Raw genomic sequence first — 41,328 nt, 5'->3', positions numbered from 1 at the left:
CCACTGCCGCGCTGGCCGCGCGGCTCGAAGTGAGTGAAGCCGCGCTGTATCGCCATTTCGCGAGCAAGGCCCAGATGTTCGAGGGCCTGATCGACTTCATCGAGCAGAGCGTCTTCACGCTGGTCAACCAGATCCTCGAGCGCGAGGGCGCCACCGGCGCGCAGCAGGCCGCGCGCATGCTCACGCTGCTGGTGCAATTCGCCGAGCGCAACCCCGGCATGACCCGCGTCATGGTGGGCGACGCGCTGGTCTACGAGAACGAGCGCCTCCAGCAGCGCATGAACCAGTTCTTCGACAAGATCGAATCCACGCTGCGCCAGGTGCTGCGCGGCGCCGCCGCGGCCGATGGATCGGCCACGCCCAGCGTCGACGCCCAGGTGCGCGCCGCGGCGCTCACGGCCTTCGTGGTGGGGCAGCTGCAGCGCTTCGCGCGCTCGGGCTTTCGCCGCGCGCCTTCCGAGCACCTCGAAGCGACGATCGCACTGATCGTCTGACGCGGGGTACCCTGCGGCGGGCCGGCCGGCTCGCCTTGGGCCTTCGGGCGGCGTAGCATCTGCCAGTCCCTTGCCGCCGCCCCTTGGCGGTAAGCCAATGTTTGCGCGGTTGCCTCCATGGAGGGCGCATGAGCCATGGCGCGGTCGATCGTCTGCTGGAGCCTCGCTTGCCGCGGGTGTTCGCACATGCCTGACGCGGCGCACAGCCACGGTCTGCGGACCATCCTCCTGACGGCGCTGGCCATGCTCGCATTCGCCGCCAACTCCTTGCTGTGCCGGCTCGCGTTGCAGCACAAGGGCATCGACCCCGCGAGCTTCGGCATCGTCAGGCTCGTGGCGGGCGCGCTCATGCTGGGGCTCATCGTGCGATTCAGGGCACAGCCGCCAGCTTCGCCGGCCCGTGCCGACTGGCTGGCCGCCGTCATGCTGTTCGCCTATGTCGCCTTCTTCTCCTTCGCCTACCTCAGCCTGCCGGCAGGCACGGGCGCGCTGATCCTGTTCGGCGCGGTGCAGCTGACGATGTTCGGGGTGGGCCTGCGCGCGGGCAGCGAGCGCTTCGGTGCGCTCGCGTGGTTCGGCTTCGTGCTCGCGGCAGCCGGGCTCGTCTACCTGGTCTTGCCAGGGATCGCCGCGCCACCGCTGGTGGGTGCGGTGCTGATGGCCGTCGCGGGCGTGGCATGGGGCGTGTATTCGCTGCGCGGCCGCGGCGTGGCCGACCCGCTCGCGGCCACCTCGCGCAACTTCACTCGGGCGGTGCCGCTGGCGCTCGCGCTGAGCTTGGTGTTCGCGGCCAGCGCCCACGCGGACGCGACCGGCCTCGTGCTCGCCGTCGCTTCCGGCGCACTGACCTCGGGGCTCGGCTACGTGGTCTGGTACGCGGCGCTGGGCCGTCTTGGCGCCATGCGCGCGGCCACCGTGCAGCTGTCGGTGCCGCTGCTGGCGGCCTTCGGCGGCGTGCTGTTCCTGTCGGAGGCGATAACGCCGCGCCTGGCCGCGGCCTCCGTTGCGATCCTGGGCGGCATCGCGCTCGTGCTGAGCCAGAAGTCTCGGGCAGGCGCTCGCCGGTAGCCGGCGTCAGCGTCTACGCGACAGCCACGCCGACCTTAGCTCCCGCCGCGACGATCTCCCCCCATGTCGCGTCGTCCACCCAGATCCCGTCCTTGCGCCGCGCCGCGCGCGCCTTGCGCTCCGGCTCGCCAGCGATCTGCACTTCGTCGAAGCCCTGCCCGGGCGGACTCTGCCGCAGCCAGCCGACGAACTCGCGGGCTTCCTCGTCGAAGGATTTCTGCGTGCCCAGCCGCGCCGGGTCGATCAGCACCGTGAGCATGCCGTTGAGCACCGTGCGTGCCGTGTCCGCCGGCCGGTGCCAGGTGCCGCCGCCGGTGAGCGCACCGCCCAGCAGCTCGCAGGCCACCGCCATGCCGTAGCCCTTGTGCTCGCCGAAGGTCATGAGCGCGCCGAAGAGGCCGTTGCCCTGCGGCACCACCACCACGCCGGGGTCGTTGGTGGGCGCGCCGTTCTCGTCGATCAGGTAGCCGTCGGGCACGCGTTCGCCCTTGTTGTGCGCCACGCGCATCTTTCCCTGCGCCACGCGGCTGGTCGCGTAGTCGAGCACGAAGGGCTCGGCGCCCGAAAGCGGAATGCCGATGCAGCACGGGTTGGTGCCGAAGCGCCCGTCGCCGCCGCCCCAGGGCGCGACCACCGGCCGCGAGAGCACGTTGACGAAGTGCATCGAAACCAGCCCCTGCGCCGTCGCCATCTCCGCGAAGTGTCCGATGCGCCCCAGGTGGTGCGCATGCGCCAGCGTGAAGATGCAGCTGCCGTGCTGCTTCGTCCGCGCGATGCCCAGCTCCATCGCCTGCACGCCGACGATCTGCCCGTAGCCGTGCTGGCCGTCCAGGCCCATCAGCGTGCCGATGTCAAGGTTCACGCGCACTGCTGCGTTCGGCTTCAGGCCGCCCTCGGCCACCGCATCGACGTAGCGCGGCAGCATGCCCACGCCGTGCGAGTCGTGGCCGCTCAGGTTGGCCAGCACGAGGTTGGCAGCCACCTGCTGCGCCTCGGCGGGCGAGCTGCCCGCGGCTTCGAGGATGCGGGCGACGGTGGCCTGCAGGTGGTCGGCCTTGAGGGTGTGGGACATGGATCAGGCTCCTTTCGCGTTCAGCGTGATGGCGTAGAGCGACGTGGTCGCGCAGATGAAGAGGCGGTTGCGCTTGGGGCCGCCGAAGCACACGTTGGCCACGCGCTCGGGCAGCAGGATCTTGCCCAGCAGCGTGCCGTCGGGGTGGTAGGCGTGCACGCCGTCGAGCGCGCTGGTCCAGATGCGGCCTTCGGTGTCGAGGCGGAAGCCGTCGAAGAGGCCGCTGGTGCATTCGGCGAAGACTTCTCCGCCGCTCAAGGTGCGGCCGTCGGCTCCGAGCTTGAACTTGCGGATGTGCCGGGGGCCGTCCGCCGCGTGGCTCGCGCCCGTGTCGGCGATGTACAGCAGCGACTCGTCGGGCGAGAACGCAAGCCCGTTGGGCTTCACGAAGTCGTCCGCCATGAGCTCGACCTCGCCGTTAGCCGGATCGACGCGGTAGACATGGCACGCGCCGATCTCGCTGTCGGCCTTCAGGCCCTCGTAGTCGGAGAGGATGCCGTAGCTCGGGTCGGTGAACCACACGGCACCGTCCGAGTGCACCACCACGTCGTTGGGCGAGTTCAGCCGCTTGCCCTTCCAATGCGACGCCAGCACAGTGGTCGTGCCGTCGTGCTCGGTGCGCGTGACGCGCCGCGTGAGGTGCTCGCAGCTCACCAGCCGGCCCCGGCGGTCGACCGTGTTGCCGTTCGTGTTGTTCGACGGCTCGCGGAAGGTGCCCACGGTGCAGTTGACCTCGTCGAAGCGCAGCATGCGGTTGTTCGGAATGTCCGACCACACCAGCGCGCGGTGCGCCGCGAACCAGGCGGGGCCCTCGCACCAGCGCGCGCCGGTCCAAAGGCGCTGCACGCGCTCGGGGCCGGGAATGCAGCCCTTGAAGCGCGGGTCCAGCTGCTCGAAGCCTGTGCCTTCCAGGAAGCCGAAGGGGAGAGTCGCCATGCCGTTCCTCGTCGATGGGTTCAGTTCACATCACCGCGCCGACCTGCCACGGCACGAACTCGTTCTGGCCGTAGCCGTGCTGCTCGCTCTTCGACTGCGCGCCCGAGGCGGTCGCGAGCACCAGTTCGAAGATGCGCTGGCCCATCTCCTGGATCGACGCCGTGCCGTCCACGATCTCGCCGCAGTTGATGTCCATGTCTTCCTCCTGCCGCTGCCACAGTGCCGAGTTGGTGGCGAGCTTGAGCGAGGGCGAGGGCGCGCAGCCATACGCCGAGCCGCGCCCCGTGGTGAAGCAGATCAGGTTGGCGCCGCCGGCCACCTGGCCCGTGGCGCTCACCGGGTCGTAGCCCGGCGTGTCCATGTAGACGAAGCCGTGCGCATCGACGGGCTCCGCATACTCGTACACAGCCTCCAGGTTGCTGGTGCCGCCCTTGGCGACCGCGCCCAGCGATTTCTCGAGGATGGTGGTGAGCCCGCCCGCCTTGTTCCCGGGCGAGGGGTTGTTGTTCATCTCGCCTTCGTTGACGGCGGTGTAGTGCTCCCACCACTTGATGCGGTCCACCAGCTTCTGGCCCACTTCGCGCTTCACCGCGCGGCGCGTGAGCAGGTGCTCGGCGCCGTACACCTCGGGCGTTTCGCTGAGGATGGCGGTGCCGCCGTGCTCCACCAGCAGGTCGACTGCCGCGCCCAGCGCCGGGTTGGCGCTGATGCCCGAGTAGCCGTCGGAGCCGCCGCACTGCAGCCCGATGGTGATGTGCGCCGCGCTGCAGGGCTCGCGCTTCACCGCGTTGGCGCGCGGCAGCATCTCGTTGATGAGCGCCACGCCCTTCTCGACCGTCTTGCGCGTGCCGCCCGTGTCCTGGATGTTGAAGGTGCGGAAGTTCTCGCCCTCGGCCAGGTGCCCGGTCGCGAGCCAGGCGTTGATCTGGTTGGCCTCGCAGCCCAGGCCGACCACCAGCACACCCGCGAAGTTCGGGTGCGTGGCGTAGCCCGTGAGCGTGCGCTCCAGGATCTGCATGCCCATGCCCTGCGTGTCCATGCCGCAGCCGGTGCCGTGCGTGAGCGCGACCACGCCGTCCACGTTGGGGAATGCCGCCAGCGCCTGCGGATTGGTCTTGCGCGAGAAGTGGTCGGCGATGGCGCGCGCGGCCGTGGCCGAGCAGTTCACGCTGGTCAGCACCCCGATGTAGTTGCGCGTGGCCACGCGGCCGTCGGCGCGCTTGATGCCCATGAAGGTGGCTTCGCGCTTCGCGGGCGCGGGTTTCACGTCGGCACCGAAGGCGTAGTCGCGCTCGAAGTCGCCCTTGTCGGGCCCCATGTCGAGGTTCTGCGTGTGCACGTGCTCGCCGGCGGCGATGGGCTTGCTCGCGAAGCCGATGATCTGGTTGTAGCGGCGCACCGGCTCGCCCTGCGCGATGTCGCGCATCGCGATCTTGTGGCCCGGCGGGATCAGGCCGCGCACGGCCACGCCTTCGACGGCGGTGCCGCCGAGCAATTGGGAGCGCGCGATGACGACGTCGTCGGCGGGATGGAGTCGGATGCAGGGTGTCATCGTGGTCGTTCTGTATCTGTTCAGGAGGCCTTGGTGCGGCGCCAGCTCGCGCTGAAGCGCTGGTGGAACTTGTCCATGTGCTCGTGCATGGCGCTGCGCGCGGCGGCGGGGTCGCGCGAGGCGATCGCTTCGAGGATCAGCTCGTGCTCGCCGATGGCGACCTGCCACGACTCCATGGTCTCGAAGTAATCGATCATCCGGGCGAAGATCGGCCCGTGCCGCGACTCCCAGAAGCCCTGCACCGTCTCGGTCAGCACCACGTTGTCGCAGGCGTTGACGATGGCCAGGTGGAAGGCGCGGTCGCCCTCGTGCGGCACCTCGTTGCGCGCGGCCAGCTCGCGCATCATCCGGATGGCGCGGCGCATGGCGTCCACGTCCTTGCGCTTGCCGTACTGGGCCGCGGTGGCGGCGGTCTCGCCCTCCACCATGCGGCGCGCGCGGATGATCTCGAGCGGGCCCCATTCGATGCCGGCCGCGCCGTTGGCCGGCGGCGGTGGCGTGCGCTGCGAGCGGTCCAGCACGTACACGCCCGAGCCGGTGCGCACCTCGACCCAGCCCTCCACCTCCAGTGCGATCAGCGCCTCGCGCACCGAGGGCCGGCTCACGCCCAGCTGCCGGGCAAGGTCGCGCTCGGCGGGAATGCGCGCGCCCACCGCGAATTCGCCCTTGCCGATGAGCTCGCGCAGCTGTTCGGCAATCTGGCGGTAGAGGCGCTGGGGTTCGAGGGTCTGGATCGGCACGGAAACGGATGGATGCGCGAAAGGCGGTGGAGCTTAGGGGTTGTCCTGAATTGGCCAAGTGGTAAGGCCAATTCAGAATACGCCACATTGCCCGGACCATCATCGGGCCAAACCCGAGGAGTGCTCCATGAGATTGAAGGGAAAGACCGCGCTGGTCACTGCCGCCGGCCAGGGCATCGGCCATGCCAGCGTGCTCGCCATGGCCGCCGAGGGCGCGCAGGTCTGGGCCACCGACGTCAACGAGAAACTGCTCGAGCGCTATGCGGGCATGCCCAACGTCACGGCGCTGAAGCTCGACGTGCTCGACAAGGCCGCCATCGGAGCGCTGGCTGCCAGCCTCCCGCCGCTGGACGTTCTCTTCAACTGCGCCGGCGTGGTCCACAACGGCACCATCGAGCAGGCGACCGACGACGAGCTTCTGTTCGCCTTCAACCTCAACGTGCGCGCCCAGATGTGGACCATCCAGGCCGTGCTGCCCGGCATGCTGGCGGCAGGGCGCGGCAGCATCATCAACATGGCCAGCGTCTGCTCCAGCATGAAGGGGTTGCCCAGCCGCTTCGTCTACGGCACCACCAAGGCGGCGGTGCTGGGTCTCACCAAGAGCGTGGCGGCCGACTACGTGGCCCGCGGCATCCGCTGCAATGCGGTCTGCCCAGGCACGGTCGACACCCCCTCGCTGGGCGAGCGCATCAACGCCAACGCCGACCCCGATGCCGCACGCCGCGCATTCATCGCGCGCCAGCCGATGGGCCGGCTCGCGCAGGCCGAGGAGATCGCGCCGGTGGTCGTGTTCCTCGCCAGCGACGAATCGGTCTTCGCCACCGGCCAGTGCTTCACGGTCGACGGCGGCATCACGATATGAACCAGCTCGACTTCCACGGGCGCCACGCGGTCGTTACCGGCGGTGCCACGGGGCTGGGTTTCGGCGTCGCGCAGCGGCTGGTCGCCTCGGGCGGCAGCGTCACGCTGTGGGACCGCGATGAAGATGCAGCCGCGAAGGCGGCCGAGTCGCTCGGCGCCACGGCCTTCGCGCTGAAGGTCGACGTGTCGCGGCATGCCTCGGTCGCACAGGCCGTGGCCGCCACGCTGGCGCATGCGCCGCGCATCGACGCCCTGGTCAACAGCGCCGGCATCACCGGGCCCAACACCAGGCTGTGGGACTATCCGGTGGACGACTGGCGCCAGGTGATGGAAGTCAACATCAACGGTGTGTTCCTGTGCTGCCGCGAGGTGGTCGCGCAGATGCGCAGGCAGGGCGACCGGGGCTACGGCCGCATCGTCAACATCGCCTCGGTGGCTGGCAAGGACGGCAACCCCAACGCCAGCGCCTACAGCGCGAGCAAGGCGGCGGTCATCGGCCTGACCAAGTCGCTCGGCAAGGAGCTGGCCGACACCGGCATCCGCGTGAACTGCGTGACGCCCGCGGCGGTGAAGACGGCCATCTTCGACCAGATGACGCCCGAGCACATCGCCTTCATGCTCTCGAAGATTCCCATGGGCCGCTTCGGCACCGTGGAAGAGGTGGCGGCGATGGTCGGCTGGCTCTGCACGGAAGACTGCTCGTTTTCCACCGGCGCGGTCTTCGACCTCTCCGGTGGCCGCTCCACTTACTGATCAACCCGATTCAATGCACTGAAAGGAAAGCATGAAACTCGTCCGCTACGGCAACCCCGGCAAGGAAAAGCCCGGCCTCATCGATGACAACGGCCAGCTGCGCGACCTGAGCGCCATCGTCAAGGACATCGGCCCCGACCAGCTCGGCGATGCCGCGCTGGCCAAGCTGCGCAAGCAGAAGATCGACAAGCTGCCGCTGGTCAAGGGCAAGCCGCGCTTCGGCTGCCCGGTGGCGAACGTGGGCAAGTTCATCGCCATCGGCCTGAACTACGCGGACCACGCGGCCGAGTCGGGCCTGCCGGTGCCCAAGGAGCCGGTGGTGTTCACCAAGGCCAACAGCTGCGTCCAGGGCCCGAACGACCCGGTGATGCTGCCCAAGGGCTCGGTCAAGACCGACTGGGAAGTCGAGCTCGGCGTGGTCATCGGCACGCGCGCGCGCTACGTGCCGCAGAAGAGCGCGCTCGACTACGTGGCCGGCTACTGCACCATCAACGACATCAGCGAGCGCGAATACCAGATCGAGCGCGGCGGCACCTGGGACAAGGGCAAGGGCTGCGACACCTTCGGCCCCATCGGCCCCTGGCTGGTGACGCGCGACGACGTGCCCAACCCGCAGAAGCTGGCGATGTGGCTCGACCTGAACGGCCAGCGCGTGCAGACCGGCAACACCAGGACCATGATCTTCACCGTGGCGAAGATCGTGAGCTACGTGAGCCAGTTCATGACGCTGATGCCGGGCGACATCATCACCACCGGCACGCCCCCCGGCGTGGGCATGGGCATGAAGCCGCCGCTCTTCCTGAAGAAGGGCGACGTGATGACGCTGGGCATCGAAGGCCTGGGCGACCAGCGCCAGGAAGTGGTTCCCTTCAAGCTCTGAGCCCGGCCGGCTCCAGACCGTGGCGCGCTCATTCGCGTGAGCCGCGCCTGTCTGCGATCATCCGGCGCATGCAGGTGCCTCCCGTTCATCGCTGCCAGGTCTTCGGCTCCCCGTGGGAGGGCGTGTACGGCACGTCGATCGACAGCGCGATGCACTACGGCCGCCACTGGCACGCGACCTACGGGCTGGGCCTGCTGGAACAGGGCGCACAGAGCTCGGCCAGCGGACGCGGCAAGGTCGATGCCTACGCGGGCGACCTCATCACCACCAACCCCGGCGAGGTGCACGACGGGCAGCCGCTGGGCGGGCCTTCGCGGCACTGGCGCATGGTGTACCTGGACCCGAGTGTGATGGCGGGCATCAAGGGCGATGCCGGGCCGGAGGTCGAGTTCACGCGGCCCGTGCTCAAGGACGCGCGGCTGCGCCACACGCTGCAGCGCCTGTTCGCGCGGCTCGATGCATGGCGTGCCAATGCCGCCGATTTGGAGACGCTGGCTTGCGAGGAGTCGCTGGTCGAGGTCTGCGGCCTGCTGCTCGAAGCGCATTCCACGACAGCGCCGCCATCGGGGCCTGCAGCCGGCGGCGACATGCGCCGCCTGCGCGAGCGGCTGGCCGACAACCTGCACGAGGCGCCGAAACTTTCCGACCTCGCCGAGATGGTCGGTCTCAGCCGCTACCAGGTGCTGCGCCGCTTCGAGAAAACCTATGGCGTGCCGCCGCATGCCTGGCTGCTGCTGCAGCGCGCCGAGCGTGCACGCGGCCTGATCCGCCGGGGCGAGAACCTGGCCGACGCCGCCGTCGCCAGCGGCTTCGCCGACCAGAGCCACATGACCCGCATCTTCGCGCGCCACTTCGGCTTCACGCCCGGTGCGTGGCAGCGGGCCTGCCGCCAGGGCTGATCAGCGCAGTACGCGGATCAGCTCGTCGTACACCAGCCGCACACGTGCCGGCACCGGCGCGCGCTGCGCGCGGTAGACGTAGATCGGCCACGGCTCGGGCGCCTCGGCCTGCAGCACCGGCACCAGCGCGCCGCTTTCGATGGCGGGCTCGGCCAGCGAGCCGATCAGCTGCGCGAAGCCCAGGCCCGCGAGCACCGCCGCGCATTCGGTGTCGAAGTCGTCGGTGACGAAGGCCGGCGAGGTCACGGCCAGCTGCCGGTCCTTGCGGAAGATCATCGACCACGGCCGGCCCGACTTGCGGTCGATCAGCGCGGTGAGCGGCATCGCGGCGAGCGCGTCGATGGTCTTCGGCACGCCGGTGCGCGCGATCAGCGAGGGAGCCGCCACTACATGCAGCGCCATCTTCCCGACCGGCCGCGCGATGAAGCGCGCGTCGCGCAACGGCCCCACGCGCACGCCGATGTCGATCTGCTCGCCGACCACGTCGGCATGGGCTTCCGAGACGCGCAGGTCCAGCACGAGGCCCGGGTGCGCGGCGAGCATCGGTGCCAGCGCGCGCGGAATGAGCTGGCGCCCGAAGATGCCCGGCGCCGTGACGCGCACCGTGCCCTCGTGCTGCGAGAGCGCGTGGCGGTCGGTGCGATGGAACAGCTCGTCGACGCCGCTCAGCGCGGTGCGTGCCCGCTCCAGCAGCTGCCGGCCGAAGTCGGTGAGCTGCACGCCGCGCGTGCTGCGGTGGAAGAGCGGCTCGCCCAGATCGTCCTCCAGCTCGCGCACCGCGCGCGTCACCACCTGCGGCGACACCGACAGCCGCGCGGCCGCATCGCGGAAGTTGGCGGCATCGGCGGCGGCGCAGAACACGCGCAGGGCTTCGAGGCGGTTGGACACGGATTATTCCTTTTCTGGGAATTCTGAAGTCGCGAGAGTTTCATTTACGGGAATGCGTGGATTTTCCACACTGCATGCACTTCTTCAAACCTCCCGTTCAAGCCAACCGAAAGGAACTCTCATGACATCCGTTCAAGACAACATCAAGGGCAAGGTCGCCATCGTCACCGGCGCGAGCAGCGGGCTCGGCGAATCGACGGCGCGGCACCTGGCGGCGCGCGGCGCGAAGGTGGTGCTGGCGGCGCGCCGCACCGACCGGCTCGACAAGCTCGTCGCGGAGATCCGCGAGGCCGGCGGCGAGGCCATCGCCGTGGCCACCGACGTGGCGAAGCGCGCCGACCTCGAGAAGCTCGCCGCCGCCACCGTCGAGGCCTTCGGCCGCATCGACGTGCTGGTCAACAACGCGGGCGTGATGCCGCTGTCGCCGCTGCACAAGCTCAAGGTCGACGAGTGGGACCGCACCATCGACGTCAACATCAAGGGCGTGCTCTACGGCATTGCCGCGGTGCTGCCGCGCATGCAGGCGCAGGGCAGCGGGCACATCGTCAACGTCGCGTCCATCGCCGGGCTGAAGGTGTTCACGCCCATCGGCACCGTCTACAGCGCGACCAAGCACGCGGTGCGCGCCATCTCCGAGGGCCTGCGCGTGGAAGTGGGCAACAGCGGCGTACGAGTGACCATCGTGTCGCCCGGCGCGGTCGAGTCGGAGCTCAAGCTCGGCAGCACCGACGCCGAGAGCGCCGCCGGCGTGAAGGCGTTCTACGAGGCCAACCAGATCCCGGCCGATTCGGTGGCGCGCGCCGTGGTCTACGCGGTGGAACAGCCGGCCGACGTGGACATCAATGAGGTCGTGCTGCGGCCTGTGGCGCAGGAGTTCTGAGCCCCGGGGCCGGCAAGGCCGGCCCTGAAAAAGAGATGCGGGACCGACCCTATGGCGGTCCGTTTCGCCTCAATTAACCTTCAACAACTGAAGGTCAATTTGCGGACGAAGGTGCAAAGACCTGCAAAATAGAACGACCGTTCGTTTTTGCATGGAAATTCCACGATGACCGCAACAGCCGTTCCCGCCAAGCCCGCGCGCGCCGCCCAGAAAGGGCAGCAGACCAAGGCCGTCATCGTCGATGCCGCGCTGGCCCTGGCCGCGCAGATCGGGCTCGAAGGACTGTCGATCGGCGCCGTGGCCGAAATCACCAAGATGAGCAAGTCGGGCGTCTTCGCCCACTTCGGCTCGCGCGAAGAGCTCCAGATCTCGGTGGTGCGCGAATACCACGCCCGCTTCGAGCAGGAGGTGTTCTTCCCCGCACTGAAGGCGCCGCGCGGCCTGCCGCGACTGCGCGCCATGTTCGCCAACTGGATGAAGCGCACCTCGACCGAGATCGACTCGGGCTGCATCTACATCAGCGGCGCCTCCGAATTCGACGACCGCCCGGGCCCGGTGCGCGACGCGCTGGTCGAGTCGGTCAGCATCTGGCAGGCGGCCGTGCTGCGCGCCATCGTGCAGTCGCAGAGCGAAGGCCATCTGCGCGCCGATGCCGACGAGCGCCAGGTGGCGTTCGAGATCCACGGCCTCATCCTCGCGCTGCACTACGAAGCCCGCTTCCTGCAGGTGCCCGGCTCCATCGGCCGCGCCAACGTCGGTTTCGACAACATCCTCGCCCGCGCCGCCACGCCCGACGCGCCCAAGCCCGAAGCGGCTGCCGCCCCGGCGGCACGCCGCCTCAAGACCGTGCGCTGACAGCGGCGCGCGGCTCGTTCCCGAATTTCGTTTTTCCTTTTTCTATCTAGCTTCGACCAGGAGAGTTCCGGATGCCTACCTACAACCCCCCCGTACGCGACATGCAGTTCGTGCTGCACGAAGTGCTCAACGTCGCCGAGGAGCTCAAGGCGCTTCCGGCACATGCCGAGACCGACGCCGACACCATCAACGCGGTGATCGAAGAAGCCGGCAAGTTCGCCGCCGAAGTGACCTTCCCGCTGAACATCAGCGGCGACGAAGAGGGCTGCACGCTCGACAAGACCACGCATGAAGTGAAGACGCCCAAGGGCTTCAAGGACGCCTACGCCAAGTACGTCGAAGGCGGTTGGCCCGCGCTGTCGTGCGACCCGGCCTTCGGTGGCCAGGGCCTGCCCTTCGTGGTCAACCAGTGCCTGTTCGAGATGCTCAACAGCGCCAACCAGGCCTGGACCATGTACCCCGGCCTCTCGCACGGCGCCTACGAGGCGCTCGCCGCGCACGGCACCGACGAGCAGAAGAAGACCTACCTGCCCAAGCTCACCAGCGGCGAATGGACCGGCACCATGTGCCTGACCGAACCCCATTGCGGCACCGACCTCGGCCTGCTGCGCACCAAGGCCGAGCCGCAGCCCGACGGCACCTACCGCATCACCGGCAACAAGATCTTCATCTCGGCCGGCGAGCACGACATGACGAGCAACATCATTCACCTGGTGCTGGCTCGCCTGCCTGACGCGCCCAAGGGCAGCAAGGGCATCAGCCTGTTCGTGGTGCCGAAGTTCAAGGTCAAGGCCGACGGCTCGCTCGGCGAGCGCAACCCGATCTTCTGCGCCGGCCTCGAGCACAAGATGGGCATCCACGGCAACGCCACCGCGCAGATCGTGATCGAAGGCGCCACCGGCACGCTGGTGGGCGAGCCCAACAAGGGCCTGGCCGCGATGTTCGTGATGATGAACGCCGCCCGCCTGGGCGTGGGCAACCAGTCGCTCGGCCTGACCGAAGTGGCCTACCAGAACGCGCTGGCCTACGCCAAGGACCGCATCCAGATGCGTTCGCTCTCCGGCGTGAAGGCCAAGGACAAGGAAGCCGACCCCATCATCGTGCACCCCGACGTGCGCAAGATGCTGCTCACGGCCAAGGCGTACGCCGAAGGCGGCCGCGCGCTGCAGATCTTCTGCACGCTGCTGCTCGACAAGGAACACAACCACCCCGACGAGAAGGTGCGCAAGGACTCGGGCGAACTGGTCGCGCTGCTCACGCCCATCGTCAAGGCCTTCATCACCGACAACGGCCACATTTCCACCAACGCCTGCATGCAGGTGTTCGGCGGCCACGGCTTCATCAAGGAATGGGGCATGGAGCAGTTCGTGCGCGACAACCGCATCAACATGATCTATGAAGGCACCAACACCATCCAGTCGCTGGACCTGCTGGGCCGCAAGGTGCTGGGCAACAACGGCGCGTCGCTGAAGAAGTTCGGCAAGCTCGTGGGCAAGCTGGTGGAAGAAGAAGGCGTGAACGAGAAGATGGCCGAGTTCATCAACCCGATCGCGGGCCTGGGCGACCAGCTCACCAAGTTCACCACCGAGATCGGCTTCAAGGGCTTCCAGAACCCCGACGAAGTGGGCGCCGCTGCTGTCGACTACCTGCGCGTGGCCGGCCACTTCGTGTTCGGCTACCTGTTCGCCCGCATGGCGCAGGTTGCGCTGCGCGAGATCGCCGCCGGCGACACCGACCCGTTCTACGTCGCCAAGCTGCAGACCGCGCGCTTCTACTTCGCCAAGCTCTTCCCCGAGACCGCGACGCTGATGCGCACCGCGCGTGCCGGCAGCAAGGTGCTGATGGACACCGACGCGGCGCTGGCCTGAAGCAACAAGCCCTTTGCCTTTTCCTTCACTTCGCCGGGAGACACGCATGAAGAAAACATTCGCCGCCGTTCTGTTCGCCGTCACCGCAGCCTCGGCCATGGCCCAGGTCACGCCGGTCGGCCTGTGGCGCAACGTTGACGACAAGACTGGTGAGGTCAAGGCCGAGATCCGCATCGATGAAACCAACGGTGCGCTGCTCGGCCGCATCGAAAAGGCTCTGGGCAAGGACGCCAAGCCCGGCGCCACCTGCGACCAATGCAGCGACGACCGCAAGGGCAAGCCCATGGTGGGCCTGGACATCATCCGCGGCGGCAAGAAGGCCGAAGGCAAGGACGTCTGGGAAGGCGGCAAGATCCTCGACCCCGAGAACGGCAAGGAATACCGCGCGAGCTACACGCCCGTCGACGGCGGCAAGAAGCTCGAAGTGCGCGGCTACCTCGGCCCCTTCTGGCGCACTCAAACCTGGAACCGCGTTCCTTGACCCACCCCCGTAGCTGCTCACTTCGTGTAGCAGCCTCCCCCTCAAGGGGGCAACACCAGCGGCCCGGCAAAGCCGGTTCCGCGGTGTTCCCCGAACTGATTCAGAACTTCGAAACCCCGCTATGTCCCGATTTCAAGTGAAGAAGGTTGCCGTGCTCGGCGCCGGCGTGATGGGCGCGCAGATTGCGGCCCACCTCGTCAACGTGCGCGTGCCTGTCGTGCTGTTTGACCTGGCCGCAAAAGAAGGCCCGAAGAACGGCATCGTCACGCGCGCCATCGACAACCTCAAGAAGCTCAAGCCCGCGCCTCTCGGCGACGTGGCCGATGCGGGCCTGATCGAACAGGCCAACTACGAAGACGACCTTGCCAAGCTCGGCGAGTGCGACCTCATCATCGAAGCCATTGCCGAGCGCATGGACTGGAAGCTCGATCTGTACAAGAAGATCGCGCCCCACGTAGCCAAGCATTCGATCCTCGCCTCGAACACCTCGGGCCTGTCGATCACCAAGCTCAGCGAGGCGCTGCCCGAAGCATTGATGCCTCGCTTCTGCGGCATTCACTTTTTCAACCCGCCGCGCTACATGTTCCTGGTGGAGCTGATCAACACGCCCACCACGCAGCCGCAGGTGCTCGACGACCTCGAAGCCTTCGTCACCAGCACGCTCGGCAAGGGCGTGGTGCGCGCGCACGACACGCCCAACTTCATCGCCAACCGCGTCGGCATCGCCGGCATGCTGGCCACGCTGAAGGAAGTCGAGAAGTTCGGCTTGACGCCCGACGTGGTGGACGACCTCACCGGCAAGAAGCTGGGCCGCGCAAGCTCGGGCACCTTCCGCACCGCCGACGTGGTGGGCCTCGACACGATGGCCCACGTGGTGAAGACGCTGCAGGACAACCTCAACGCCGAGACCGATCCGTTCTACGCCAACTTCGCGACGCCGCCGGTGCTCGCCAAGCTGCTCGAACTGGGCAACCTGGGCCAGAAGACCAAGGCCGGCTTCTTCAAGAAGGTGGGCCGCGACATCCTGCGCTTCGACCTGAAGAGCGGCGAATACGTGCCTGCCGGCGCCAAGGCCGACGAGGTGTACGGCCGCATGCTGAAGAAGCCCGCGGGCGAGCGCCTGAAGCTGCTGCGCGAGAGCGAAGGACCGCAGGGCCAGTTCCTCTGGGCCATCCTGCGCGACGGCTTCCATTACGCCGCCGTGCACCTGGGCGACATCGCCGAGAGCGCGCGCGACATCGACTTCGCCATGCGCTGGGGCTTCGGCATGAAGCAGGGCCCGTTCGAGCTGTGGCAGGAAGCCGGCTGGGCGCAGGTCGCCAAGTGGGTGCAGGAAGACATAGACGCCGGCAAGGCGCTGAGCAGCGCACCGCTGCCCAAGTGGGTGTTCGAAGGCCCGGTGGCCGAGGCCGGCGGCGTGCACACGCCCGAGGGCTCGTGGAGCGCCTCGCAGAACAAGTTCGTGCCGCAGCGCAGGCTGCCGGTGCATGACCGCCAGCTGTTCCCCGAGAGCGTGCTCGGCGCCAACGCGGCCGATGCCAACAAGGCCGGCACCACCATCAGCGACGAAGGCGACGTGCGCGTCTGGACGCTGGACGGCGAAGTGCTCATCGCCAGCATCCATTCGAAGATGCACGCCATCAGCCCCGACGTGGCCGAGGCGCTCGGCGCCGCAGTCGATCTGGCCGAGGCCGAATACAAGGGCCTGGTGATCTGGTCGCCCGACGAGGTGTTCTCGGTCGGCGCCGACCTTCAGGCGATGCTGCCGGCCTTCGTGGTCGCGGGTATCGGCGCGGTCGAGGGTGCCGAAGAAGAGCTGCAGAACGTGATGCTCAAGATCCGCTACGCCAGCGTGCCGGTGATCTCGGCCGTGCGCGGCATGGCGCTGGGCGGCGGCTGCGAGCTGGCCATTCATTCGGCCAGGCGCGTGGCGGCGATGGAAAGCTACATCGGCCTGGTCGAAGTGGGCGTGGGCCTGATCCCCGGCGCGGGCGGCCTGACCTACATCGCCCGCCGCGCGGCCGAGAACGCATCGGCCTCGACGGGCACCGACCTGCTGCCCTTCCTCACCGAAGGCTTCACCGCCGCCGCGATGGCGAAGGTCGGCACCGGTGCGCTCGATTCGAAGAAGCTGGGCTACCTGCTCGACAGCGACGTGATCGTGCCGAACAAGGACGAGCTGCTGTACGTGGCGCTGCAGCAGGCCAAGGCCATGGCCGACGCCGGCTACCGCCCGCCGCTGCGCCGCACCTTCCGCGTGGCGGGCCGCAGCGGCGCAGCGACCATCAAGGGGCAGCTCGTGAACATGCGCGACGGCGGCTTCATCAGCGCGCACGACTTCCACATCGCCAGCCTGATCGCGAACGTGGTCACCGGCGGCGACGTGGACGCAGGCTCGCTCGTGACCGAGGAGTACCTGATGACGCTGGAACGCAAGGCGTTCTGCTCGCTCATCGTGCATCCCAAGACGCAGGAGCGGATCATGGGAATGCTCAGTACGGGGAAGCCGGTGCGCAACTGACCTCGCAAGGACCATGAGCGCAAACCTCGACACGGCCGGTTCCCTCTCCCGCTTGCGGGAGAGGGCTAGGGTGAGGGCAAGCAGCCTTCGCTCGACCCCGACCGACGCCGAGGCGCTGCTCTGGTTCCACCTGCGCGACCGCCGCATGGCCAACTTCAAGTTCCGTCGCCAACGGCCGATCGGCCCGTACTTCGCAGACTTCGCATGTCTCGAAGCAAAGTTGATCGTCGAGTTGGACGGCGGGCAGCACGCCGAAGCTGTCGCATACGACGAGAAGCGCACACGCTTCATCGAAGCTCAGGGTTATCGCGTGCTTCGCTTCTGGAATCACGAAGTGCTGACCCAGACCGATGCCGTGCGCCAGCGAATCCTGCAGGCGCTGCAGGAAGACAGCCCTCACCCCAACCCTCTCCCGCAAGCGGGAGAGGGGGCAAGACAAGACATCAGGAATCCAAAGCCATGAAACAAGTCCAAGACGCCTACATCGTCTCCGCCACCCGCACCCCCATCGGCAAGTCGCACCGCGGCTACTTCCGCAACTACCGTCCCGACGACCTGCTGGCCACCACGCTGCGTGCCGCATTGGCCGCCGTGCCCAGCCTCGATCCCAAGGCCATCGAAGACATCATCTGCGGCTGCGCGATTCCCGAATCGCAGCAGGGCCTGAACGTCGCGCGCATCGGCGCGGTGCTGGCCGGGCTGCCGACCAGCGTCGGCGGCATCACCGTCAACCGCTTCTGCGCCTCGGGTCTGTCGGCCGTGCAGATGGCGGCCGACCGCATCCGCGTGGGCGAGGCCGACGTGATGATCGCCGCCGGCGTCGAGAGCATGAGCATGGTGCCGATGATGGGCAACTCGCCCTCGCTGTCGCCTTCCATCTTCGAACGCGAAGGCGACGTGGGCATCGCCTACGGCATGGGCCTCACCGCCGAGAAGGTTGCGCAGCAGTGGAAGGTGAGCCGCGAGGCGCAGGACGAGTTCGCGCTCGCCTCGCACCAGAAGGCGCTGGTCGCGCAGAAGGCCGGCAAGTTCGCCGACGAGATCACGCCCATCGAAGTGACCGATCGCACGCCGAACCTGGAGACCGGCGAGTCGATTGCCAAGACCCGCACCGTCAACCTCGACGAAGGCGCGCGCCCCGACACCAGCATCGAAGGCCTCGCCAAGCTGCGCACCGTGTTCGCCGCGCGCGGCACGGTCACGGCCGGCAACAGCTCGCAGACCTCGGATGGCGCGGGCGCGCTGATCCTGGCGAGCGAAAAGGCCGTGAAGCAGTACGGCCTCACGCCGCTCGCACGCTTCGTGAGCTTCGCCAGCAAGGGCGTGCCGCCGCACATCATGGGCATCGGCCCGATCGAGGCCATTCCCGCCGCGCTGCGCTATGCCGGCCTGAAGCACGAGGACATCGACTGGTTCGAGCTCAACGAAGCCTTCGCCGCGCAGTCGCTGGCCGTCATCAACACGCTGGGGCTCGATCCGTCGAAGGTCAACCCGATGGGCGGCGCGATCGCGCTGGGCCACCCGCTGGGCGCCACCGGCGCCATCCGCTCGGCCACCGTGGTGCACGCGCTGCGCCGCGAGAACCTGAAGTACGGCATGGTCACGATGTGCGTTGGCATGGGCCAGGGCGCCGCAGGGATCTTCGAAAGGGTCTGACCCACAGCAAGGCACCATCACGAGTGCCGGCACAACGAAGGAGACAGCTTCATGCAGACGCAGCAGCAGCTTCCGGTCGCCGGCGGCGCACAGCAACTGGCGGTGCGCCGCTATGAACCCGCCGGCACGCCGCGCGCGAGCGTGGTGATCGGCGGCGCGATGGGTGTGCGCCAGTCGTTCTATGAACCCTTCGCGCAATGGCTCTCGCAGCAGGGCCTGCGCGTCTGGACCTTCGACTACCGAGGCTCTGGCGACTCGCGCGGCAACCTGCCGCTGCGCGAGGTCGATGCCGACCTGTTCGACTGGGCCCGCGACTACGAAGCGGTGATCGATGCGGCCAAGGCCGAATTGCCCGACGAGCCGCTCTACCTGCTGGGCCACAGCCTCGGCGCGCAGCTGCCGGGCTTCCTGCAGCGGCCCGAGCAGGTCGACGGGCTGGTGAGCATCGCGGCCGGCAGCGGCTACTGGCGCGAGAACGCGCCGAAGCTCAAGCGCACCATCCTGTACTTCTGGTTCGTGCTGGTGCCGCTGGTCACGCGGCTTTTCGGCTACTTCCCGGGCCGCAAGCTGAAGAAGGTGGGCGACCTGCCGCGCGGCGTGATCCTGCAGTGGCGGCGCTGGTGTCTCAACCCGCGCTACAGCGTCGGTGCCGAGGGCGAGCTTGCCGCGCGCAGCTACAGCCGCGTGCGCTTCCCGGTGCTCGCGCTGTCGATGACCGACGACGAGCTCATGACGCTCGCGGGCACGAACAGCCTGGTGAGCTTCTATACCGGCGCGCCGAGCGCCATCGAACGCATCGCGCCGGCCGACGTGCAGGCACGCCGCATCGGCCACTTCGGCTTCTTCCGCGAGCAGTTCAGCCAGAGCCTCTGGCCGAGCACGGTGGACAAGCTGAACAGGCTCGCATCTCTTACTGCGGTGCAGCACGCCAACGTCCCGCACACGACTGCGTGACGCGGGCCACCGGAGGCACACTGCCGCCATGACGACGAGCACGCACCCCTTCGACAAGGCCCTGAAGATCCACCACAGCGACATCCGCGTGGGGCACTTCACCGGCATGACCAGCCCCGACTACTGGAACATGGTCGGGCCCTTCGGCGGCACCACCGCGGCGCTCGCGCTGCAATCGGTGATGCAGCACCCCGACGTGCTGGGCACGCCGATCGCGATCACGGTCAACTACGCGGCGGCACTCGAAGCCGGCGCGTTCGACATCCAGGCCACGGCCGTGCGCACCAACCGCTCCACGCAGCACTGGACGGTGCAGATCACCCAGGCCGGCGCCAGCGGCGCGCCCAACATGACGACCACCGCCACCGTGGTGACGGCCGCGCGCCGCGATACCTGGGGCGAGAGCGACATGCCGATGCCCGAGGCGCCCAGGCCCGAGACGGTCGAGCGCATGAGCATCGGCCCCTCGGGCGTGGCGTGGATCAAGCAGTACGAGATGCGCCCCTTCAGCGGCGGCATTCCCGCGAAGTGGGACGAGAGCCTGAGCCACAGCGAGACGCGCATCTGGCTGCGCGACGCCGAACCCAGGCCGCTGGACTTCGCATCGCTCGCGGCGATGAGCGACATGTTCTATCCGCGCGTGTGGCTGCGCCGTGCGAAGCACGTGCCGGCGGGCACGGTGTCGATCACCACCTACTTCCATGCCGGGCCGCAGCAGCTGGCCGAGGTCGGCACGGGCTACCTGCTGGGCCGCGCGGCGGGGCAGCAGTTCTTCAACGGTTTCTTCGACCAGACGGCGCATCTGTGGAGCGAGAAGGGCGTGCTGCTCGCCACCTCGAACCAGATCGTCTACTACAAGGAATAGCACCATGGCCGCCCTGCAGAAAGCCGCGCTCATCGTCGGCGCTGGCGACGCCACCGGCGGTGCCATCGCCCGCCGCTTCGCGCGCGAAGGCTATGCCACCTGCGTCACACGCCGCAGCCTCGACAAGCTGCAGCCGCTGGTCGCGCAGATCGAGGCCGACGGCGGCCGCGCGCATGCCTTCGCATGCGATGCGCGCAAGGAAGAGGAAGTGGTCGCGCTCGTCGAGCAGATCGAATCGACCATCGGGCCCATCGAGGTGATGGTGTTCAACATCGGCGCCAACGTGCCCGAGAGCATCCTCACGGAGACCGCGCGCAAGTATTTCAAGGTGTGGGAGATGGCCTGCTTCTCGGGCTTCCTCAACGGGCGCGAGGTGGCCAAGCGCATGGTGGCGCGCGAGATGCCGAGCGACGGCCATCGCGGCACGATCATCTTCACCGGCGCCACGGCCTCGCTGCGCGGCGGCGCCAACTTCGGCGCCTTCTCGGGCGCCAAGATGGCCCTGCGCGCGCTGGCCCAGTCGATGGCGCGCGAACTCGGGCCGCAGGGCATCCACGTGGCGCACGTGGTGGTCGACGGCGCCATCGACACCGAATTCATCCGCAGCAACTTCCCCGAGCGCTACGCGCTGAAGGACAGCGACGGCATCCTGAACCCCGACCACATCGCCGATGCCTACTGGATGCTGCACTCGCAGCCGCGCGATGCCTGGACGCACGAGCTCGACCTGCGCCCGTGGTCCGAGAAATTCTGAGAAGGAGACAAGCGCCGTGACGAAATCCGTCGACTTCTATTTCGACTTCGGCAGCCCCGCCGCCTACCTGGCCGCGACGCAGCTGCCGCACGTATGCGCCGACACCGGCGCCCAGCTGGTGTGGAAGCCCATGCTGCTCGGCGGCGTGTTCCAGGCCACGGGCAACCACTCCCCGGCCGAGATCAAGCCCAAGGGCCCGTACATGACGACGGACCTGCAGCGCTTTGCAAGGCGCTACGGTGTGCCCTTCGCGCACAACCCGCACTTTCCGATCAACACGCTGCTGCTGATGCGCGGCGCCACCGGCATCCAGATGAAGGAGCCCGACCGCTTCGGCGCGTATGTCGATGCGGTCTACCACGCGATGTGGGTGGAGCCCCGGAACATGAACGACCCGGCGACCGTCGGCGCCGTCTTGCAGAATGCGGGCTTCGACGCGCCCGCGCTGCTCGCGCTGGCCGGTGCGCAGGAAACCAAGGACCGGCTCAAGGCCGTCACGCAGGAAGCGGTGGAGCGCGGCGTGTTCGGCGCGCCCACCATGTTCGTCGGCGACGAAATGTTCTGGGGCCAGGACCGGCTCGATTTCGTACGCGAAGCACTCGACGCCGCCTGAGGGCGGCACCACCCGTTTCATTCAAGGATCTTTTTTATGAGCGACATCCTCGTCCACACCGAAGCCGGTGTGATGACCATCACCTTCAACCGCGTCGACAAGAAGAACTCGATCACCAGCGGCATGTATGCCGAGCTGGCCGATGCGCTGGCTGCGGCCGAGACCGATGCGGCGGTGCGCTGCGTGCTGATCCAGGGCGACCCGACCATCTTCAGCGCGGGCAACGACATCGGCGACTTCCTCAACGCTCCGCCCGCCACGCAGGAGTCGCCGGTGTTCCGCTTCCTGCGCGGCATCGCGACCTTCCCGAAGCCGCTGGTCGCGGCGGTGTGCGGCCCGGCCGTGGGCATCGGCACCACGATGCTGTTCCACTGCGACCTGGTCTACGCGGGCGACAACGCCGCCTTCTCGATGCCCTTCGTGAACCTGGGCCTGTGCCCCGAGGCGGCCTCGAGCCTTCTGGTGCCGCAGATGCTGGGCTATCACCGCGCGGCCGAGGCGCTGCTGCTGGGCGAGCCCTTCATGGCCGAGGCCGCGCTCGAGGTGGGCCTGGTCAACCGCGTGGTGCCGCCGACCGAGGCCAACGCCATCGCTCAGGTGCAGGCGCGCAAGCTCGCGGCCAAGCCGCTGAGCGCGCTGGTGGAAACCAAGCGCCTGCTGAAGAAGGGCCAGATGCCCGCCGTGCTCGAACGCATGGGCGAGGAGGGCGCGAGCTTCGGGCGCATGCTGCGCGAGCCGGCTGCGAAGGAGGCTTTTGGCGCGTTCATGGAGAAACGCAAGCCGGATTTCTCCAGGGTCTGACAAGGGTCTGTGAGACGTCTTCCGGGGCTTGCGCGCGTACACTGTCCGGCGTGCAAGATACGGGGACAAGAACGCTCGCAACGCCCAGCCAATGGGTGGATGATGCTACTGAAAAAGTAGCATCCGGCATCTCGCGCAGGCGTACTTTCGGTTTGCTGGCGGGCGCCCTGGCGGCGCCTTCGCTGGCCCTGGCGCGCGTCAGGCCGCTGCGCATCGGCATCATCGGTTCATGGTCGGGCCCCTATGCGGGCGGCGGGCGGCAGTTCGATGCCGGCATGTCCGTCTGGCTGGCCGACCACAACCAGCACGTCGCGGGCCGGCCGGTCGAGCTCCTGCGGCGCGACGTGCCCGGCAGCGCACCCGACCAGGCGCGCCGCCACGCGCTCGACCTCGTCGAAAGCGAGCGCGTCGACCTGCTCGCGGGCCTGGATTTCAGCTCCAACGCCTACGCCGTCGGCAACGTCGCCGCACAGGCCAAGCTGCCGCTGGTGGTGATGAACGCGGCGTCGTCGGGCATCACCGCGCGCTGCCCGTATGCGGTGCGGGTGTCCTTCACCATCGGGCAGGTCACGATGCCGTTGGCCAGATGGGCGCTGCAGCAGGGGCTGCGCGACGTCTGCACGGTGGTGGCCGACTACGCCTCGGGCGTCGATGCCGAAAGCGCCTTCGTCTCGGGCTTCACCGCAGGCGGCGGCCGGATCGGCGCGATGCTGAGGGTGCCGCTGGCCACGCTGGACTACTCGGCCTACATGCTGCGACTGCGCGAACTCAAGCCGCAGGCGGTGTTCTTCTTCCTGCCCTCGGGGCAGATGCCGGCCACTTTTCTCAAGTTCTGGCGCGACAGGGGCATGGCCGACACCGGCATCCGCCTGCTGGCCACCGGCGACGCCACCGACGACCACTACCTGGAAGGCATCGGCGAACTGGCCGATGGCCTCGTCACCAGCCACCACTATTCGTTCGCCCACGATTCGCCGGCCAACCGCAAGTTCACGGGCATCTTCGAGACGGAATACGGCAGCCACCTGCGGCCGGGCTACTTCGCGGTCGCGGCCCATGACGCGCTCGCGGCCATCGACGCGGCCATGACGGCTGCGTCCTCCGGGCGCGGCAACCCCAGCGGGGAACGGCTGGTGGATGCCTTCCGCGGTGTGAAGCTGGAGAGCCCGCGAGGCCCGATCGAGATCGACGCCCACACCCGCGACATCGTGCAGACCGTGTACATCCGCCGCGTCGAGCGGCGCGACGGGCGCTGGGTCAACCGCGAGTTCGAGCGCTTCGAGCGGGTGCGCGACCCGGGCGTCTGAGAGGGTACTGTCTTCGCTGGAAACACCGCGGAACCGGCTTTGCCGGGCCGCAGGTGTTGCCCCCGGCAAGGGGGTTGGCGAAGCGACACGAAGTGCGCGAAGCCTGGGGGATTACCTTTCAATTGGGCGCGGCCGGCCGTTGTCGTCGATGGCCACGTAGGTGAAGGTGGCCTGCGTCACCTTGATGTACTCGCCCTGCGCCCGGAAGCGCTCCGCGAACACTTCGACGGTCACCGTGACCGAGGTGCGCCCGATGCGCACCAGCTTCGAATAGAACGACAGGATGTCGCCCAGGCGCACCGGCTGCTTGAAGATGAACTCGTTGACCGCCACCGTGGCCTGCCGGCCCTTGGCGTAGCGCGCGGGGATGACGGAGCCGGCCAGGTCGCACTGCGCCATGACCCAGCCGCCGAAGATGTCGCCGTTGGCGTTGCAGTCGGCCGGCATCGGAATGACCTTGAGCACCAGCTCCATGTCGGTGGGCAGGCTCTTGAGGGTTGCGGCGGCCGTGGCKGCGGCACTGGAAGTGTCTGACATGGGCACAATCTGGAACAAACAAGCAACCACGATTGTCCCCCATGCGCCGCAGCGGCGAAGCCCTTCCTTCCTCCCATACCGCCGGCGGCCACCCGCCGGCGCGCAGCGACCGTTCCGACTGGGCGACGCTGCGCCGCCTGTTTCCCTACCTCTGGCAGTACAAGTGGCGGGTGGCCGCGGCGCTGGCCTTCATGGTGGGCGCCAAGGTGGCCAACGTGGGCGTGCCGGTGCTGTTGAAGAACCTGGTCGACACGATGACGCCCAAGCCCGACATGGCGCAGGCGCTGCTCATCGTGCCCATCGGGCTGCTGCTGGCCTACGGGCTGCTGCGCTTCTCGACCTCGCTCTTCGGGGAACTGCGCGAGCTGATCTTCGCCAAGGCCACCGAGGGCACGGCCCGGCAGATCGCGCTGGAGGTGTTCCGCCACCTGCATTCGCTGAGCCTGCGCTTCCACCTGGAGCGCCAGACCGGCGGCATGACGCGCGACATCGAGCGCGGCACGCGCGGCGTGCATTCACTCATATCGATGTCGCTCTACAGCATCGTGCCCACCATCATCGAGCTGGTGCTGGTGCTCACCATCCTGGGCGTGAAGTTCGATTCGCTCTTCGTCTGGATCACGGCGGCGGCGCTGGTGCTGTACATCGTCTTCACCGTCACGGTGACCGAGTGGCGCACGCAGTTCCGCAAGACCATGAACGAGCTCGATTCGGTGGCGCAGAGCCGCGCGGTCGATTCGCTGCTGAACTACGAAACCGTCAAGTACTTCAACAACGAAGAGTTCGAGGCCGGCCGCTACGACGCCAGCCTCGACCGCTACCGCAAGGCCGCCATCAAGAGCCAGCGCACGCTGAGCATGCTCAACACCGGCCAGCAGGCGCTCATCGCCATCAGCCTGGTGCTGATGCTGTGGCGCGCCACCTCGGGCGTGGTCGATGGACGCATGACGCTGGGCGACCTGGTGATGGTCAACGCCTTCATGATCCAGCTCTACATTCCGCTCAATTTCCTGGGCGTGATCTACCGCGAGATCAAGCAGAGCCTGACCGACCTCGACAAGATGTTCGTGCTGATGGAAAAGGAGCGCGAGGTGCGCGATGCGCCCGGCTCGCAGCCGCTGGCCGGCGCCGACGCCACCGTGCGCTTCGAGGACGTGAGCTTCGCCTACGAGCCCGCGAGGCCCATCCTCAAGCACGTGAGTTTCGAGATCCCGGCCGGCAAGACGGTGGCCGTGGTCGGCCCCTCGGGCTCGGGCAAGTCGACGCTCGCGCGGCTGCTCTACCGCTTCTACGACGTGCAGCAGGGCCGCATCACCATCGGCGGCGAGGACATCCGCGAAGTGACGCAATCGAGCGTGCGCCACGCCATCGGCATCGTTCCGCAGGACACGGTGCTCTTCAACGACACGGTCGAATACAACATCGCCTATGGCCGCCCCGGCGCCACGCGCGAAGAGGTGGAGGCTGCCGCGCGTGCGGCGCGCATCCATGACTTCATCGTGGCCACGCCCAAGGGCTACGACACGACCGTGGGCGAGCGCGGCCTGAAGCTCTCGGGCGGGGAGAAGCAGCGCGTGGCCATCGCGCGCACGCTGCTGAAGAACCCGCCCATCGTGATCTTCGACGAGGCCACCTCGGCGCTGGACTCGGCCAACGAGCGCGCCATCCAGTCGGAGCTCAAGAGCGCCGCGCAGGACAAGACCACGCTGGTCATCGCGCACCGGCTGTCGACGGTGGTGGACGCGCACGAGATCCTGGTGCTGGAGTCGGGCGTGATCGTCGAGCGCGGCACGCACGCCCAGCTGCTCGCGAAGCAGGGCCGCTACGCCCAGATGTGGGCTTTGCAGAAGAGCGAAGCAACTCCATTGATGTAGCGCGATCATCCATTCCCTTTTATCGATCTCAGGAGTTCAGACGTGTCGACCAAGATTCCCCTGCTGGTGCTCAACAGCCTCTCGAGCGCTCACCAGGCCCAGATTGCCGAGGTCTACGACATGACCTACGCCTTCGACCCCGCCCTGCGCGCGGCCGCCATCGCCGAGCACGGCAAGAAGTTCCGCGCGGTGCTGACCATCGGCGTGATCGGCATCACGCCCGAGGAGATCGATGCCATGCCGGCGCTGGAGCTGATCTGCTGCATGGGCGCGGGCTACGAAGGCGTGCCGCTCGAAGCGACGCGCGCTCGCGGCATCGCGACGGCCAACGGCGCGGGCACCAACGACGACTGCGTGGCCGACCATGCCTTCGGCCTGCTGATCGGCATCGTGCGCGAATTCCGCAAGCTCGACCGGCTGTGCCGCGAAGGCGTGTGGCGCGAGGCCATTCCGCAGCCGCCGAACGTGTCGGGCAAGAAGCTGGGCATTCTGGGAATGGGCACCATCGGCCAGAAGATCGCGAAGCGCGCCGCAGCCTTCGACATGGAGGTCGGCTATCACAACCGCAAGCCGAAGGAAGGCGTGACGCAGCGCTACTTCGACGACCTGAAGTCGCTGGCCTCGTGGGCCGACTTCCTCGTGCTGGCCGCGCCGGGCGGTCCGGCCACGAAGCACCTGGTCAATGCCGAAGTGCTCGACGCGCTGGGGCCGCAGGGCTACCTGGTGAGCATCGGGCGCGGCAGCGTGGTCGATACCGAGGCTCTGGCGGCCGCGCTGCGAGAGAACCGCATCGCCGGCGCCGGGCTTGACGTGTACGAGAGCGAGCCGAAGCGGCCCGAGCAACTGATCGGCCTCGACAACGTACTGCTGACGCCGCACATGGCCGGCTGGTCGCCCGAGGCGACGCAGAAGTCGGTGGACCATTTCCTCGCGAATGCCGAAGGGCACTTCGCGGGGCGGGGCGTGGTGACGCCGATCTGATGTCTTTGCTCCTTCCCCCTCTGGGGGAAGGTCGGGATGGGGGCAGGCAGAGCGCTCGATGGATGCGCCGCATGCCCCCACCCCAGCCCTCCCCCAGAGGGGGAGGGAGAAAGACAACAAGGCCTGGGATTGCATTGCTCCTTCCCCCTCTGGGGGAAGGTCGGGATGGGGGCAGGCAGAGCGCTCGATGGATGCGCCGCCTGCCCCCACCCCAGCCCTCCCCCAGCGGGGGAGGGAGTCAGGCCAATACAGGGGGGCGGCGAGATGACCAGCCGCATGCCTGGTCGTAGGCATGCCCCAGCCGCAGCACGTCGAGATCCGAATGGATCGGCCCCGCGAGCTGCAGCCCCATCGGCAGGCCGCCTTCCACGAAGCCCGCACGCACGTTCAGCGTCGGCAGCCCCGCCAGCGTGAAGGGCGTGACGATCTCCATCCAGCGGTGGTAGGTGTCGCTCTTCACGTCGCCCACCCCGGCCGGCCAGTGCAGTTCGGCATCGAAGGGAAAGATCTGCGCGGTCGGCGCCAGCACGAAGTCGAAGCGCTCGAAGAGCCCGAGGAAGGCGCGGTACACGTTCGAGCGGTACACCGAAGCCTGGTACAGCGAGGCAGCGTCGAGATGGCGGCTCTGCTCGATCTCCCATTGCGCCTCGGGCTTGAGCTGCGCGAACAGCTTCGGGTCGCTCAGGTAGGCGCCCAGCTTGCCGCCCACCAGCAGCTGCCGCAGGCGCAGCCAGGCGCTCCAGTTGTGCTCGCGCGGCACGTCGAGCGTGCAGGGCTCCACCTCGCAGCCGATGTCGCGGAAGGTGCCCAGCGCCTTCTCGCCGAGCTCGCGGATGCCGGGCTCCAGCGGCAGGTCGGGCCAGATGCTGCCGAGCCAGCCGATGCGCAGGCCCCTTACGTCGCCCTCCAGCCGCAGTTCGTCGGGCGAGGGCAGGGCGTGCGGCGACGACAGCGGCACGCGGCCGTCGAAGCCCGCCTGCACGGCCAGCAGCCGTGCCGTGTCTTCCACCGTGCGCGCCATCGGGCCTTCGCAGCCCAGCTGCTGGAAGAAGAGCTCCTCGTCGGGGTTGCCCGGCACGCGTCCGCGCGAGGGGCGCATGCCGATCACGTTGTTGAAGGCGGCCGGGTTGCGCAGCGAGCCCATCATGTCGCTGCCGTCCGCCACGGGCAGCATGCCCAGGGCCAGTGCCACCGCGGCGCCGCCGCTGCTGCCGCCCGCGCTGCGGTCGGGCGCATAGGCGTTGCGGGTGATGCCGAACACCGTGTTGTAGGTGTGCGAGCCGAGGCCGAACTCGGGCGTATTGGTCTTGCCGATGACGATGACGATGGCGCCGGCCGCCCTGGCGCGGGCCACGTGCAGGCTGTCGCTGCGGGCCGGCGAGCGCGGCGACAGCGGGGAGCCCATGGAAGTCGGCAGCCCGGCGGCGTGGCTCAGGTCCTTCACCGCCAGCGGAAAGCCGTGCATCCAGCCGCGCCGTTCGCCGCGTGCCAGCTCTGCGTCGCGCTCGTCGGCCTCGGCCAGTACCTGCGCCGGATCGCGCGGCGACACGATGGCGTTGAAGCGCGGATTCAGCGCCTCGATGCGCGCCAGCGAGGCCTGCATCAGCTCGCGGCAGGACACGTCGCGCGCGGCGATGCGGCGGGAGAGTTCGGTGGCGCTGAGGTCGAGCAGGTCGGCTGAAGACATGGCGAATGAGGGAAAAGGAGGGGGAGCCCAGTATGGCGCGGCGCTCGCATAATCGCCGCGTATGGAAACAAAGTGGCTCGAAGACTTCATCAGCCTGGCGGAAACGCGCAGCTTCAGCCGCTCGGCCCAATTGAGGCACGTGACGCAGCCGGCTTTTTCCCGCCGCATCCAGGCCCTCGAAGGCTGGGCCGGCACCGACCTGGTGGACCGCAGCTCGTACCCGACCCGGCTCACGCCCGCCGGCCAGACGCTCTACAGCCAGGCCATCGAGATGCTCCAGTCGCTGCAGAGCACCCGCGCCATGCTGCGCGGCCACTCGGCCGCAGGGCAGGACGTGATCGAGATCGCGGTGCCGCACACACTGGCATTCACCTTCTTTCCCTCGTGGGTGACCAGCCTGCGGGAGCACTTCGGCCCCATCAAGAGCCGGCTGATCGCGCTCAACGTGCATGACGCGGTGCTGCGGCTCGTCGAAGGCAGCTGCGACCTGCTGATCGCCTACCACCACCCGTCGCAGCCGCTGCAGCTCGACGCCAACAAGTACGAGATGGTCAGCCTCGGCCAGGAAACCGTGGCCCCCTGGGTCAAGGCCGATGCCGAGGGCGCTCCGCGCTACCGCCTGCCGGGCCGGCCCGGCCAGCCGCTGCCCTACCTCGGCTACGCGCCCGGCGCTTACCTGGGCCGCGTGGTCGACCAGCTGCTCAAGGAATCGGGCACGGCCATCCACCTCGATCGCGTGTACGAGACCGACATGGCCGAGGGCCTGAAGGTGATGGCGCTCGAAGGCCACGGCATCGCCTTCCTGCCGCAGAGCGCTGTGCGCAAGGAGATCAAGGCGCGCAAGCTGGTGAGCGCGCTGCCGCCCGAGATCGACAGCCTGGAGGCGACCATGGAGATCCGCGCGTACCGCGAACGCCCGGGTGTCCCGGCGCCTGTCAAGGCCGGCGCCGGCCGTGCCGCGCTCAAGGCCGCCGACACACCGCAACCCAAGCGCACCGCCGATGCGCTGTGGTCCTACCTGGTCGGCACCCAGCCGCAGCGCTGATGCCCCCGGGAAGGCTGGAATTTGTGCGCTGCACAATCTATGAATGCCGCGCATGGGGCTTCCCGCAAAAGGCATTGGCGCCCCGAATCCGGCGCAACTACAGTCGCGGCAGTTTTCAGCTGCTGCGCAGCACCACCCACGGCACGCGCCCTGCGCGTGCTTTTTTTTAAGCCGAGGAACCCCGCATGAGCTCCAATTTCAGGACGGAACACGACTTCCTCGGCGAAAAGCAGATCCCCGCCATCGCCTACTGGGGCGTGCACACGGCGCGCGCGGTCGAGAACTTCCCGATCTCCGGCACCCGCATCTCGGCCATGCCCGACCTGGTGCGCGCGCTGGCCTACGTGAAGAAGGCCGCCACCCGCGCCAACGCCGACCTCGGCGCCATCGACCGTGATCGCGCCGCGGCCATCATCCTGGCCTGCGACGACATCGTCGAGGGCAAGTTGCTCGACGAGTTCGTGGTCGACGTCATCCAGGGCGGCGCCGGCACCTCGACCAACATGAATGCCAACGAGGTCATCTGCAACCTCGCGCTGGAAAAGCTGGGCCACGAGAAGGCGCGCTACGACGTGCTCCACCCCAACGACCACGTCAACGCCTCGCAGAGCACCAACGACGTGTACCCCACCGCGGTGCGCCTGGCGCTGTGGTTCGCCATCGGGCGGTTGCTCGAGTCGATGGCTTCGCTGCGCGGCGCCTTCGAAGCCAAGGCGCTCGAGTTCAAGGACATCCTCAAGATCGGCCGCACCCAGCTGCAGGACGCCGTGCCCATGACGCTGGGCCAGGAGTTCCTGACCTACGCGATCATGATCGGGGAAGACGAGGCCCGCCTGGGCGAGGCGCGCTCGCTCATCGAGGAAATCAACCTCGGCGCCACCGCCATCGGCACCGGCATCAACGCGCCGCACGGCTATGCCAACCTCGCCTGCCAGTACCTCGCAGAGCAGACCGGCGTGCCGCTGAAGCAGGCCGCCAACCTCATCGAGGCCACGCAGGACACGGGTGCCTTCGTGCAGCTGTCGGGCGTGCTCAAGCGCGTGGCGACCAAGCTCAGCAAGACCTGCAACGACCTGCGCCTGCTGTCCAGCGGCCCGCAGGCCGGCTTCGGCGAAATCCGGCTGCCGGCTCGGCAGGCGGGCTCGTCGATCATGCCGGGCAAGGTCAACCCGGTGATCCCGGAAGTCATGAACCAGGTGGCCTTCGAGGTCATCGGCAACGACATCACCGTCACGCTGGCGTCCGAAGCGGGCCAGCTGCAGCTCAACGCCTTCGAGCCGATCATGGGCTGGAGCCTCTTCAAGAGCATCCAGCACCTGAGCCGCGCCTGCACCACGCTGCAGCACAACTGCGTGGAGGGAATCGAGGCGAACCGCGAATTCCTGGCGAAGCGGGTGCGCGAGTCGGTCACGCTGGTCACCGCGCTCAACCCGCTCATCGGCTACGAGAAGGCCGCGCTCATCGCGAAGACCGCGCTGGCCACCGGCGGGCCGATCGACCTGGTGGCCGAATCGCTGGGCATCATGACCCGCGCCGAGATGGACGCTCTGCTGGTGCCTGAGAATCTGACGCAGCCTGTAAGATTGTCCACACCCGTTCCGCCCGCAGCCGTGCCGACGGGCACGGAGGCTGCTAATCCCCCCCTATCGGCGTCATGACGGGTCTCATGCACCAGACGGGCGCCCACCCTCGCGCGGAACTGCACAGTTCAGTGTGCCGTGCACCGGGGTGGTTACCGATGCGCCCAACAACAGTGTGTGTCTAGAATTTCGCGGTGTTTCTTTCTGTCCAATTCCCAAGGAGTCTTCTGATGAAAAAGCAATTGCTCGCGCTGGCAGTGACGGCGTTCGTGGCGACCGGCGCGTTCGCGCAGGCCACCGATACCCTCGCCAAGATCAAGGAGCGCGGCGCGGTCAACCTGGGCGTTCGCGATTCTTCCGGCCTGGCCTTCACGCTGGGCGGCGGCAAGTACGTCGGCTTCCACACCGAAATGGCCGAGAACATCATCAAGGACCTGAGCAAGGACCTCGGCAAGCCGCTGACCGTCAACTACCAGGTGATCACCTCGCAGAACCGCGTGCCGCTGGTCCAGAACGGCACCATCGACTTCGAGTGCGGCTCCACCACCAACAACACGGCCCGCCAGAAGGATGTCGACTTCGCCTACACCACCTACGTGGAAGAAGTGCGCATCCTCACCAAGGCCAATTCCGGCATCAACGGCATCGCCGACCTGAAGGGCAAGACCGTTGCCACCACCACCGGCACCACCTCGGTCCAGACGCTGCGCAAGAACAAGCGCGCCGAAGGCCTCGACTTCAAGGAAGTCATGGGCAAGGACCACGCCGACAGCTTCCTGCTGCTCGAGTCGGGCCGCGCCGATGCCTTCGTGATGGACGGCTCCATCCTGGCCGCCAATGCCGCCAAGTCCAAGAACCCCAAGGACTTCAAGATCGTCGGCGAAGTGCTGTCGGTCGAACCCATCGCCTGCATGCTGCCCAAGGGCGACGCCAAGCTGAAGAAGGCCATCGACGACAGCATCGTGCGCCAGATCAAGGACGGTTCGCTGGCCAAGCTCTACGACAAGTGGTTCACGCAGCCGATCCCGCCGAACAACGTCAACCTGAACATGCCGGCTTCGGAAGGCACCAAGGCCGCGTGGGCCAACCCGAACGACAAGCCGATGGAAGCCTACGCCCCCAAGTAAAGCGGCGTCAGACCTGAAAAGCCAAGCCCGCGCGGCCCCCTGCCGACGCGGGCTTTTCGATGCAATGGGCGCGGGCCCTGACCCGCGAAGGAGGATGGATGCTGAACCTGGACATGTCGGTCTTTTGCCAGGACACGCTCACCAATGAAGTGGTCGCAAGCTGCTTCGCGCGCGGATCGGACCAGACCTATCTGCAATGGATGTTGAATGCCTGGGGCTGGACCGTGGGCGTGGCGCTCACGGCACTGCTCGTGGCGCTGGTCGTGGGCTCGATCATCGGCACCCTGCGCACGCTGCCCAACAGCCCCTGGCTGGTCCGGCTCGGCAACGCGTGGGTGGAACTGTTCCGCAACGTCCCCCTGCTGGTGCAGGTGTTCATCTGGTACTTCGTGCTGCCCAAGATGATTCCGCCGATGCGCGATCTGCCGCCTTTCGTGCTGGTGGTCTGCGCGCTGGGCTTCTTCACCTCGGCTCGGGTCGCCGAGCAGCTGCGCTCGGGCATCCAGGCGCTGCCGCGCGGCCAGCGCTACGCGGGCATGGCCGTGGGCTTCACGACGCCGCAGTACTACCGCTTCGTGCTGCTGCCCATGGCGTACCGGATCATCATGCCGCCGCTGACCAGCGAGTCGATGAACATCTTCAAGAACTCGTCCGTGGCCTTCGCGGTGTCGATCCCCGAGCTCACGCAGTTCTACCTGCAGGCCGGTGAGGAGACCTCGGCACAGATCCCGATCTACATCGGCGTGATCGCGCTCTATGTCCTCAGCGCCATGCTGGTCAATCGCATCATGACTTTCATCGAGCGCAAGTTGCGCGTGCCGGGCTTCGTCGCCGCCGGCGGCACGGGAGGCCACTGACATGATGGGTCTCGACTTTTCCTTCTACAACTGGAACCTGATCAGCACCTACGTGCTGAAGGGCTTCTACTTCAGCGTCATCCTGACGGCCGTGGCCACGCTGGGCGGCATCTTCTTCGGCACCCTGCTGGCGCTCATGCGCCTGTCGGGCAAGAAGTGGCTGGACTTTCCCGCCGCGGCCTACGTCAACGGCATGCGCTCCGTGCCGCTGGTGATGGTGATCCTGGGCTTCTTCCTGCTGGTGCCCTTCGTGATCGGCCGCCCCATCGGGGCTGAAACCTCGGCCGTCATCACCTTCATCTGCTTCGAGGCCGCTTATTTCTCGGAGATCATGCGTGCAGGCATCCAGTCGATACCGCGCGGGCAGGTCTCGGCCGGCATGGCCGTGGGCATGACCTACAGCCAGAACATGAAGCTGGTCATCCTGCCCCAGGCCTTCCGGAACATGCTGCCGGTGCTGCTCACGCAGACCATCATCCTGTTCCAGGACACCTCGCTGGTCTACGCCATCGGCGCCTACGATCTGCTCAAGGGCTTCGAGACCGCGGGCAAGAACTTCGGGCGTCCGGAAGAGGCCTACCTGCTGGCCGCCGTCGTGTACTTCGTCATGTGCTACGCCCTTTCCTGGCTGGTGAAGCGCCTGCACAAGAAAATCGCGATCATCAGATGACCCCCAGTCTTCGCGCACTTCGTGTCGCTTCGCCAACCCCCTTCCAGGGGGCGACGCCGGTGGCCCGGCAAAGCCGGTTCCACGGCGTTTCCTCGACTGCACTCGGTGCGATGAACCTGCTCACAGGAGTTTGAAAATGTCCGAAAAAATGATCGAAATCAAGAACGTATCGAAGTGGTACGGCCCGGTGCAGGTGCTCAACGACTGCTCCGTCAGCATCTCCAAGGGTGACGTGGTGGTGGTGTGCGGCCCGTCGGGTTCCGGCAAGTCCACGCTCATCAAGACCGTGAACGCGCTCGAGCCCTTCCAGAAGGGCGAGATCACCGTCAACGGCATCCCGCTGCACGACCCCAAGACCAACCTGCCCAAGCTGCGCTCCAAGGTCGGCATGGTGTTCCAGCACTTCGAGCTGTTCCCGCACCTGTCGGTGACCGAGAACCTCACCATCGCCCAGATCAAGGTGCTCGGCCGCACGCCCGACGAGGCCAAGACCCGCGGCCTGAAGATGCTCGATCGCGTGGGCCTGATGGCGCACAAGGACAAGTTCCCGGGCCAGCTCTCCGGCGGCCAGCAGCAGCGCGTGGCCATCGCCCGTGCGCTGTCGATGGACCCCATCGTCATGCTGTTCGACGAACCCACTTCGGCGCTCGACCCCGAGATGGTCGGCGAAGTGCTCGACGTGATGGTGAACCTGGCCAAGGAAGGCATGACCATGATGGTGGTCACGCACGAGATGGGCTTCGCCCGCAAGGTCGCCAGCCGCGTGATCTTCATCGACGTGGGCGGCCGCATCCTGGAAGACTGCTCGAAGGACGAGTTCTTCGGCCATCCGGAAAACCGTCAGCCGCGCACCAAGGACTTCCTGGACAAGATCCTGCAGCATTGATCGTCTGCTGCAAGGCTAGGAAGCAAAAGGCCGCGCTGTCTTCTGGGCAGCGCGGCCTTTTTGCTTGGGGCTAGGCCATGTCGCGCGACTTCGGGTTTCCCCTGATCTCGGCGCCTGTCGATTTTCATCAGGCTCATCCGACGTGCTATCGAGGGTCGTCCTCGATTTTCTTCAGGAGCAATCAATCATGGCTACCAACACCGTCCGTCTGCACCGCGTCCTGCGCACCACGCCCGACAAGGTCTATCGCGCATTCGTCCAGCCCGGCGCGTTCGAGCGCTGGCTGCCGCCCTTCGGTTTCGTCGGCAAGGTCCACGCGATGGAGCCGGTGGTGGGCGGCGCGTGGCGCATGTCTTTCACCAACTTCGGCACTGGTAACGGCCATTCGTTCGGCGGCAAGTACCTCGAGCTCGTTCCCGGCAAGCGCATCGCCTACGACGCGGCCTTCGACGACGCGAACCTTCCGGGCACGATGAAGACCACCGTGACGCTGACCGAGGTGTCCTGCGGCACCGACGTCTTGATCGTGCAGGAAGGCATTCCCGAAATGATTCCGGCCGAGATGTGCTACCTGGGCTGGCAGGAGTCGCTGGTCTCGCTGGCCCAGTTGGTGGAGCCGAACATTCCGGGCTGACAGTATTTCTCTGGATCGAGCGAGCGCCGTCTCATTGCGGCATCTGGCTTTTCACAAGGTTGGCATACACGGGCAGCGCGACCACCGTGCTCAAGGCAAGCAGCAGCACTTCATGGGTCGCCAGCCCCAGCCAGAACCTGAACGGCTCCTGCCGTCTGAAAACCTTGTACCGGGCACCCAGGACCCCTGTTTTCATCACTGAATAGGGATACCAGAAGGGCAGCGCGAGCCAGCAGAGCAGCGCGAGAGAGTAGAGAGGGAGCGGCCAGAAACCCGATCCGATTGCCTTCGCGACGAGCGGCAGCGCGAGGCCACTCATCAGCATGCCTGCCGAGATCCAGTTGAAAAAGGCAGATCGATCCGTCGTGTTCGAGGTGGGCATCGCGCGATGGTAGCCAACGCATGTGTTGTTTTGCGCCGATGCGCCTCGCGCACACGGCTCAAGGTAACCGCGAAATCCTCTGCGTCAGCAGATCGAAGAACCCCTGCGCATCGCCCTCCGCGATCCAGTTCACGTTGGCCGGCTTCTTCAGCCCGCCATACCAGTCGACCACCGTTTGCCCGAAGCCCAGCCCTTCGCGGCTGTCGACTTCCACGTTCACCTTGCGGCCCCTGAAGAGCGACGGCTGCAGCAGGTAGGCGACGACGGTCGCGTCGTGCACCGGGCCGCCGGGCAGGCCGTAGTACTGCATGTCGTGCTGCACGTAGGCGTCGAGGATGTCGGCCACGGTCTTGCCGGCCTGGTTGCCCAGGCCGCGCAGCCTGGCGATGCGCTCGGGGCTGGTGAGTACGTTGTGCGTGAGGTCCAGCGGCAGCATGGTGATGGGCACGCCGCTCTTCAGCACGATCTCGGCCGCGTGCGGATCGGCGAACACGTTGAACTCGGCCGTGGGCGTGATGTTGCCGCCGTTGAAATGCGCGCCGCCCATGAGCACCAGTTCGCGCAGGCCGCGCGTGATGTCGGGCGCCTGCGTGAGCGCCAGCGCGAGGTTGGTCTCGGGGCCGAGCATCGCGAGGGTCACGCTCTTTTCGGGCGCGGCGCGCAGCGTGCGGATCAGGTAGTCGACCGCGTTGCCATCGGCCAGCGGCTGGCTGGGCTCGTGCACCTTCACGCCGGTGATGCCTTCGCTGCCGTGGATGTCGGCCGCGTAGATCGGTGTGCGCACCAGCGGGCGCGGCGCGCCGGCATAGATGGCGATGTCGGGCCGCTTCGCCCATTCCCGCGCCAGGCGTGCGTTGCGCGAGGTCTTGGCAAGCGGCACGTTGCCGGCCACGGTGGTCAGTGCCTGGATCTTCAGGTGCTCGGGCGAGGCCATGGCGAAGAGCAGCGCGATCACGTCGTCGGCACCCGGGTCGGTGTCGATGATGAGCGTGTGCGTGGAGGCTGGCGTGGCGTCGGCGGCGTGGGCCTTCGGGGCGATGAGGCTGGCGGTCAAGAGGGCAACAAGTCCGAGAAGAAGAACCGGGAAGACCATCGCGGCGAGACGCGATGGCGATGACGACGGTGTTGCCGCTGCGGCAGCCCTGGAATGCATGAAAGAACCTCCTTGCAGGCGCCGAGGAAGGGGCGCCTTTCAAGTCAGTCTGCCAGAGCAACACGCGCCGCGGACACCTGATCGCGAGGGCATTTTCGACTGCCGTGCGACCACTCGCAACGGTGCGTAGACCAAGGCTTTAGAGTCCGCACGCAACCGAAACGGAAAGTGCGCAAAGCACGCGAGGAAGTTTCATCCGCGGCGCCCCTGAGCCGCGCGCCGCGTGTTGCGAAAACGCCGCTTCTTCAGCCCTTGTTCGAATCAGGCAGCAGCCGCCGCGCGAAGAAGCCCAGTATCTCGTCGCGCGCCGCCAGCGTCGGCTGCCCCGCCTCGTCGATCAGGTGCGCCGTCACCACGCTGTGCGGGCTCGCCACCACCTGCGCGAAGAAGGGGGGCGTGTCGGTGCTGGCTGCGCTGTCGGGCAGCACGCGCGCCACGAAGCGCTCGCCCAGCGCCTGCGAGAAGGCCGCGAAGCGTTGTGCCCTGCAGTGCTTGTCGCCCTCAAAGCGGTAGGCCATCACGGTGAGGTCGTCGCGCTCCAGCCGCTCGCGCACAGAGGCCAGCTCCTCGGGCGCCATGTTCATCGCGTCCGGCTTGTCCATCGGCAGCGAAGGCTGGCACATCACCGGTGCGAGCATCGCGGGCTCCAGCATCATCGAAAGCGCGAAGTTGCCGGTGAAGCACATGCCGATGGCGCCCGTGCCGGGCCCGCCGCACTCGGCGTGCGCGAGCCGCGCCAGCGCGCGCAACCACTGCGTGACGGGGCTCGACTCGTTGGCCGCGAAGGCGCGGAACTCCGCGCTGACGCAGGCGCGCTTGAAGACGGCGATGCCTTCCTCTGCACCGGGCACCGCGCCATCACGCCCGAAGAGCGAGGGCATGTAGACCGTGAAGCCCGCGTCGCGCACCCAGCGGGCGAAGCGCGCCACATGCGGGCTGATGCCGGGCATCTCCGTCATCACGATCACGGCCGGGCCCTGGCCCATGACGTAGACCTTCTTCTCGATGCCGTCGAGCGTGATCTGGCGCGGGGTGAAGTCGTCGAGCGGGTCGTCTTCCGTCATGGAGCGTTGCTGGGTCATGGGGTCCTTTGCCGTTCAGGCTGTGCGAAAGCCGCGAAGCTTGTATTGGACGTTCGGCCTCGCCAGAATGGCAGTGTCCAATTCGACTCCTTTGAGGCCTTATCGGCCAATCACCCAGATGCATGACTTCACTGTGCTGGTGCTGCCCGGCGCCTTCAATTCCAGCGTCGCGGTCACGATGGACATCCTCGGCGCCGCAGAAGCAATGGCCGCGCGCGCGGGTGTCGCGCCGCCCCGCTGGCGGCTTTGCTCGGTGCACGGAGGCCCGGTGCAGTTGCGCGCCGGCATGAGCCTGGACACCACGCGCCTGCCCGTGCGCCCCCGCGACGATCGCTCCACCTGGGTGGTGCCGGGGCTCGGCCTCAACACGCCCGGCGAGATCCGCCGGTGCCTCGAAAGCGCAGACGCGGCCAAGGCCATCGCAGGCCTCGCGCGTCACGCCAAGGCAGGCGGGCAGGTCGCGGCCTCATGCTCGGCCGTGTTCCTGCTGAATGCCGCCGGCCTGCTTCAGGGGCGCCGCGCGACGGTTTCATGGTGGTACGCACCGCTGCTCGCGCGCATGGCGCCTGGCTGCACCGTCGATGCCGACCGCATGGTGTGCTCCGACGGCCCCGTCGTCACCGCAGGCGCAGCCTTCGCGCAGACCGATCTGATGCTGCACCTGCTGCGCGAGCGCTGCGGCAGCGCGCTCACCGATCTGGTCTCGCGCATGCTGCTGATCGACGGCCGCCAGGCGCAGGCGCCTTTCATCGCAGCGGAGGTGCTCGCCAGCGGCAACGACCTGGTCGCACGGCTCGCGGCGCGGGTCGAATCGGCCTTGCCCGAGGCGCCGGCGGTGAGCGAACTGGCGCGCGAGTTCTGCATGTCGGAGCGCACGCTCTCGCGGCACATCCACAAGGCCACCGGCAAGAGCACGCAGGCGCTGGTGCAGAGCGTGAGGCTGCGGCGCGCCCGCGCGCTGCTCGAATCCAGCCGCATGACGGTCGAGCAGGTGGCCGGCGCAGTGGGCTACCAGGACGCCACGGCATTGCGGCGCCTGATGAAGAAAGTGGCCGGAGCGAACCCTAGCCGCTACCGCTGCTGATACGGCCGGATCAGGGGAATGAGATGCCCAGCACCACACCCTTGCCCGGCACGCTTTCAGGCGAGCCCAATACGGTGGCGCCAGGCACGGTCATGCCTGGCGTGATCAGGCTTGCGTTGCTGAAGATGTAGGCGTTGTTGTCGATGCCGCCTACGTAGAGGCGGTCATTCTTCGCATCCACGGCGATGGAGAGGTTGGCCGTGGGCAGGGGAAGCCGCGCAACGGTGGCTGGCGAATTAGCAGTGCTGGCGCCATCGACGGTAATGACTTCGCGGCCGTCGCCTCCGAGGTAATACAGCCTGTCCCGTGTGGCATCGAGGGCAACGTCGAGCGCAAACCCATTGGTGCCGTTGAGGAGCAGGTGCTTCGGCGCGTTGTTGTAGGCCACCGAGCTCTCGTAGATGGGGTCGCCAGTCGATGACTTGCGCGCGGGTGTCAGCGTTGCAAGGTCGAAGACACCGCCGAAGCCATCCGATGCATAGATGAGCGAACGCACCGGATCGACTGCGAAGCGCATGAGCATCTGGGAGCGGATGTACCAGATCTGATAGGACGCCACGGGTTGTGATTCCGTGGGACTGATGGACTCGAGTGTGCGAATCTGACCGTAGGCGGCGCTGATGTTGCTGATCTTCAGCAGCGCACCCTGGCTGTAAGTTGGACCGCCAAGCCAGAGCACATCGCGCTCGGCGTCCAGCACCAGCGTGCTGTAGTTGCCGAGGCCGGTCGACAACAGTTCATATTGCGCCGCCGTGACGTCGCCGGAGGCTTGGCTTGCCTTAGGGACCATCAGGATGCGGGTGCCCATGGAGATGTAGAGCCGGTCGCGTTTCGCGTCGTATGCCATGTCACGGGGGGCATTCCCGGCGTTCTTGAATGCGTTGATCGTCCGCATCTCGACTGTCTCGCCAGGTGCAGGGTTGGGCTTGGCGAACGACACGATCGCGGATCTGTAGGGCAGCAGGGCGAACGTGGTGAAAGCGGGTGTGGCCGGAGCGGGCTGCGTCTGTGGCTGTTCGGGGGGGGTGGATGGTGCCGGCGCCGGCTGAGGTGATGGCGCGGTCGTCCCGCTCTCTGCCGAAGGTGGGGGCAGCAGCCCCAGGCCGCCTCCACCGCCACCTCCGCCCCCGCCGCCTCCACAGGAAATCAATAGCGTAGTCAGCGCCGCAGCAGCAGCGCGCCTCCATGTCCTCAGCATTGCTTTCTCCCTCGTTGCTTGCTTGTATGTTCGGTCGTTGCCGCCGATGGCTGCTGTGCAGCTCTGTGCGGCGGCGAGACGATACATGCGATGGCGCCGCGAGGCAATGCACGTTTTCGTTCGATTCGCCGAGCCCATAAAAAAGCCCCGCGCATGCGGGGCTTCAGACTGCTGACGAACCCCCCGTTTTCTGGAACGCGGGGTTTTTTCTTTCAGGTGAAGCTGATTTCGCGACGATGGGGCCACAGCCCAGCGACAGCGACCAAGTAGCGCTCCAAGAGCCTTTTCATGGCTGCGCAGCGCCTGGCGCGACATAAAAGCGCCCTCATGCGCGCCAGCAGCAGCGCGATCTTCTTGATGTTCTGCGCGGCCGCGGCCAGCAGGCACTGCTCGGCCACCTTGCGCATACCGCGCATGCGCGCGTAGCGGTGCCCGTGCAACTGCTTGGCGTCGGCGAAGCTGCGCTCCACCGTCTCCTTGCGCCGCGCGTACAGCCGCTGGCCCTCYGGCGTCAGGCGCCTGGCATCCACRCGCTCCTTGGCCCACTCCCACACGTGGCGCACCACCACCTTCTGCGCATTGGCGCTGTTCGTGCACTGCGTGCGCACCGCACAGTGCCGGCAGATCGCAGGATCGGACTTGTATTCGCGGTAGCCCACACGGTTGGTCGTGCTGTACGCCAGCGCCTGACCGGACGGGCAGACGTACTCGTCAAGGTAGCGGTCGTACACGTACTGGCGCTTGTAGAAGGTGCCTGGCTTGTGGTTCGGCGTGCGGTAGCCCATCACCCCGGCAATACCTCGCGCCTCCAGCCCCTGGCAGATCGCCGGCGTGAAGTAGCCCGCATCCAGGC

At 67.4% G+C, this 41,328-nt stretch carries 41 protein-coding genes; 29 read left to right on the top strand and 12 right to left on the bottom strand.

Going from position 1 to position 41,328, the window contains the following annotated elements; genetic code table 11:
- Together slmA and QMO14_RS23515 are read left to right on the top strand one after the other, a co-directional pair.
- A partial coding sequence (slmA, locus tag QMO14_RS23520) for a nucleoid occlusion factor SlmA (RefSeq protein ID WP_301510131.1) occupies nt 1-494 on the top strand: 494 nt, incomplete at its 5' end.
- A gap of 186 nt (nt 495-680) precedes the next feature.
- Complete coding sequence (locus QMO14_RS23515; RefSeq protein WP_301510129.1) at nt 681-1,562, top strand: DMT family transporter; 882 nt, start codon at nt 681-683, stop codon at nt 1,560-1,562.
- A gap of 13 nt (nt 1,563-1,575) precedes the next feature.
- On the opposite strand, the gene QMO14_RS23510 is transcribed toward QMO14_RS23515, so the two are convergent.
- From QMO14_RS23510 to QMO14_RS23495, 4 genes are read right to left on the bottom strand one after another with little or no spacing between them, the layout of a single operon-like run.
- A complete protein-coding gene (locus QMO14_RS23510; protein ID WP_301510128.1) occupies nt 1,576-2,634 on the bottom strand; it encodes a malate/lactate/ureidoglycolate dehydrogenase in 1,059 nt (352 codons plus the stop codon).
- Between the two features lie 3 nt (nt 2,635-2,637).
- A complete protein-coding gene (locus tag QMO14_RS23505) occupies nt 2,638-3,570 on the bottom strand; it encodes an SMP-30/gluconolactonase/LRE family protein (protein WP_301510126.1) in 933 nt (310 codons plus the stop codon).
- Nucleotides 3,571-3,595: 25 nt separating this feature from the next.
- Complete coding sequence (locus QMO14_RS23500) at nt 3,596-5,122, bottom strand: UxaA family hydrolase (RefSeq protein ID WP_301510125.1); 1,527 nt, start codon at nt 5,120-5,122, stop codon at nt 3,596-3,598.
- Nucleotides 5,123-5,142: 20 nt separating this feature from the next.
- On the bottom strand, nt 5,143-5,862 hold the full coding sequence (locus QMO14_RS23495) for a FadR/GntR family transcriptional regulator (RefSeq protein ID WP_301510124.1): 720 nt from the start codon (nt 5,860-5,862) through the stop codon (nt 5,143-5,145).
- Between the two features lie 127 nt (nt 5,863-5,989).
- Here QMO14_RS23495 and QMO14_RS23490 point away from each other — a divergent pair, with 127 nt between their 5' ends.
- From QMO14_RS23490 to QMO14_RS23475, 4 genes are all read left to right on the top strand, one after another.
- Nucleotides 5,990-6,724 carry an SDR family oxidoreductase gene (locus tag QMO14_RS23490; protein ID WP_301510122.1) on the top strand — a complete coding sequence of 245 codons (735 nt, stop codon included), beginning with the start codon at nt 5,990-5,992 and terminating at the stop codon, nt 6,722-6,724.
- Nucleotides 6,721-7,476, top strand: a complete 756-nt coding sequence (locus QMO14_RS23485) for an SDR family NAD(P)-dependent oxidoreductase (RefSeq protein WP_301510121.1) — start codon at nt 6,721-6,723, stop codon at nt 7,474-7,476. Before QMO14_RS23490 ends, QMO14_RS23485 begins: the two co-directional genes overlap by 4 nt.
- Nucleotides 7,477-7,507: 31 nt before the next feature.
- Nucleotides 7,508-8,356: a fumarylacetoacetate hydrolase family protein gene (locus QMO14_RS23480; RefSeq protein WP_301510119.1), complete on the top strand. Its 849-nt coding sequence runs from the start codon at nt 7,508-7,510 to the stop codon at nt 8,354-8,356.
- Between the two features lie 68 nt (nt 8,357-8,424).
- Complete coding sequence (locus QMO14_RS23475) at nt 8,425-9,255, top strand: AraC family transcriptional regulator (RefSeq protein ID WP_301510117.1); 831 nt, start codon at nt 8,425-8,427, stop codon at nt 9,253-9,255.
- Here the strand turns inward: QMO14_RS23475 and QMO14_RS23470 are convergent, their stop codons facing one another.
- Nucleotides 9,256-10,143 carry a LysR family transcriptional regulator gene (locus tag QMO14_RS23470; RefSeq protein WP_301510116.1) on the bottom strand — a complete coding sequence of 296 codons (888 nt, stop codon included), beginning with the start codon at nt 10,141-10,143 and terminating at the stop codon, nt 9,256-9,258.
- A 121-nt stretch (nt 10,144-10,264) separates the two neighbouring features.
- Between QMO14_RS23470 and QMO14_RS23465 the strand changes: the two genes are divergently transcribed.
- The 13 genes from QMO14_RS23465 to QMO14_RS23405 all read left to right on the top strand — a co-directional run bounded on the left by QMO14_RS23465 (nt 10,265) and on the right by QMO14_RS23405 (nt 23,698).
- Nucleotides 10,265-11,023, top strand: coding sequence for an SDR family oxidoreductase (locus QMO14_RS23465; RefSeq protein ID WP_301510115.1), 759 nt, complete (start codon nt 10,265-10,267; stop codon nt 11,021-11,023).
- Nucleotides 11,024-11,188: 165 nt separating this feature from the next.
- Entirely contained in the window at nt 11,189-11,878 is a 690-nt protein-coding gene (locus QMO14_RS23460; protein WP_301510113.1) for a TetR/AcrR family transcriptional regulator, read from the top strand.
- Between the two features lie 71 nt (nt 11,879-11,949).
- The gene (locus tag QMO14_RS23455; protein WP_301510112.1) at nt 11,950-13,746 is read left to right on the top strand and encodes an acyl-CoA dehydrogenase C-terminal domain-containing protein; all 1,797 of its coding nucleotides are present in this window, start codon (nt 11,950-11,952) and stop codon (nt 13,744-13,746) included.
- Nucleotides 13,747-13,792: 46 nt separating this feature from the next.
- The gene (locus QMO14_RS23450) at nt 13,793-14,227 is read left to right on the top strand and encodes a DUF2147 domain-containing protein (protein WP_301510110.1); all 435 of its coding nucleotides are present in this window, start codon (nt 13,793-13,795) and stop codon (nt 14,225-14,227) included.
- 121 nt (nt 14,228-14,348) lie between these two features.
- Nucleotides 14,349-16,748, top strand: a complete 2,400-nt coding sequence (locus QMO14_RS23445; RefSeq protein ID WP_301510109.1) for a 3-hydroxyacyl-CoA dehydrogenase/enoyl-CoA hydratase family protein — start codon at nt 14,349-14,351, stop codon at nt 16,746-16,748.
- Between the two features lie 13 nt (nt 16,749-16,761).
- Entirely contained in the window at nt 16,762-17,211 is a 450-nt protein-coding gene (locus QMO14_RS23440) for an endonuclease domain-containing protein (RefSeq protein ID WP_301510108.1), read from the top strand.
- The gene (locus QMO14_RS23435) at nt 17,208-18,404 is read left to right on the top strand and encodes an acetyl-CoA C-acyltransferase (protein WP_301510106.1); all 1,197 of its coding nucleotides are present in this window, start codon (nt 17,208-17,210) and stop codon (nt 18,402-18,404) included. The genes QMO14_RS23440 and QMO14_RS23435 overlap by 4 nt, the downstream gene beginning before the upstream one ends.
- 51 nt (nt 18,405-18,455) lie before the next feature.
- Nucleotides 18,456-19,358, top strand: coding sequence for an alpha/beta fold hydrolase (locus QMO14_RS23430; RefSeq protein WP_301510104.1), 903 nt, complete (start codon nt 18,456-18,458; stop codon nt 19,356-19,358).
- Nucleotides 19,359-19,386: 28 nt separating this feature from the next.
- Nucleotides 19,387-20,223: an acyl-CoA thioesterase II gene (locus QMO14_RS23425; RefSeq protein ID WP_301510102.1), complete on the top strand. Its 837-nt coding sequence runs from the start codon at nt 19,387-19,389 to the stop codon at nt 20,221-20,223.
- A gap of 4 nt (nt 20,224-20,227) precedes the next feature.
- Nucleotides 20,228-20,977 carry an SDR family oxidoreductase gene (locus tag QMO14_RS23420; RefSeq protein ID WP_301510100.1) on the top strand — a complete coding sequence of 250 codons (750 nt, stop codon included), beginning with the start codon at nt 20,228-20,230 and terminating at the stop codon, nt 20,975-20,977.
- Nucleotides 20,978-20,993: 16 nt separating this feature from the next.
- Nucleotides 20,994-21,590: a 2-hydroxychromene-2-carboxylate isomerase gene (locus QMO14_RS23415; RefSeq protein ID WP_301510097.1), complete on the top strand. Its 597-nt coding sequence runs from the start codon at nt 20,994-20,996 to the stop codon at nt 21,588-21,590.
- Between the two features lie 36 nt (nt 21,591-21,626).
- Nucleotides 21,627-22,391, top strand: coding sequence for an enoyl-CoA hydratase (locus QMO14_RS23410; RefSeq protein ID WP_301510096.1), 765 nt, complete (start codon nt 21,627-21,629; stop codon nt 22,389-22,391).
- Nucleotides 22,392-22,543: 152 nt separating this feature from the next.
- Complete coding sequence (locus QMO14_RS23405) at nt 22,544-23,698, top strand: ABC transporter substrate-binding protein (protein ID WP_301510095.1); 1,155 nt, start codon at nt 22,544-22,546, stop codon at nt 23,696-23,698.
- 111 nt (nt 23,699-23,809) lie between these two features.
- On the opposite strand, the gene QMO14_RS23400 is transcribed toward QMO14_RS23405, so the two are convergent.
- Nucleotides 23,810-24,235: an acyl-CoA thioesterase gene (locus QMO14_RS23400; protein WP_301510094.1), complete on the bottom strand. Its 426-nt coding sequence runs from the start codon at nt 24,233-24,235 to the stop codon at nt 23,810-23,812.
- Nucleotides 24,236-24,276: 41 nt separating this feature from the next.
- On the opposite strand from QMO14_RS23400, the gene QMO14_RS23395 reads away from it, so the two are divergent.
- The gene (locus QMO14_RS23395) at nt 24,277-26,109 is read left to right on the top strand and encodes an ABC transporter ATP-binding protein/permease (protein WP_301510093.1); all 1,833 of its coding nucleotides are present in this window, start codon (nt 24,277-24,279) and stop codon (nt 26,107-26,109) included.
- 42 nt (nt 26,110-26,151) lie between these two features.
- The gene (locus QMO14_RS23390) at nt 26,152-27,090 is read left to right on the top strand and encodes a 2-hydroxyacid dehydrogenase (RefSeq protein ID WP_301510092.1); all 939 of its coding nucleotides are present in this window, start codon (nt 26,152-26,154) and stop codon (nt 27,088-27,090) included.
- A gap of 238 nt (nt 27,091-27,328) precedes the next feature.
- On the opposite strand, the gene QMO14_RS23385 is transcribed toward QMO14_RS23390, so the two are convergent.
- On the bottom strand, nt 27,329-28,777 hold the full coding sequence (locus QMO14_RS23385) for an amidase (protein WP_301510091.1): 1,449 nt from the start codon (nt 28,775-28,777) through the stop codon (nt 27,329-27,331).
- A 61-nt stretch (nt 28,778-28,838) separates the two neighbouring features.
- On the opposite strand from QMO14_RS23385, the gene QMO14_RS23380 reads away from it, so the two are divergent.
- The 7 genes from QMO14_RS23380 to QMO14_RS23350 all read left to right on the top strand — a co-directional run bounded on the left by QMO14_RS23380 (nt 28,839) and on the right by QMO14_RS23350 (nt 35,576).
- Complete coding sequence (locus QMO14_RS23380) at nt 28,839-29,822, top strand: LysR substrate-binding domain-containing protein (RefSeq protein ID WP_301510090.1); 984 nt, start codon at nt 28,839-28,841, stop codon at nt 29,820-29,822.
- A 185-nt stretch (nt 29,823-30,007) separates the two neighbouring features.
- Nucleotides 30,008-31,480, top strand: coding sequence for an aspartate ammonia-lyase (locus tag QMO14_RS23375; RefSeq protein WP_301510089.1), 1,473 nt, complete (start codon nt 30,008-30,010; stop codon nt 31,478-31,480).
- 152 nt (nt 31,481-31,632) lie between these two features.
- Nucleotides 31,633-32,529, top strand: coding sequence for a transporter substrate-binding domain-containing protein (locus QMO14_RS23370; RefSeq protein WP_301510088.1), 897 nt, complete (start codon nt 31,633-31,635; stop codon nt 32,527-32,529).
- Nucleotides 32,530-32,630: 101 nt separating this feature from the next.
- Entirely contained in the window at nt 32,631-33,386 is a 756-nt protein-coding gene (locus QMO14_RS23365) for an amino acid ABC transporter permease (protein WP_301510134.1), read from the top strand.
- A 1-nt stretch (nt 33,387) separates the two neighbouring features.
- The gene (locus QMO14_RS23360) at nt 33,388-34,056 is read left to right on the top strand and encodes an amino acid ABC transporter permease (protein ID WP_301510087.1); all 669 of its coding nucleotides are present in this window, start codon (nt 33,388-33,390) and stop codon (nt 34,054-34,056) included.
- Nucleotides 34,057-34,204: 148 nt separating this feature from the next.
- Nucleotides 34,205-34,942: an amino acid ABC transporter ATP-binding protein gene (locus QMO14_RS23355; RefSeq protein WP_301510133.1), complete on the top strand. Its 738-nt coding sequence runs from the start codon at nt 34,205-34,207 to the stop codon at nt 34,940-34,942.
- Nucleotides 34,943-35,129: 187 nt separating this feature from the next.
- Nucleotides 35,130-35,576, top strand: a complete 447-nt coding sequence (locus QMO14_RS23350) for an SRPBCC family protein (RefSeq protein ID WP_301510086.1) — start codon at nt 35,130-35,132, stop codon at nt 35,574-35,576.
- Nucleotides 35,577-35,607: 31 nt separating this feature from the next.
- Here the strand turns inward: QMO14_RS23350 and QMO14_RS23345 are convergent, their stop codons facing one another.
- The 3 genes from QMO14_RS23345 to QMO14_RS23335 all read right to left on the bottom strand — a co-directional run bounded on the left by QMO14_RS23345 (nt 35,608) and on the right by QMO14_RS23335 (nt 38,193).
- On the bottom strand, nt 35,608-35,958 hold the full coding sequence (locus QMO14_RS23345) for a hypothetical protein (protein ID WP_301510085.1): 351 nt from the start codon (nt 35,956-35,958) through the stop codon (nt 35,608-35,610).
- Nucleotides 35,959-36,016: 58 nt separating this feature from the next.
- A complete protein-coding gene (locus QMO14_RS23340) occupies nt 36,017-37,051 on the bottom strand; it encodes a nucleoside hydrolase (RefSeq protein WP_367618167.1) in 1,035 nt (344 codons plus the stop codon).
- Nucleotides 37,052-37,356: 305 nt separating this feature from the next.
- Complete coding sequence (locus QMO14_RS23335) at nt 37,357-38,193, bottom strand: dienelactone hydrolase family protein (RefSeq protein WP_301510083.1); 837 nt, start codon at nt 38,191-38,193, stop codon at nt 37,357-37,359.
- A gap of 118 nt (nt 38,194-38,311) precedes the next feature.
- Here QMO14_RS23335 and QMO14_RS23330 point away from each other — a divergent pair, with 118 nt between their 5' ends.
- Complete coding sequence (locus QMO14_RS23330; RefSeq protein ID WP_301510082.1) at nt 38,312-39,277, top strand: GlxA family transcriptional regulator; 966 nt, start codon at nt 38,312-38,314, stop codon at nt 39,275-39,277.
- A 10-nt stretch (nt 39,278-39,287) separates the two neighbouring features.
- Here QMO14_RS23330 and QMO14_RS23325 read toward each other — a convergent pair whose 3' ends face one another.
- Nucleotides 39,288-40,172, bottom strand: a complete 885-nt coding sequence (locus tag QMO14_RS23325) for a hypothetical protein (RefSeq protein ID WP_301510080.1) — start codon at nt 40,170-40,172, stop codon at nt 39,288-39,290.
- 515 nt (nt 40,173-40,687) lie between these two features.
- On the bottom strand, nt 40,688-41,328 hold a 641-nt coding region (locus QMO14_RS23320; RefSeq protein ID WP_301510078.1), incomplete at its 5' end, for a transposase.

Source organism: Variovorax sp. CAN15, from assembly GCF_030462475.1.
In the GTDB taxonomy this organism is placed as follows: Bacteria; Pseudomonadota; Gammaproteobacteria; order Burkholderiales; family Burkholderiaceae_C; genus Variovorax.
Note: the sequence above shows the minus strand (reverse complement) of the source record. Positions and strands in the feature narration are given on the sequence as shown.

Bases quoted from the DNA above. Each gene is read 5' to 3' on its own strand.
- QMO14_RS23515 (WP_301510129.1), top strand. From the start codon at position 681: ATGCCTGACGCGGCGCACAGCCACGGTCTGCGGACCATCCTCCTGACG.
- QMO14_RS23510 (WP_301510128.1), bottom strand. From the start codon at position 2,634: ATGTCCCACACCCTCAAGGCCGACCACCTGCAGGCCACCGTCGCCCGC.
- QMO14_RS23505 (WP_301510126.1), bottom strand. From the start codon at position 3,570: ATGGCGACTCTCCCCTTCGGCTTCCTGGAAGGCACAGGCTTCGAGCAG.
- QMO14_RS23500 (WP_301510125.1), bottom strand. From the start codon at position 5,122: ATGACACCCTGCATCCGACTCCATCCCGCCGACGACGTCGTCATCGCG.
- QMO14_RS23490 (WP_301510122.1), top strand. From the start codon at position 5,990: ATGAGATTGAAGGGAAAGACCGCGCTGGTCACTGCCGCCGGCCAGGGC.
- QMO14_RS23485 (WP_301510121.1), top strand. From the start codon at position 6,721: ATGAACCAGCTCGACTTCCACGGGCGCCACGCGGTCGTTACCGGCGGT.
- QMO14_RS23480 (WP_301510119.1), top strand. From the start codon at position 7,508: ATGAAACTCGTCCGCTACGGCAACCCCGGCAAGGAAAAGCCCGGCCTC.
- QMO14_RS23475 (WP_301510117.1), top strand. From the start codon at position 8,425: ATGCAGGTGCCTCCCGTTCATCGCTGCCAGGTCTTCGGCTCCCCGTGG.
- QMO14_RS23465 (WP_301510115.1), top strand. From the start codon at position 10,265: ATGACATCCGTTCAAGACAACATCAAGGGCAAGGTCGCCATCGTCACC.
- QMO14_RS23460 (WP_301510113.1), top strand. From the start codon at position 11,189: ATGACCGCAACAGCCGTTCCCGCCAAGCCCGCGCGCGCCGCCCAGAAA.
- QMO14_RS23455 (WP_301510112.1), top strand. From the start codon at position 11,950: ATGCCTACCTACAACCCCCCCGTACGCGACATGCAGTTCGTGCTGCAC.
- QMO14_RS23450 (WP_301510110.1), top strand. From the start codon at position 13,793: ATGAAGAAAACATTCGCCGCCGTTCTGTTCGCCGTCACCGCAGCCTCG.
- QMO14_RS23445 (WP_301510109.1), top strand. From the start codon at position 14,349: ATGTCCCGATTTCAAGTGAAGAAGGTTGCCGTGCTCGGCGCCGGCGTG.
- QMO14_RS23440 (WP_301510108.1), top strand. From the start codon at position 16,762: ATGAGCGCAAACCTCGACACGGCCGGTTCCCTCTCCCGCTTGCGGGAG.
- QMO14_RS23435 (WP_301510106.1), top strand. From the start codon at position 17,208: ATGAAACAAGTCCAAGACGCCTACATCGTCTCCGCCACCCGCACCCCC.
- QMO14_RS23430 (WP_301510104.1), top strand. From the start codon at position 18,456: ATGCAGACGCAGCAGCAGCTTCCGGTCGCCGGCGGCGCACAGCAACTG.
- QMO14_RS23425 (WP_301510102.1), top strand. From the start codon at position 19,387: ATGACGACGAGCACGCACCCCTTCGACAAGGCCCTGAAGATCCACCAC.
- QMO14_RS23420 (WP_301510100.1), top strand. From the start codon at position 20,228: ATGGCCGCCCTGCAGAAAGCCGCGCTCATCGTCGGCGCTGGCGACGCC.
- QMO14_RS23410 (WP_301510096.1), top strand. From the start codon at position 21,627: ATGAGCGACATCCTCGTCCACACCGAAGCCGGTGTGATGACCATCACC.
- QMO14_RS23395 (WP_301510093.1), top strand. From the start codon at position 24,277: ATGCGCCGCAGCGGCGAAGCCCTTCCTTCCTCCCATACCGCCGGCGGC.
- QMO14_RS23385 (WP_301510091.1), bottom strand. From the start codon at position 28,777: ATGTCTTCAGCCGACCTGCTCGACCTCAGCGCCACCGAACTCTCCCGC.
- QMO14_RS23380 (WP_301510090.1), top strand. From the start codon at position 28,839: ATGGAAACAAAGTGGCTCGAAGACTTCATCAGCCTGGCGGAAACGCGC.
- QMO14_RS23375 (WP_301510089.1), top strand. From the start codon at position 30,008: ATGAGCTCCAATTTCAGGACGGAACACGACTTCCTCGGCGAAAAGCAG.
- QMO14_RS23370 (WP_301510088.1), top strand. From the start codon at position 31,633: ATGAAAAAGCAATTGCTCGCGCTGGCAGTGACGGCGTTCGTGGCGACC.
- QMO14_RS23360 (WP_301510087.1), top strand. From the start codon at position 33,388: ATGATGGGTCTCGACTTTTCCTTCTACAACTGGAACCTGATCAGCACC.
- QMO14_RS23355 (WP_301510133.1), top strand. From the start codon at position 34,205: ATGATCGAAATCAAGAACGTATCGAAGTGGTACGGCCCGGTGCAGGTG.
- QMO14_RS23350 (WP_301510086.1), top strand. From the start codon at position 35,130: ATGGCTACCAACACCGTCCGTCTGCACCGCGTCCTGCGCACCACGCCC.
- QMO14_RS23345 (WP_301510085.1), bottom strand. From the start codon at position 35,958: ATGCCCACCTCGAACACGACGGATCGATCTGCCTTTTTCAACTGGATC.
- QMO14_RS23340 (WP_367618167.1), bottom strand. From the start codon at position 37,051: ATGGTCTTCCCGGTTCTTCTTCTCGGACTTGTTGCCCTCTTGACCGCC.
- QMO14_RS23335 (WP_301510083.1), bottom strand. From the start codon at position 38,193: ATGACCCAGCAACGCTCCATGACGGAAGACGACCCGCTCGACGACTTC.
- QMO14_RS23330 (WP_301510082.1), top strand. From the start codon at position 38,312: ATGCATGACTTCACTGTGCTGGTGCTGCCCGGCGCCTTCAATTCCAGC.
- QMO14_RS23325 (WP_301510080.1), bottom strand. From the start codon at position 40,172: ATGCGGACGATCAACGCATTCAAGAACGCCGGGAATGCCCCCCGTGAC.